General features: G+C 59.2%; 39 protein-coding genes. 21 read left to right on the top strand and 18 right to left on the bottom strand.

All coding sequences use genetic code 11. The features are described from left to right. Positions 1-136: 136 nt before the first annotated feature. From D8U69_RS12690 to arsC, 3 genes are read right to left on the bottom strand one after another with little or no spacing between them, the layout of a single operon-like run. Positions 137-562: a DUF2069 domain-containing protein gene (locus tag D8U69_RS12690; protein ID WP_130906341.1), complete on the bottom strand. Its 426-nt coding sequence runs from the start codon at positions 560-562 to the stop codon at positions 137-139. A gap of 2 nt (positions 563-564) precedes the next feature. Then, positions 565-1,161 carry an NAD(P)H:quinone oxidoreductase gene (gene wrbA / locus D8U69_RS12685; RefSeq protein ID WP_130907420.1) on the bottom strand — a complete coding sequence of 199 codons (597 nt, stop codon included), beginning with the start codon at positions 1,159-1,161 and terminating at the stop codon, positions 565-567. Continuing rightward, positions 1,158-1,511: an arsenate reductase (glutaredoxin) gene (gene arsC / locus D8U69_RS12680; RefSeq protein WP_056853132.1), complete on the bottom strand. Its 354-nt coding sequence runs from the start codon at positions 1,509-1,511 to the stop codon at positions 1,158-1,160. Before arsC ends, wrbA begins: the two co-directional genes overlap by 4 nt. A gap of 114 nt (positions 1,512-1,625) precedes the next feature. On the opposite strand from arsC, the gene D8U69_RS12675 reads away from it, so the two are divergent. Further along, positions 1,626-2,093 carry a TlpA disulfide reductase family protein gene (locus D8U69_RS12675; protein ID WP_130907419.1) on the top strand — a complete coding sequence of 156 codons (468 nt, stop codon included), beginning with the start codon at positions 1,626-1,628 and terminating at the stop codon, positions 2,091-2,093. 130 nt (positions 2,094-2,223) lie between these two features. Here D8U69_RS12675 and D8U69_RS12670 read toward each other — a convergent pair whose 3' ends face one another. The 4 genes from D8U69_RS12670 to D8U69_RS12655 form a co-directional block, all read right to left on the bottom strand. Beyond that, a complete protein-coding gene (locus D8U69_RS12670; protein ID WP_056853130.1) occupies positions 2,224-2,628 on the bottom strand; it encodes an META domain-containing protein in 405 nt (134 codons plus the stop codon). After that, positions 2,628-3,062 carry a hypothetical protein gene (locus tag D8U69_RS12665; RefSeq protein ID WP_007988765.1) on the bottom strand — a complete coding sequence of 145 codons (435 nt, stop codon included), beginning with the start codon at positions 3,060-3,062 and terminating at the stop codon, positions 2,628-2,630. The genes D8U69_RS12670 and D8U69_RS12665 overlap by 1 nt, the downstream gene beginning before the upstream one ends. A gap of 77 nt (positions 3,063-3,139) precedes the next feature. After that, positions 3,140-4,132 (bottom strand): 2-hydroxyacid dehydrogenase, encoded by a 993-nt coding sequence (locus D8U69_RS12660; protein WP_056853129.1) that lies wholly within the window; start codon positions 4,130-4,132, stop codon positions 3,140-3,142. Positions 4,133-4,231: 99 nt separating this feature from the next. Next, positions 4,232-6,985, bottom strand: a complete 2,754-nt coding sequence (locus tag D8U69_RS12655) for a response regulator (RefSeq protein WP_056853128.1) — start codon at positions 6,983-6,985, stop codon at positions 4,232-4,234. A 216-nt stretch (positions 6,986-7,201) separates the two neighbouring features. Here D8U69_RS12655 and D8U69_RS12650 point away from each other — a divergent pair, with 216 nt between their 5' ends. The 9 genes from D8U69_RS12650 to D8U69_RS12610 all read left to right on the top strand — a co-directional run bounded on the left by D8U69_RS12650 (position 7,202) and on the right by D8U69_RS12610 (position 17,895). Beyond that, the gene (locus D8U69_RS12650) at positions 7,202-7,921 is read left to right on the top strand and encodes a response regulator transcription factor (RefSeq protein WP_130906337.1); all 720 of its coding nucleotides are present in this window, start codon (positions 7,202-7,204) and stop codon (positions 7,919-7,921) included. After that, positions 7,911-9,326 (top strand): sensor histidine kinase, encoded by a 1,416-nt coding sequence (locus D8U69_RS12645; protein WP_130907418.1) that lies wholly within the window; start codon positions 7,911-7,913, stop codon positions 9,324-9,326. The genes D8U69_RS12650 and D8U69_RS12645 overlap by 11 nt, the downstream gene beginning before the upstream one ends. Positions 9,327-9,480: 154 nt before the next feature. Continuing rightward, positions 9,481-10,503, top strand: a complete 1,023-nt coding sequence (locus D8U69_RS12640; RefSeq protein ID WP_130907417.1) for a PDDEXK nuclease domain-containing protein — start codon at positions 9,481-9,483, stop codon at positions 10,501-10,503. A gap of 107 nt (positions 10,504-10,610) precedes the next feature. Then, positions 10,611-11,513, top strand: coding sequence for a cysteine synthase CysM (gene cysM, locus D8U69_RS12635; RefSeq protein ID WP_056853124.1), 903 nt, complete (start codon positions 10,611-10,613; stop codon positions 11,511-11,513). Then, entirely contained in the window at positions 11,513-12,865 is a 1,353-nt protein-coding gene (rlmD, locus tag D8U69_RS12630) for a 23S rRNA (uracil(1939)-C(5))-methyltransferase RlmD (protein ID WP_130907416.1), read from the top strand. The genes cysM and rlmD overlap by 1 nt, the downstream gene beginning before the upstream one ends. Positions 12,866-12,986: 121 nt before the next feature. Then, positions 12,987-15,230 carry a GTP diphosphokinase gene (relA, locus tag D8U69_RS12625; RefSeq protein ID WP_056853122.1) on the top strand — a complete coding sequence of 748 codons (2,244 nt, stop codon included), beginning with the start codon at positions 12,987-12,989 and terminating at the stop codon, positions 15,228-15,230. Positions 15,231-15,356: 126 nt separating this feature from the next. Next, positions 15,357-16,190 carry a nucleoside triphosphate pyrophosphohydrolase gene (gene mazG / locus D8U69_RS12620; RefSeq protein ID WP_056853121.1) on the top strand — a complete coding sequence of 278 codons (834 nt, stop codon included), beginning with the start codon at positions 15,357-15,359 and terminating at the stop codon, positions 16,188-16,190. Positions 16,191-16,218: 28 nt separating this feature from the next. Beyond that, complete coding sequence (locus D8U69_RS12615) at positions 16,219-16,761, top strand: DUF2058 domain-containing protein (protein ID WP_056853120.1); 543 nt, start codon at positions 16,219-16,221, stop codon at positions 16,759-16,761. A 186-nt stretch (positions 16,762-16,947) separates the two neighbouring features. Then, positions 16,948-17,895, top strand: a complete 948-nt coding sequence (locus tag D8U69_RS12610; protein ID WP_130906333.1) for a hypothetical protein — start codon at positions 16,948-16,950, stop codon at positions 17,893-17,895. Between the two features lie 66 nt (positions 17,896-17,961). Here the strand turns inward: D8U69_RS12610 and D8U69_RS12605 are convergent, their stop codons facing one another. The 6 genes from D8U69_RS12605 to D8U69_RS12580 all read right to left on the bottom strand — a co-directional run bounded on the left by D8U69_RS12605 (position 17,962) and on the right by D8U69_RS12580 (position 25,486). Continuing rightward, positions 17,962-18,150, bottom strand: a complete 189-nt coding sequence (locus tag D8U69_RS12605) for a hypothetical protein (RefSeq protein WP_056853118.1) — start codon at positions 18,148-18,150, stop codon at positions 17,962-17,964. Between the two features lie 385 nt (positions 18,151-18,535). Continuing rightward, the gene (fabB, locus tag D8U69_RS12600; RefSeq protein ID WP_130907415.1) at positions 18,536-19,756 is read right to left on the bottom strand and encodes a beta-ketoacyl-ACP synthase I; all 1,221 of its coding nucleotides are present in this window, start codon (positions 19,754-19,756) and stop codon (positions 18,536-18,538) included. Between the two features lie 11 nt (positions 19,757-19,767). Further along, entirely contained in the window at positions 19,768-20,283 is a 516-nt protein-coding gene (gene fabA / locus D8U69_RS12595) for a 3-hydroxyacyl-[acyl-carrier-protein] dehydratase FabA (RefSeq protein WP_003227150.1), read from the bottom strand. A 247-nt stretch (positions 20,284-20,530) separates the two neighbouring features. Further along, entirely contained in the window at positions 20,531-22,432 is a 1,902-nt protein-coding gene (locus D8U69_RS12590; protein WP_056853117.1) for an ATP-binding protein, read from the bottom strand. Further along, positions 22,429-23,361: an ABC transporter substrate binding protein gene (locus tag D8U69_RS12585; RefSeq protein WP_130907414.1), complete on the bottom strand. Its 933-nt coding sequence runs from the start codon at positions 23,359-23,361 to the stop codon at positions 22,429-22,431. The genes D8U69_RS12590 and D8U69_RS12585 overlap by 4 nt, the downstream gene beginning before the upstream one ends. Before the next feature lies 1 nt (position 23,362). Continuing rightward, positions 23,363-25,486 carry a TonB-dependent receptor gene (locus D8U69_RS12580; protein ID WP_130907413.1) on the bottom strand — a complete coding sequence of 708 codons (2,124 nt, stop codon included), beginning with the start codon at positions 25,484-25,486 and terminating at the stop codon, positions 23,363-23,365. Between the two features lie 196 nt (positions 25,487-25,682). On the opposite strand from D8U69_RS12580, the gene D8U69_RS12575 reads away from it, so the two are divergent. The 10 genes from D8U69_RS12575 (at position 25,683) to D8U69_RS12530 (ending at position 34,276) form a co-directional block, all read left to right on the top strand. After that, a complete protein-coding gene (locus tag D8U69_RS12575) occupies positions 25,683-26,708 on the top strand; it encodes an NAD(P)H-dependent glycerol-3-phosphate dehydrogenase (protein WP_130904803.1) in 1,026 nt (341 codons plus the stop codon). Positions 26,709-26,738: 30 nt separating this feature from the next. After that, positions 26,739-27,086 carry a DUF4389 domain-containing protein gene (locus D8U69_RS12570; RefSeq protein WP_056853113.1) on the top strand — a complete coding sequence of 116 codons (348 nt, stop codon included), beginning with the start codon at positions 26,739-26,741 and terminating at the stop codon, positions 27,084-27,086. Continuing rightward, positions 27,083-27,538, top strand: coding sequence for a phosphohistidine phosphatase SixA (sixA, locus tag D8U69_RS12565; RefSeq protein WP_130907412.1), 456 nt, complete (start codon positions 27,083-27,085; stop codon positions 27,536-27,538). The genes D8U69_RS12570 and sixA overlap by 4 nt, the downstream gene beginning before the upstream one ends. Before the next feature lie 191 nt (positions 27,539-27,729). Continuing rightward, the gene (locus D8U69_RS12560; RefSeq protein WP_130907411.1) at positions 27,730-29,385 is read left to right on the top strand and encodes an AMP-binding protein; all 1,656 of its coding nucleotides are present in this window, start codon (positions 27,730-27,732) and stop codon (positions 29,383-29,385) included. A gap of 31 nt (positions 29,386-29,416) precedes the next feature. Then, on the top strand, positions 29,417-29,860 hold the full coding sequence (locus tag D8U69_RS12555) for a hotdog fold thioesterase (protein WP_056853110.1): 444 nt from the start codon (positions 29,417-29,419) through the stop codon (positions 29,858-29,860). A gap of 113 nt (positions 29,861-29,973) precedes the next feature. Beyond that, positions 29,974-30,780, top strand: coding sequence for an alpha/beta hydrolase (locus D8U69_RS12550; RefSeq protein ID WP_056853109.1), 807 nt, complete (start codon positions 29,974-29,976; stop codon positions 30,778-30,780). Further along, positions 30,777-31,631, top strand: a complete 855-nt coding sequence (locus D8U69_RS12545; RefSeq protein ID WP_056853108.1) for an alpha/beta hydrolase — start codon at positions 30,777-30,779, stop codon at positions 31,629-31,631. The genes D8U69_RS12550 and D8U69_RS12545 overlap by 4 nt, the downstream gene beginning before the upstream one ends. A 50-nt stretch (positions 31,632-31,681) precedes the next feature. Beyond that, positions 31,682-32,341 (top strand): glutathione S-transferase N-terminal domain-containing protein, encoded by a 660-nt coding sequence (locus D8U69_RS12540; protein ID WP_056853107.1) that lies wholly within the window; start codon positions 31,682-31,684, stop codon positions 32,339-32,341. 8 nt (positions 32,342-32,349) lie between these two features. After that, positions 32,350-33,156: a DUF4892 domain-containing protein gene (locus D8U69_RS12535; protein WP_130907410.1), complete on the top strand. Its 807-nt coding sequence runs from the start codon at positions 32,350-32,352 to the stop codon at positions 33,154-33,156. 67 nt (positions 33,157-33,223) lie between these two features. Continuing rightward, positions 33,224-34,276, top strand: coding sequence for an AI-2E family transporter (locus tag D8U69_RS12530; RefSeq protein ID WP_130904799.1), 1,053 nt, complete (start codon positions 33,224-33,226; stop codon positions 34,274-34,276). Positions 34,277-34,412: 136 nt separating this feature from the next. Here D8U69_RS12530 and D8U69_RS12525 read toward each other — a convergent pair whose 3' ends face one another. After that, positions 34,413-35,729, bottom strand: coding sequence for a putative porin (locus tag D8U69_RS12525; protein ID WP_056853104.1), 1,317 nt, complete (start codon positions 35,727-35,729; stop codon positions 34,413-34,415). A 282-nt stretch (positions 35,730-36,011) separates the two neighbouring features. Between D8U69_RS12525 and D8U69_RS12520 the strand changes: the two genes are divergently transcribed. Further along, positions 36,012-37,136 (top strand): GNAT family N-acetyltransferase, encoded by a 1,125-nt coding sequence (locus D8U69_RS12520; RefSeq protein WP_056853103.1) that lies wholly within the window; start codon positions 36,012-36,014, stop codon positions 37,134-37,136. A gap of 140 nt (positions 37,137-37,276) precedes the next feature. On the opposite strand, the gene D8U69_RS12510 is transcribed toward D8U69_RS12520, so the two are convergent. The 4 genes from D8U69_RS12510 to D8U69_RS12495 form a co-directional block, all read right to left on the bottom strand. Then, a complete protein-coding gene (locus D8U69_RS12510) occupies positions 37,277-39,109 on the bottom strand; it encodes an ABC transporter ATP-binding protein (RefSeq protein ID WP_130907409.1) in 1,833 nt (610 codons plus the stop codon). Positions 39,110-39,201: 92 nt separating this feature from the next. After that, positions 39,202-39,759: a peptidylprolyl isomerase gene (locus D8U69_RS12505; protein ID WP_056853101.1), complete on the bottom strand. Its 558-nt coding sequence runs from the start codon at positions 39,757-39,759 to the stop codon at positions 39,202-39,204. 3 nt (positions 39,760-39,762) lie between these two features. Continuing rightward, positions 39,763-40,566: an alpha/beta hydrolase gene (locus D8U69_RS12500; RefSeq protein ID WP_056853100.1), complete on the bottom strand. Its 804-nt coding sequence runs from the start codon at positions 40,564-40,566 to the stop codon at positions 39,763-39,765. 14 nt (positions 40,567-40,580) lie between these two features. Then, the coding region (locus D8U69_RS12495; protein WP_241668655.1) for a substrate-binding domain-containing protein at positions 40,581-40,857 on the bottom strand (277 nt) is incomplete at its 5' end.

Here is a 40,857-nt window from a genome sequence, read left to right as displayed (position 1 = left end):
TTTGTGTTCAAACCCAATACCTGTGGGAGTTGCCCACAGAATTTGTGTTCAAACCCAATACCTGCGGGAGTTGCTCACAGAATTTGTGTTCAAGCCCAATACCTGTGGGAGCTGGCTTGCCAGCGATGAGGCCCGATCAGGCGACGGATATCTCGCCTTCGCCAGCCAACTTGCGGTTCAACTGATACCGCCAGCGCACATACAACAGCGCTGAACAGAACACCGCCAGGCTCGCGGCCATCTCCAGCACGCCGAACATCTGCCGGTTCGGGTCATACGCGGCCAACGCGCCTTTGATGAAATACAGGTTCACCACAAAGCACATCCATGAATGCCCCCGGGCGTTGCCGACAATCATCCCCGGTGCGAGCAGCAGCAACGGCACCAGCTCGATCAGCAGAATCACCCACGGCCGTGCACCGTGCAGATCGGCAATCATCAGGTAGTAAACGCAGAGCAATCCCACCAGACCAAAAAAGCACAGCAGACTGATGACGCGCATCGCCTTGACGCGCGGTTCGAGCCATTCGATGGCGGGCAGGACCTTCGGCTTCTTGGCCACCTTCAGCCCTCCAGTTTCTGCGCAGTCTTGGCCAGGCGCAGGCCCAGTGCACGGCACAGCGCCACTTCATGAGCGTCCAGACCGCTTTTGCCATCGGCTCCGGCGTGATGACTGGCGCCGTACGGCGTGCCGCCACCCTGGGTTTCCAGCAACGCCGATTCGCTGTAGGGCAGGCCGGTGATCAACATGCCATGGTGCAGCAATGGCAGCATCATCGACAGCAGGGTGGTTTCCTGGCCACCGTGCAGGCTCGCCGTGGACGTGAACACACCGGCCGGTTTGCCCACCAGCGCGCCGGTCAGCCACAGGTTGCTGGTGCCGTCGAGGAAGTACTTGAGCGGCGCCGCCATGTTGCCGAAACGAGTCGGACTGCCCAGTGCCAGGCCAGCGCAGTTTTTAAGGTCGTCGAGGCTGGCATAGAGCGCGCCTTCGTCGGGAATGTCCGGCGCCACGGCTTCGCATTCCGTGGAAATCGCCGGCACGGTACGTAACCGCGCTTCAAGGCCAGCCTGCTCGACACCGCGGGCAATTTGCCGGGCCATTTCATTGGTCGAACCGCTGCGGCTGTAGTACAGCACCAGAATGTACGGCGCACTCATGGCAACAGTTCCAGAATCTGCTCTGGTGGACGACCGATGACGGCTTTATCGCCGACTTCGAGAATCGGACGTTCCATCAGTTTCGGGTGGGCGGCGATGGCTGCGATCAATTGCGCTTCGCTCAGGCTGCCGTCCGCGAGGCCGAGGGTCTTGTATTCGTCCTCGCCGGTGCGCAGCAGTTGCCGGGCACTAATGCCGAGTTTGCCCAGCAGACCCTGGATTTGCGCGGCGTCGAGCGGGGTTTCCAGATAGCGCACCACGGTCGGCGTCAGGCCACGGGCTTCGAGCAGTTCGAGCGCACCGCGGGATTTCGAGCAGCGCGGGTTGTGATAAAGCGTCAGATCGGTCATGAGCGGGTCGCATCTTGCGTAAGGTGGCGGCTATTCTAACTGTGCAGCGCGTAATCCAGAACCTTGGGAGGCGATGGGTCGCAGGCGCATTCAATTTTTGACAAGGAACACGACATGACAAGGCGACTGGCAGCAGCATTGACGATCATTGGGGCGTTGCTGTTGGGGGGCTGCGGAAACGACTACGGGATTGACCAGAATGGACAGAAAGTCGCCGCCGAGCGTCTGGATGGCAAATGGCTGGTGCTCAATTACTGGGCTGAATGGTGCGGGCCGTGCCGTACCGAGATCCCGGAGCTGAATGCCTTGGCCGATCAGCTCCAGGGCAAGAAGATCGGTGTGTTCGGGGTCAACTTCGACAATGTGCAGGGCGAAGAGCTGAAAAGCGCCAGTGAGAAGCTTGGAATCAAATTTACCGTGCTGGCCCAGGACCCTTCGGAAGTGTTCGAACTGCCACGCAGTGAGGCATTACCGGTGACCTATATCATCGATAACAAAGGCAAGGTGCGTGAGCAATTGATGGGAGAGCAGACAGCGGCGGGGGTGATGGCGAAGCTGGAGGCGTTGCAGGCGCAGAATTGAATCGAGGGATGATGATCGTTCCCCCGCTCTGCGTGGGAACGCCGCCCGGGACGCTTTGCGTCCCTGTGACGCGGAGCGTCACTTGATCATTCCCACGCAGAGCGTGGGAATGATAAGGGAGGAGGGGACATCAACCTTCCTCAAGCCACCAGCGCAGCGGCTTGCCTTCGGCCGGCCAGAAACGCATCTGATCGATTGACGATACGTCCCAGCGTTGCACGTTTTCCAGCGCCTGAAGGAAGCGTTTTTCCTGCTCCATCAGCGCCGGCGCGCAGAGTTTGCGGGTGCTGCCGATTTTGCCGAAGCTCAGCTTGTTGCCTTCCAGGGTGTATGGCGCGAACCAGTGGTTGCAGCCACCATTGCCGTAGGCGCGACCATCTTCGCCGAGCGTGATGGTCAGGTGGCTGTAGTCCATCAACGGACGTTCGCCGATCCACTCCAGAATGTAGCTGCGGTTTTGTTGCAATTGCACCGGATCGGCAGCACAGCCCATCAGGCTTGCACCGACCAGCGCGGCCAGGGCGAGGTGTTTCATCACGCAGGCTCCTGGCACTTCGGGCACAGGTGCTTTTCGCCGACGGTGGTCCAGCCCAGCTCGGCAATCCGCGCAGTGGCGGCTGGCTTTTCGGCCTTGTTGCCCAACTTGGCGTCGACCGCGAACTCGAAGCTCAGCTCTTTTGCACAGCTGTCGCAGTTCACCTGCCAGGTGTGGATCGCCAGTTCGCCGAACACCGGGCCACTGGCTACCGCAACCCATTGCCCGGGTGGATTGATCAAGTGGCGAACCGTTTCGACGGTCAGGCGCATGGACAAGTCCTTGGCGCCCTTGAGGGTCACTACCAACACGTCGTTATTGCGAATCGAGCCGCCGTTGCCGGTGACTTGATAGCGCCCCGGCACCAGGGCGCGGCATTCGGTGAGGGTGTGTTGCGGGTTCATCAGGCTGTAGCGGAAATCGTGTTCGACCATGGGTCCTCCAAATATGCGCGATATGCTAGCACGGGCATTCGCGTTGCATGGTGCGGGCACATGACCTTCGATCAGGTTCAGTCACCTGTGACCAGGTTTTGCGCAGTGCCGGCGTTCCAGGTCGCAATGTTGTCGAGGGTGGTCGCGGCAATCGCGCCAAGGGCTTCGCGGGTCAGGAACGCCTGATGCGCGGTAATGATGACGTTAGGGAACGTCAGCAATCGCGCCAGGACATCGTCCTGCAACGGCAGGTCGGAACGATCCTCGAAGAACAGCTGCGCTTCCTCTTCATACACATCCAGCCCCAGATAACCCAATTGCCCGCTCTTGAGGGCGTCGATCAGCGCCGGGGTGTCCACCAGGCCACCGCGACCGGTATTGATCAACATCGCCCCCGGTTGCATGTGCGCCAAAGACTCGCGGTTGATCAGATGCTTGCTCTGTTCATTGAGCGGGCAGTGCAGGCTGATGATCTGCGATTCGGCCAGCAGTTGCGGCAAGCCCAGGTATCGGGCACCGAGTGCTTCGACCTGGGGATTGGGGTACGGGTCGTAAGCCAGCAACCGGCAGCCGAAACCGTTCATGATTTTTGCGAATGTAGCGCCGATCTGCCCGGTACCGACCACGCCGACGGTCTTGCCCACCAGGTCGAAACCGGTCAGCCCGTGCAGGCTGAAGTCGCCTTCGCGGGTACGGTTGTAGGCCCGGTGCAAACGTCGGTTGAGCGCCAGGATCAGCGCCACTGCATGCTCGGCCACCGCATGGGGCGAGTAGGCCGGGACGCGCACCACCGCCAGCCCGAGGCGTTTCGCCGCTGCGAGGTCGACATGGTTGTAACCGGCCGAACGCAGGGCAATCAGGCGTGTGCCGCCCGCCGCGAGGCGTTCGAGCACCTGTGCACTGAGATCATCATTGATGAAGGCACAGACGACCTCGTGATGTTCGGCCAGCGCCACTGTATCAACGCTCAGCCGCGCCGCCTGAAAGTGCAGCTCGATACCGGGCGGCAGATCCGCGGCGAGAAAACTCTCGCGGTCGTAGTTCTGGCTGCTGAATAAAATCGTGCGCATGTGTTCTCCCTGAAGACTCAGCGTTTTCAAGATCAAAAGATCGTCGCCTGCGGCAGCTCCTACATTAGTCCTTCCCGCTACCGGCGTCTTTGCGCCAGGTCAGGCATTGATGCGCGCCTGGGCGGCCAGGCGATTGATTGCCCGGTCGAGTTCTTCGAGGGCGCTGTAGGCTTTCGGGTCCTGTTGCTTGAGCAGGGTTTCGCTGCGTTGGCAGGCGGCGCGCAGTTGCGGCACGCCGCAGTAACGGGTTGCGCCGTGCAGGCGATGGACACGTTCGATCAGCGCGTTGTGATCGCGGCTTTCCTGGGCCTGGCGGATCGCTTCACGGTCGGCTTCCAGCGACGCCAGCAACATCGCCAGCATGTCTGCTGCCAGATCGGCCTTGCCCGCGGCCAGACGCAAGCCTTCTTCGTGATCGAGCACTTGCAACTCAAAGGCACCGTTGTGGCTGTCGCTGGCGCGCTCCGGGCTATGGTTGCGCAGCGCCAGGCCACTCCATTTCAGCACCACCTGCGCCAGTTGCCGCTCACTGATCGGTTTGGTCAGGTAGTCGTCCATGCCGCTTTGCAACAAGGCGCGTTTTTCATTGGCCATGGCATGGGCGGTGAGCGCCACGATCGGCAGCGGTGTGCAATGCCGCTCGCTCTCCCACTGGCGGATCGCCTCGGTACTTTGCCGTCCGTCCATTCCCGGCATCTGCACGTCCATCAGCACCAGGTCGAAGGTCTCGTTTTGCACCGCTTTGACGGCTGCGTAGCCGCTTTCCACGGCGAGCACCTTGGCGCCCATGTCTTCGAGCAACGTCTGCACCAGCAGCAGATTGGCCGGGTTGTCGTCAACGCACAGCACTTTAGGCGCGCGACTGGAAACCGGTTCGCCGGGTTCGCTGCGAATCTGGCGCGGGTTGACCAGGTCGGACAGTGCGCGTCGTAACTTGCGGGTGCAGGCCGGTTTGGCCTGGAGCTGGCTGTGAGGGTTGGGCACCGAGAGGTGGAACAGCGTCTGCTCCGTGGTCGGACAGAGCACCAGCACTTTGCAACCAAGGTGTTCGAGGTCCCAGATGTATTGATTAAGGCGCTCGGGCGGCATGTCATTGCTGGTGACGCCCAGCACCGCCAGGTCGATGGCCTGATCGGTCTGATGGACGCCAGTCACGCCATTGGTCAAGCTTTCCAGCGTGTTGAACGGCGTGACCGCGAGACCGCAATCTTCCAGTTGATGCTGCAGCGCCTGACGGGCCAGGTCATGGTTTTCCAGCACCGCCACACGACGACCCGACAGCGGCGGGCCGGGCAGGTCTTCGGCATCGTCGCGGGTTTTGGGCAGGCTCAGGCTGATCCAGAACTCCGAACCTTCGCCCGGTGTACTGTCGACACCGATCTCGCCGCCCATTTGTTCGATCAGTCGCTTGGAAATCACCAGCCCCAGCCCCGTGCCGCCCGGTTGCCGGGACAGTGAGTTATCGGCCTGACTGAAAGCCTGGAACAGCGCGCGTACGTCCTGGCTCGACAGGCCGATGCCAGTGTCCTGAATACTGATGCGCAGTTGCACACTGTCATCGTGTTCTTCTTCGAGCATGGCCCGGGCGACGATGGTGCCTTCGCGGGTGAACTTGATGGCGTTGCTGACCAGATTGGTGAGGATCTGCTTGAGCCGCAGCGGGTCGCCGACCAGCGACAAAGGCGTGTCGCGATACACCAGGCTCACCAGCTCAAGTTGTTTGGCGTGGGCAGCGGGGGCAAGGATGGTCAGGGTGTCCTGCAGCAGATCGCGCAAGTTGAACGGAATATGGTCGAGCACCAGTTTGCCGGCCTCGATTTTCGAAAAGTCGAGGATCTCGTTGATGATCCCCAACAGGCTGTCGGCGGACTTTTCGATGGTGCCCAGATAGTCGAGCTGGCGCGGGGTCAACTCGCTTTTCTGCAGCAAATGGGTAAAACCGAGAATACCGTTGAGCGGCGTGCGGATTTCGTGGCTCATGTTGGCCAGGAATTCGGATTTGATCCGGCTCGCCTCCAGTGCCTCCTTGCGCGCCAGGTCGAGTTCGATGTTCTGGATCTCGATGGTTTCGAGGTTCTGGCGAACATCTTCGGTGGCCTGGTCGATGCTGTGCTGCAATTCTTCCTGGGCATTTTGCAGGGTGCCAGCCATGCGGTTGATGCCCGATGCCAGTTCGTCCAGTTCATGACTGCCAAGGGGTGGCAGCCGGGTTTCCAGATGACCGTCCTTGAGTTGGGCTACGGCCTGCTTGATCTGGGTCAGCGGCCGGTTGATGGTGCGGCCCATGCGCAAGGCCAGCAACGCCGCGCCACCCAGGCCGGCGGCGATCATCATCAGGCTGGCGAACAGGCTGCGGTAACCGCGCAGCAACATGCCATTGTGCGACAGTTCGAGCTCGACCCAGCCCAACAGGCGATCGGCCTCATCGGGTATCACATCGCCTGCCAGATTACGATGCTTGCCGAACACCGGCAGCAGATAACGCGTCGCATCGCTGCCACTGCGCCGCAACATTTGCGAACCATCGCCCAGCGGCGCCTGGTTGAGCATGGTCGGTCCCGCATGGGCCAGTAACGTGCGGTCAGGTGCGAGGAACGTTACGGCACGCACGTCCGGCTGCTCGAGGGATTGCGTAGCGATGCGTTCGAGCAGCTCGTTGTTTTTATGGCCCATGGCCGGCGCTACCAGCGGCGCCAGTTGCTCGGCGATCATTTCGCCACGTTGCATGAGTTGGGTTTGCAAGTCCGATTGCTGCATCCAGGTGAAATAACCACCCAGGACCAGCGCCATGAGGCTGGTCGGCAATAGAGTCAGCAACAGCACGCGGCCTTTGATTCCCAGTTTCTTGAGCACGCATCTCTCCTGCATCCAGCTATCGATAGTCCTGCACTCGCGTGTGGCATGCACCACCTGCGCAGTGTAGCGATTTGCTGGCGGGCAATCTTCGTAAAATTGATGTCGTCGTTCGTCGGCCAGTTCGGGCCTTTTCAACGGTTGCGCAAAGTGTCGGGTTGCCTCAGGCGAAGCAATCTTGAATAATTATCAACTGAGAATTATTTGCAGATACTCATGACTCCCATCGCCTCTGGTCATCCGCGCATCCTTTCCATCGAAGACGATCTCGTGCTCGGTGCTTATGTCCATGAGCATCTGGGCCGCAGCGGCTTTCAGGTGACCTGGTGCCAGAACGGCCAGGAAGGCCTCGCCGCTGCCCGCGAGCAAGCCTTCGACGTGGTGTTGATGGACATTCTGTTGCCCGGACTGGACGGGTTGTCAGTGCTGACGCAATTGCGCCAGAGTCACTCCATCCCGGTGTTGCTGATGTCGGCGCTGGGGGCCGAAGCGGATCGCATCAGTGGCTTTAGCCTGGGGGCTGATGATTACCTGACCAAGCCGTTCAGCATGGTCGAGTTGCGGGTACGCATCGAAGCGATCCTGCGCCGCGTCGCCCTCGACCGTCAGCCGACGCCGGCAGCGATTGCGCCGCCGCGGGACAGCTTGCATTTCGACGATGAACAGTCCGAGGTTTTTTACGGCCAGCGAGCCGCCGGCCTGACCCGCAGCGAATACCGCTTGCTGGAAACCCTGAATCGCAATGACGATGAAGTGTTGAGCAAAGCCTTCCTTTATCAACATGTCCTGCAACGCGGTTACTCTGCCCATGACCGCAGTCTGGACATGCACATCAGCCAGATCCGCCGCAAGCTCAAGGCCATCGGCTATACCGAACGCGAAGTGCGGACGGTCTGGGGCAAGGGCTACATTCTGAGCGCCAGTGATGAAATGTAATGTGCCGGGCCGGCACTCGCTATTCTGGAAGCTTGCCTGTTTGCTGGTCGCATTCTGTTTGCTGATGATCTGGTTGAGCTGGTCCTGGGGTCGTTATATGGAACAGCGCAATCAGTTCCTCTCCGATGATGCCCGCAGAACCCTGACGCACTACGCCGCCGAAGCCGAACAAGCCTGGCAGTTGCGCCAGAACGCCGGCATCGATGACTGGTTGCAGACGATGCATCAGCGGGAAAAAGGCTGGGTCGGTGTCATCGGCGGTGATTTGCAATCTTTGAGCAACCAGTCACTTTCGGACAAGGAAATCGAGCGCCTGACCTTCCTGCGCGGATTGGATTGGCCGATCCACAAAAAAGGCCGGCCGTGGATGCGGGTACCGTTCCCTGGCGACCCGTCCACCGGGAGCCTGGTAATCGAGTTGCCCGAACGCTTTCTGCCGGGACAATATCGGGTGTTCTGGCGGGTGATCACCAACGGTGTGATTCCGGGCTTGTTCACATTGCTGTTATGCGTCGGGCTGTATCGCCTGTTGGTGGTACCACTCAATCACTTGCGTGCTCAGGCCAATGCCTGGCGGTCCGACCAATTGAGTGTGCGGCTGTCGAGCCGCACGACCAATCGTACCGATGAGCTGGGTGAACTGGGCAGAGCGTTCGATCATATGTCCGAACGTCTGCAAAGCACGGTTGCGTTGCAACAGCAATTGCTGCGCGACCTGTCCCACGAATTGCGCACACCGCTGAGTCGCCTGAGGGTGGCCAGTGAAAGCGAGCAGGGCCTGGAGTCGTTACGCGAACGTATTGGTCGTGAAGTCGACGGCATGCAGCGATTGGTGGAAGACACGCTGCAATTGGCCTGGCTCGACACCGAACGCACCCGATTGCCTGATGAAGCGATCCAGGTCCAGGCATTGTGGGAAATGCTCACCGAAAACGCCTGCTATGAAAGCTGCTGGCCGAACGGGCAGTTGCTGTGTTCGGTGGACGCTTCCTGCTGGGTTCGCGGCCATCTCGATACGTTGGCCCAAGCGCTGGAAAACATGTTGCGCAATGCTATTCGTCATTCACCCAAGGGCGGCATCGTCCTCCTTGGTGGCCGGCGTGACGGCGAGTACTGGCATCTGTGGCTGGAGGACCAGGGTGGCGGCGTGGCGCAAGCAGATCTGGAACGGATCTTCCTGCCTTTCACCCGCCTCGATGGCTCGCGGCCCGGGGACGGCGGGTTTGGTCTGGGCCTTAGCATCGCGAGGAATGCGGTGCAGCGACAGGGCGGGCAGCTGTGGGCCGAGAATACGGGTAGCGGGTTGCGGATGAACATGCGGCTGATCGCGGATGAAAGCCAAGTCAGTGATAGCGCTTGCGCCAGCAAGACTGCGCCTGCACTGGCGTCCCTTCAAACCCAGTAAGTGCGAGCTGCAAGGTCAGCCAAGCCCTCAACATCTGCTCACGCCGGAGCGTTCCGGCATTGTTGTACGACATTTCCGAAAGGGTATCAGCGGCATTTTCATACTTCCTTGACCGATTAAGCTCTGGCCTTCAATCATCCTCAAGGAACTGAACATGACTGCACCGGACGTAACCAGCGGCACATCAGATGATCGTTTCAGCGAAGTGCTCGCGCTGATCCACGGTGCCAGACAGCAGGCCATTCGAGCGGTCAATACGCAACTGATCGAGTTGTACTGGCAGGTCGGTGCTCATATCAGTCGCAAGCTGGAACGGGCCGAGTGGGGCGATTCCGTGGTCGGTCAATTGGCTGAGCATCTGGCGAGGACGCAACCGGGGTTGCGCGGGTTTACCCGGCGTAACTTGTTCCGTATGCGCCAATTCTACGAGGCCTATCGGGGCGATGAAAAAGTGTCAGCACTGCTGACACAATTACCCTGGACCCACAACCTGCTGATTCTGACTCAGAGCAAGGACCCTCAAGAGCGCGAGTTCTATTTACGTATGGCTATCCAGGAGAAGTGGTCAACTCGTGAGCTGGAGCGCCAGTTCAAGGCAGCATTATTTGAGCGCAGTGTTACTCAGCCGGCAAAAATCTCAACAGCACTGAAACAAACCCACCCCTCGGCGCTGGAGATTTTCCGTGACGCCTACATGCTCGAATTTCTCGACCTGCCCGGAACCCATGCCGAAACCGATTTGCATCAGGGGCTGCTGGCGCGTCTCAAGGAGTTCCTGATCGAACTGGGCCGTGATTTCTGTTTTGTCGGCTCCCAATACCCGCTGCAAGTTGGCGGGCGGGATTTCGCCCTGGACCTCTTGTTCTTCCACCGGGGACTTAACTGCCTGGTAGCCATTGAACTCAAGGTCGGTCGTTTTGAGCCGGAGTATCTGGGCAAGCTGAACTTCTACCTGGAAGCACTGGACCGCGACGAACGAAAGCCTCATGAGAACCCTGCCATTGGAGTCCTGCTCTGTGCCAGCAAGGAAGACGAGGTGGTCGAATATGCGCTCAACCGCAGCCTTTCACCGGCGCTTATCGCTGAGTATCAGGTTCAACTGCCGGACAAACTGCTGTTGCAGTCCAAGCTGCACGAGTTCTACGCATTGAATGTCGGGCAGGCGGATGAGGACTGAGCCAGGACTTATTCCTGTTAGCCATAAGCACCACACTTTGCGTGATATGGCCTTCGAACGTTTGCCGGTATGATAGGCGCCCCCGCAGTCTGGATTGCGAATACGCCATGACCTTGCAGTACCCAACCATCGCCGATTGCGTCGGCAACACTCCGCTGGTTCGTTTGCAGCGCCTGCCTGGCGCCACCAGCAACACCCTTTTGCTCAAGCTTGAAGGGAATAACCCGGCGGGTTCGGTCAAGGACCGTCCGGCGCTGTCGATGATCACCCGCGCCGAATTGCGTGGGCAGATCCATGCCGGCGATACGCTGATCGAAGCGACTTCGGGTAACACCGGTATTGCGTTGGCCATGGCCGCCGCGATCAAGGGTTACAAGATGATCCTGATCATGCCGGACAACTCCAGCGCTGAACGCAAGGCTGCCATGACCGCTTATGGCGCCGAGTTGATTCTGGTCAGCCAGGAAGAAGGCATGGAAGGCGCCCGCGACCTCGCCCAGCGCATGGAGGCCGAAGGCCGTGGCAAAGTGCTGGATCAGTTCGCCAATGGCGACAACCCCGAGGCGCATTACACCACCACTGGCCCGGAAATCTGGCGTCAGACCCAGGGCACCATCACCCATTTCGTCAGCTCCATGGGCACCACCGGCACCATCATGGGGGTTTCGCGGTACCTGAAAGAACAGAGCGACGCCGTGCAGATCATCGGCCTGCAACCGATGGAAGGCTCGGCGATTCCGGGTATCCGTCGCTGGCCCCAGGAATACCTGCCAAAGATCTATCAGGCCGATCGCGTGGACCGGATCGTCGACATGGCGCAAAGCGAAGCCGAAGACGTGACCCGTCGACTGGCCCGTGAAGAAGGCATCTTCTGCGGCGTGTCCTCGGGCGGCGCAGTGGCAGCGATGCTGCGTCTGTCCAAAGAAGTTGAAAACGCGGTGATCGTCGCGATCATCTGCGACCGTGGCGACCGTTACCTGTCGACCGGCATTTTCGACGCGCCCAACTGATGGCCAAACATGAAAGAGGCCTGCGCTTCCAGCCCACCGGCGGCAGCAAGGCCCCGCAAGTCCCGACCGGCAAAAAACAGCGCCTGACCATCGAGCGCCTGGCCAATGACGGTCGCGGTATCGCGTTTTTCGAAGGGCGTACCTGGTTCGTCATCGGCGCATTGGCCGGTGAAGAGATCGAAGCGCGTGTACTTGGCGCCCACGGCAAAGTGGTCGAGGCGCGCACCGAACGGGTGTTCAAGGCCAGCGAACTGCGCCGCCCGGCACCGTGCGCCCATGCCGGCCGTTGCGGCGGTTGCAGCGTGCAGCATCTGCCACATGATGAACAGCTCGCCCTGAAACAGCGCATGCTCGCCGAGCAGTTGTCCAAGGTCGCCGGCGTCGAGCCCGAAGAGTGGGCTGTCCCGTTGAGCGGTCCAGAGTTCGGCTACCGTCGCCGCGCCCGCGTAGCCGTGCGATGGGACATGAAGGCCAAGATGCTCGAAGTCGGTTTCCGCGCCGCCGGCAGCCAGGACATTGTCGGCATCAATGAATGTCCGGTGCTGGTACAACCCTTGCAGCCGATCATGACCGGCTTGCCGCCGATGTTGCGCCGCTTGAGCAAACCTCAGGCGCTCGGGCATGTGGAGTTGTTCAGTGGCTCATCCCTGGCGGTTTTGCTGCGACACATGGCGCCATTGTCCGAAGGCGACCTGACCATTCTCAAGGATTTCTGTGCGCTCCATGAAGCCCAGTTGTGGCTGCATGGCGACGGCGAGCCGCAACCGGTCGAGGCCGGTCAGTCGCTGGGCTATCGTCTTGAGCAGTGGGATCTGGAGTTGGCTTATCGTCCAGGGGATTTCATTCAGGTCAACGCCGGCGTCAACGAAGCGATGGTTGCCCAGGCGCTGGACTGGCTGAAACCTGCGACGGATGAGCGGGTTCTCGATCTGTTCTGCGGTCTCGGCAATTTTGCCTTGCCGCTGGCCAAGTCCACTCGCGAAGTGGTGGCGGTGGAGGGCGTGCAGACGATGGTTGATCGGGCGGCGGCAAACGCGGCTAGCAATAATCTGCATAACGCGAAGTTTTTTCAGGCCGATTTATCCCAGCCGTTGACCGATGCCGAATGGGCGCGGGAAGGCTTTTGTGCGGTACTCTTGGACCCACCGCGTGACGGTGCTTTCGAGGTTGTGCGCAAGCTCAGGACGCTGGGTGCCGAACGGTTGGTATATGTGTCGTGCAATCCGGCAACTCTGGCGCGCGACACGGTCGAATTGATCAAGCAGGGCTACCGGTTAAAACGTGCCGGGATTCTCGATATGTTTCCTCAGACGGCACATGTCGAGGCCATGGCGTTATTTGAAGCGAGCTAGGATGCTCGTCTGGTCCGACTGGCCCACCCGTGCAACCGCGCATCAGCCCGACGTGGGCGCACGGGCAACGAAGGTCAGCGATTTGACGCATTGAATCTGCGTCGTAGGGAAGGTAAGCAAGATGGTACAGGTGAGAGCACACCAGCCGATCAACACCGACGGCAGTATCAATCTCGAGGCTTGGCTCGATCATGCGGTCAGTGTCGATCTGGCGCTGGATCGCGAAGCCTTGAAAGAGGCTTGCGAGTTCGCTCGCGAGTCTGAGCAGCAGGCCAATGCGGCCAAGAATTTATGGTCGGAAGGCAACTCGAGTTTCCGTACCGGCCTTGAAATCGCCGAAATTCTCGCCGACCTCAAACTCGATCAGGATTCGCTGGTCGCTGCGGTCCTGTACCGAGGCGTGCGCGAAGGTCAGATCCCGTTGCCGGCGGTCAGCCAGCGCTTTGGTCCGGTGGTCGCCAAACTCATCGACGGCGTGCAGCGCATGGCGGCTATCAGCGACAGTCTGAGCCCGCGTAAATCCATGGTGATGGGCACTCAGGGGCAGGTCGAAAACCTGCGCAAGATGCTGGTGGCGATGGTCGACGACGTGCGTGTCGCCTTGATCAAGCTGGCCGAGCGCACCTGCGCGATTCGTGCGGTAAAAACCGCCGACGACGAAAAGCGCAACCGCGTGGCCCGTGAAGTCTTCGACATCTACGCGCCGCTCGCCCATCGTCTGGGGATCGGTCATATCAAATGGGAGTTGGAGGACTTGTCCTTCCGCTACCTTGAGCCCGATCAGTACAAACAGATCGCCAAATTGCTGCATGAACGGCGACTCGATCGTGAGCGTTTCATCAGCGAGGTGATGAGCCAGCTGAAAAACGAATTGCAGGCCACCGGCGTCGATGCAGACATCAGTGGCCGGGCCAAACACATCTACTCGATCTGGCGCAAAATGCAGCGCAAAGGTCTGGAGTTCAGCCAGATCTACGACGTTCGCGCCGTGCGTGTGCTGGTGCCGGAAATGCGCGATTGCTACACCGCGCTCGGCATCGTCCACACCCTGTGGCGGCACATTCCCAAAGAGTTTGACGACTACATCGCCAACCCCAAGGAAAACGGCTACCGCTCGCTGCACACTGCTGTGATCGGTCCGGAGGGCAAGGTGCTGGAAGTGCAGATCCGCACCCACGCCATGCACGAAGAAGCCGAGCTGGGGGTTTGCGCACACTGGAAGTACAAGGGCACCGACGTCAAATCCGGTTCCAATCACTACGAAGAGAAAATTTCCTGGTTGCGGCAGGTGCTCGAATGGCACGAGGAACTGGGTGACATCGGTGGCCTGGCGGAACAGTTGCGGGTCGATATCGAGCCTGACCGGGTCTATATCTTCACCCCGGACGGTCACGCCATCGACCTGCCGAAGGGCGCGACGCCACTGGACTTTGCCTACCGCGTGCACACCGAAATCGGTCACAACTGCCGTGGCGCCAAGATCAACGGGCGCATCGTGCCGCTCAACTACAGCCTGCAAACGGGTGAGCAGGTCGAGATCATCACCAGCAAGCATGGCACCCCGAGTCGTGACTGGCTCAACCCGAACCTGGGTTACGTCACCACCTCGCGGGCGCGGGCGAAGATCGTTCACTGGTTCAAGCTGCAGGCCCGCGACCAGAACGTCGCGGCCGGTAAAACCCTGCTTGAGCGCGAGCTCAATCGCCTCGGTCTGCCGGCGGTGGACTTCGACAAGCTGGCCGAGAAGGCCAACATGAAAACCGCCGAAGACCTGTTTGCCGCGCTCGGTGCCGGTGATTTGCGCCTGGCGCAGTTGGTCAACCTGGCGCAGCAATTGGTCGAGCCGGAACGCGGCAACGAACAGTTGGAACTCATCCCGCGCAAGGCGACCGGTTACAAGCCGGGCAAGCGCGGCGACATTCAGATCCAGGGCGTCGGCAACCTGATGACCCAGATGGCCGGCTGCTGCCAGCCGCTGCCAGGGGACGCAATCGTCGGTTACATCACCCAGGGCCGTGGCGTCAGCATTCACCGCCAGGACTGCGCATCGGTGTTGCAATTGGGCGGACGCGAGCCAGAGCGGATCATCCAGGTCAGCTGGGGGCCGGTGCCGGTGCTTACTTATCCGGTAGACATCGTCATTCGGGCCTACGACCGTTCCGGCCTGCTGCGTGACGTTTCGCAGGTGCTGCTCAACGAGCGAATCAACGTGCTGGCGGTCAACACCCGTTCGAACAAGGAGGACAACACGGCGCTGATGTCCCTGACCATCGAGATTCCGGGGCTGGATGCATTGGGGCGATTGCTGGGGCGGATTTCCCAATTGCCGAACATCATCGAAACCCGGCGTAACCGTACGCCGTGAAGAACGACGCCGATCAACTGTGGGAGCTGGCTTGCCAGCGATGGCATCACCTCGATTCTCCTCAGAGATCGAGTTGTCCGCATCGCCGGCAAGTCAGCTCCCACAGGTCTTGTTGAGACTGACCCGATGTATTCACTTGAAGACTTGCTTCATCTGATGAACCGCCTGCGCGACCCGCAGTACGGTTGCCCGTGGGACATCAAGCAAACCTACGCCACCATCGTTGCGCATACCCTTGAGGAAGCCTACGAAGTCGCCGACGCCATCGAACGTGGTGACTTCGATCATTTACAGGGCGAACTCGGCGACTTGCTGTTCCAGGTGGTTTATTACAGCCAACTGGCCCGGGAAGAAGGGCGCTTCGAGTTCGACGGTGTGGTCGACAGCATCACCCGCAAACTGATCCGCCGGCATCCCCACGTGTTCCCTACAGGTGATCTCTATGCGCCGCTGGATGTGCCTCGGTTGACCGAAGAGCAAGTCAAGCAACGCTGGGAAGAGATCAAGGCCGAAGAGCGCGCGGAGAAATCTGCGGCACCGCTGCAGCTGTCGTTGCTCGATGACGTGCCCGCTGCATTGCCGGCGTTGTCACGCTCGGCAAAATTGCAGAAACGCGCAGCGCAGGTGGGTTTCGACTGGCCCGATGCTCTGCCGGTACTCGACAAGGTCCGCGAAGAACTCGACGAAGTCCTCGAAGCCATGTCGCAAAACGATCCCGAGGCGGTGGCTGGCGAGATCGGCGACCTGTTGTTTTCCGTGGTCAATCTTGCGCGTCATCTGAAGATTGACCCGGAAACCGCACTACGTGGCGCCAATGGCAAGTTCGAGCGACGTTTCCGTTTTATCGAACAGGCATTGCGCGACACCCACCGACCCATGGAAGATTGCACCCTCGAAGAGTTGGACGCCTTGTGGGGCGAAGCCAAACGTCAGGAAAAGAATTTGCCCAGCTGCGGTTGAGCAGTTGCCTAAGTGAGTAATAAGCACCATGAGCATTTCCCTTCGCGACCAGTTGCTCAAAGCAGGGCTGGTCAACCAGAAGCAGGCCAAGCAGGTCAGCAAAGACAAACAGAAGCAACAGCGTCTGGCCCACAAAGGCCAGGTCGAACTGGATGATTCCCAGCAGCGTGCAGCCCAGGAAGCCATGGCCGAGAAGGTCAAGCGCGATCAGGAGCTCAATCGCCAGCAGAAGGAAAAAGCCGAAGCCAAGGCCCGTGTCGCGCAGATCAAGCAATTGATTGAAGCCACGCGCCTGCCGAAGCTGACGACTGAGGATTACTACAACTTCGTCGATGACAAGAAGGTCAAGCGTCTGTCGGTCAATACGCTGATGCGCAACAAGCTCAGCAATGGTTCGCTGGCCATCGTGCATCATGCCGGTGGTTATGAAGTCATTCCCCGTGAAGCGGCGCTGAAGATCCAGGAGCGTGACCCTCAGCGCATTGTGCAGCTGAACGTGAAGACGGAAGAAGTCGCAGCCGAGGACGATCCGTACGCGGCTTACCAGATTCCTGATGATCTGATGTGGTAATCCATTTGTCTTGTTAGCGAACTTACATGTTTGCTGGCAATTCACTTGATTTTTATATTGAGCCCGAAACATCGTATCGATACGATCTTTCGGGTTTTCTTTTGCCAAAAATACTTTACTTGCAAGTGAAGTTGCACTGCGGAGAAAACCCAATGGAATGAATTTTATGACATAAGGATATGTTTGATGTTGATCAATATTGCTTCGTTGCGCCAACCTACTTTTAAATCACAATTTTCCAAACAAAGACCGTCCTACCTATCCATCAATGATTATCTGACGAGCGAACTCGATGCGCGGGTTGATCATGTGCGCTGGAAAATAAAGGTCGCAGCCAAGGCCGCTCGCGAGCGGCATGCGGGTGCCGCCTGTCTGTTCTTTACCCTGCCCGAGTTCTTCTGGAACATACCCTGGCACGTCGTGCAGAGTGAGGAGGAACTTCACGAACTGAACTCCGCTTACCTTGAAAATCTATCGGCTGCTGTCATGACGTTGATGGAGGATCTCCCGGTTGAGCATTATGGGAAAATCGTTTTGCTGGGAGGAAGTTGCGCAAGCCTTATAAAAATTGAGCAGAGCGACTCCAATCATTACGAGGCCATCAATTATTTGCTGGTCATCTCCAACAAAGAGTATGAGGTGGATAAACCGCTTATTTCGATGTGGCCAAAACGTTATGTGTCAGGTATCGATTTTGGCCGGCATGTCGGGACATCGGCGGGGTATTGGTACTTTAATCTTTTCGGTGACTTTGTTGTAAAGGTCAAGGCGCTCAGCAGTGTGCAAGCCGAACACAGTTACTTCGACAGTTATGAAGGAAGATTTTTGAACAATCTTGTTCCCGGCTGTCCGTTCGGCGTCAATCTGTGCCTTGATTATTCGTTGCTTAAAGAGGGCGAGCGAGACGAGGAGATTGAACTGAAAAACTCGAAGATCGATTTTCTGATTGCTTGTGGCATGGGCTTGGACTACAGCAAACGACATCTGCCATCGATACAGTACTCCGTCAGGAACGACGGTTTCGACGATGGGGAATGCGAGGTGGTCAGACATGACGCGGGAAAGATCGTCGGGGTTGTCCCTTCAGTGGTGATCGATGGCGATGTTCATCTGGCTTCTTTGCGCATTACGTAACGTGTCAGATTGCGCTGCAGCTCACTGTGTAGGAAGGGCGAGCTGCAGCGAGGGCACGTTTCGTGTTCAGCCAGTCATGAGTTCGCGTTCATGTTCCAGCATTTCCAACTCGGCCTTGTAATTCTGGGCGTCGGTCTCGCTATGGAACATCCCCACCAGCAATTCCTGTTGATGTACATCCCAGATCCGGATACCGGCGGCTACGCCTTCATGGGACATTTTTGAATCGTCGCGTTCAGTTACTTTTACAGTCATCTGCTAGCTCCAATCTCTGTTATCTGCAGCAAGGCATGTGCAGGACTCTGTTATATGATTTGGTAGCTTGCTAAGTAAACGACTGGCTTTGGAAAGGGTTTGTTGCAGAATTGGAAACAGTCCTGCAGCCCACGGAAACCGCGACATTCAGTCGCAGGGCGTTTGGTTGCATGACAAAAGCTTCATCTTCCATCGACACATTTCATCCTGTGGGAGCTGGCTTGCCAGCGATAGCGGTGTGTCAGCCGATGCTGATGTTTGCTGTGCCGACGTCATCGCTGGCAAGCCAGCTCCCACAGGTAATATGTCAGCCTGGTGAATTCAAAAGGCAAAAAAAAACGCCCCGAACCAGTCGGGGCGTTTTCATGTGTGGCTCAGCGAGGAATTACTTGCCTTCCCAGCGCTTCAGTACCAGCGTGGCGTTGGTGCCACCGAAACCGAAACTGTTGCTCATCACAGTGTTGATGGTGGCGTTCTCGCGGGTCTTGGTCAGCACCGGCAGGTCGGCCACTTCAGGGTCCAGCTCGTCGATGTTGGCGGAGCCGGCAATGAAATTGCCTTCCATCATCAGCATGCAGTAGATCGCTTCGTGAACGCCGGCGGCGCCCAGGGAGTGGCCCGACAGGCTCTTGGTGGAGCTGATGGCCGGAGCCTTGTCACCGAACACTTCACGCACACCTTTCATTTCCGCGACGTCGCCGACCGGAGTCGAGGTGCCGTGGGTGTTCAGGTAGTCGATCGGGGTGTCGACGGTGGACAGTGCCTGCTGCATGCAGCGAATCGCACCTTCGCCGCTTGGGGCGACCATGTCATAGCCGTCGGAAGTCGCGCCGTAGCCAACGATTTCCGCGTAGATCTTCGCGCCGCGAGCCAGAGCGTGTTCCAGCTCTTCGACCACGACCATGCCGCCACCGCCGGCGATGACGAAACCGTCACGCTTGGCGTCGTAGGCACGGGAAGCTTTTTCCGGGGTTTCGTTGTACTGGCTGGACAGTGCGCCCATGGCGTCGAACAGGAACGATTGGCTCCAGTGTTCTTCTTCACCGCCGCCGGCGAAAACGATGTCCTGCTTGCCCATCTGGATCTGTTCCATGGCGGTGCCGATGCAGTGCGCACTGGTGGCGCAGGCAGAAGCGATGGAATAGTTCAGGCCCTTGATCTTGAACGGAGTGGCCAGGCAAGCGGAAACGGTGCTGCTCATGGTCCGCGTTACGCGGTACGGGCCGACGCGCTTGACGCCTTTCTCGCGCAGGATGTCCAGCGCTTCCATCTGGTTCAGCGTGGAGGCACCACCGGAACCGGCGATCAGGCCGGTACGCGGGTTGGACACTTGCTCTTCGGTCAGGCCGGAGTCAGTAATGGCGTCTTTCATGGCCAGGTAGGCATAAGCTGCCGCGTGGCCGACGAAACGATAGATCTTGCGATCGATCAGTTCTTCGAGATTGAGGTCAATGGAGCCGGAAACCTGGCTACGCAGACCCATTTCAGCATATTCCGGGTTGAACCGGATGCCAGGGCGGCTTGCACGCAGGTTAGCGGAGACGGTCTCTTTGTCATTGCCCAGGCACGAAACAATGCCCAGACCAGTGATAACGACGCGGCGCATGCGAATAACCCTTAGAAGTTGTCAGTGGAGGTGAACACGCCGACCCGGAGGCCTTCGGCGGTGTAGATTTCGCGACCGTCGACAGTGACCGAACCGTCGGCGATGGCCAGGTTCAGCTTGCCCTTGAGGACGCGTTTGATATGGATGTTATAGGTGACTTTCTTGGCGGTCGGCAGGACCTGGCCGAAGAATTTCACTTCGCCCGAACCCAGCGCACGACCGCGGCCCGGCAGGCCTTGCCAGCCGAGGAAGAAGCCGACCAGTTGCCACATGGCATCGAGGCCCAGGCAGCCCGGCATCACCGGATCACCTTCGAAGTGGCAAGCGAAGAACCACAGGTCCGGATTGATATCCAGCTCGGCGACCAATTCACCTTTGCCGTACTTGCCACCCTCTTCGCTGATCAGCGTGATGCGATCAACCATCAGCATGTTCGGGGCGGGCAGTTGCGCGTTACCTGGGCCGAACAGCTCACCGCGACTGCAGCGCAGCAGATCTTCCCGGGTAAAGGCGTTTTGTTTGGTCATGCGAGCTCCTCAATAGTCCCATGCGGCAGGTGGGGCAAATCTTCCCGACCGTCCGAAGCATTCATGCCTCGAACCGGCAGCCTACTCATAGACTATTGCGTTGTGGTGAAAGTCACAGCACCAAGGACATGAATGTACACTTGTGCACTGAAATTTTTATTCAAGCCCCTTTATGGGCCTGTTCGGGTGTCTAAGACTGCCGCACTTTCGCCTTTGACGCCAGTCACAGATGGTCGAAAGGCCTGTACTACCGCACCCAGCGCTGCAGAATTTGCTGTAGATCATTACGTTTGAATGGCTTGGCCAGGTAATCGTTCATCCCCGCCGACAAGCAGGCTTCGCGGTCGCCCTGCAAGGCATTAGCCGTCAAGGCGATTATCGGCAAGTCGGTGCAGCCGGGTAACTGGCGAATCTGTCGGGTGGCTTCATAACCGTCGATGATCGGCAGGCGGCAGTCCATCAGGATCGCTTCGAAAATCAGACTTTCGGCACTGCGCACCGCCTGCGCGCCATCGGCAGCGACGCTGACAGTAAAGCCCAGACTGCGCAACATTGCTTCGATGACGGTTTGATTGACCGGGTTGTCTTCTACCAGCAGGACATTGCGGCCCTCACCGTCGCCATCGCCCGCAGGCATGCGTGAGGTCAGCGCCGGTAATGATTGTTGACAGAGTGCCAGCGGGATCTCGAGGGTGAACACCGAACCACGACCTTCTTCGCTCTGGGCACGCAAAGTCCCGCCCATGCGCTCCGCAAGCGTGCGGGCAATCGGCAGACCCAGGCCGGTCCCGCCGTAGCGTCTGGAAATTGAGCTGTCGGCCTGTTGGAATGCGTTGAACATCAATTCCAGACTGTCGGCCGGAATGCCGATTCCGCTATCGCGCACGCTGCAGGTAAACCACAGCAATTCATGATCCAGTGATTGCCACTGCGGTTCGATGGTTACGCGGCCCTGCTCGGTAAACTTCAACGCGTTGCCGACCAGGTTCACCAGAATCTGCCGGATCCGCGTCGGATCGCCTCGTACCTGCAATGCGCGCATGTCCTGAGGAATCTGCAACTGCAGCTCGAGCCCGCGTTGCGCAGCGCTGTGCTGGAAGGATTGGGCGCAGGCGCTGATCAGGTCGGCCAGGTTGAACGGGATATGCTCCAGCTCCAGTTCCGAGCGTTCGATACGCGAGAAATCGAGAATGTCGTTGATGACCTTGAGCAAATGTTCGGTGGACTCCGAGGCCAGTGCCGCGTACTCGACCTGTTCCTCGGTCATCTCGGTGGTTTCCAGCAATTGCAGCATGCCCAGCACGCCATTCATCGGCGTACGCAATTCGTGGCTCATCATGGCCAGGAAGTCGGACTTGGCGTTGTTGGCCTTTTCCGCTTCTTCGCGGGTCTGGATCAATTGCTCCATGGCTTGCTGCTGTTCGCGGCTGGCCTGTTCGAGACCGCTGGCGAGATTGTTGATGTGTTGCGACAACGCGCCCAGTTCAGTGTCGTCGACGATCGGCAGCGGAGTCTTGTAGTCGCCTTCCTGAATCGCCTTGACTGCGTTGCCGATATCACGGATCGGTTGCGACAGGCTTGCGGCCAGGCGTCGGGCCAGCAGGAAAGTAAACAGCAGGGCGAACAGTGCCAGAATGGCGGCCTTGAGCAGGATTTCCTGCTGGCGCTGACTGAACGCATCATTGGACAGGCCGACGATCACCCGACCCAGATAATCCTCGACAGGAGCGGTGGTGGCGACCTTGCTGTTCTGGAAAAAATCGTTGTGCAGCGGCACCCGTTGCAATCGCACGGGCGCCTGGAATACTTCGACCTGATGCGGTCGATTGTGGCTTGCCGACGGCTGCTCGACGTACACGAGGATCCGGTTGGCGCTGTCCTGGACCTCCAGAAAACGCACGTTGGGCGTGGCGAGTGTGGCTTTGAGCAGACTTTCCAGCACTTCGTTGTTGCCGGAAATTACCCCGTATTCCGTGGCCGGAGCGAGCTGGTTGGCGATGAGTTGGCCGGTGTGGTTGAGCTCCTGACGCAGGTCCTGGATCCGCACGAACGTGAAGAAACTGATCAACAGCAAGGTCAACAGCAGGGCAGGGCCGAGGCTGATGATCTGGGTGCGGGTATTGATGTCCCAACGGCGACGGAAGGTCATGGGCGGCGTTCTCCTTCGGCCAGCAGGGTTGCAACAGAAGATTCATTGATCTGCTCAATACCTAGTGAACGAGCCACCTGCGGGTTACTTGAGACTTTGAAACGGTGCGGGTAATACGTGCGCGGCCAAGCGGCGGGTGGCTGGTCGAGCAATTGATCAAGCATCGCCAGCCAATCGTTTTGATCGCTGTAACTGCTGGCCAGGCTTCCAGCCTTGACGAATCCGGCGTTGGGGCCGATCAGCGCCAATTGTCGGGCATAGCTGCTGAGCAACAGGTTTTTCGCGGTTTTCGAGTTGTACAGATCAGGGTCATCGAGGCCGAGCAATACGTCGCTTTTGTTGAGCAGCGTTTGCAAGGGGCGACTGTCCTGGGTGTTGTCCCAGCGCTCGCTGACCACCTCAAGCCCCAGTGGCCGGGCGGCCTGGCGCAGTTCTTTCAAGAGGAACTCGCTGTGACTGTCATACAGCACGCCAATGCGTTTCACTTGGGGCAACAGGATTTGAATCAGGCGCATCTGGCGGTCCGCAGGTGGATCGCTCCAGAGCAGACTCAGCTGTGCAGGCACCGCGTCACCCAAGTGTTGCCGGGCTTGCAGACGGCTGATACGCAACACCAGGGTCGGCGGGCCTTGGCTGTCCTGCAGGCGCCAGTCGAGGCTCGGCAAATCGAGCAGGATCAAACGGATGTCCACCGGCAGTTTGCCCGGTGCCGGCAAAGTGGCCAACGGCTGGAAACGCACGTTATCGGCAGGTCGCAACTCGCGCAGGGCCTGAACGAAGGATTGCACCCCGGAGCTGTCTTCTGCCCCGGTCAACAGAATGTCCGCGGCGTTGGCCGAAAGGCTGCCGAGCCAGCCACTGACCACCAGGCACAGCATGGCCAGCAGATGGCCCAGGCCTGGCGTCTGGCGGGGCGGACAATAAGCCATCTTAAAGTGCCAGCTCCGCGCTGAAGTACATCACTTGGCGCTCGTCATAATTATTGTCAATGAAGGTGGTCGGTTGATGATCGAGGCGGTGCTGGAGCACGCCAGCCAATTCCAGGCTGGCTTTGCCCAGACGGATACGTTTGGCGATGCGCGTGTCGATTCGTTCGAAGCGGTAGCCGTTCAAGGCGTCGTCACCGTAGTAGAAAAGCGCGCTGTTCCAGCCTTTGCCCCAGTCGCGCATCCAGCCGGCGGAACCGCTATTGCGAGCCGTCTGTTGTGCGTCCTGAGGATTGCTCGCGTCGACATCGACGTAGGCGTAGGTAAAGCGCAAACGGTCAGCGTCGTCGACACGCCAGTCGAGCTGGGTTTCCGCTCCGGAAAATCGCGCGGTGTTGGCGTTACTGGCGATGAACTGATTGTTGCGCAGCGGTTCGCTGATCATGCCGGTGATTTCGTCATGGAACAGCTTTACGTCAAGAGCGAGCCTCTGTCCGGCGAAGTATCCGTTATAACCCAGTTCGCGAGAGCGCATATGTTCCTGGTCGAGATTGCCGGGGCCGCGGGTCTTGACGAAGTAACGGGCGCTGGACTGGCCATAGGCCGTCGGTTGCAGGTTGGTGACGCGGTAACTCCAGTTGACGCTGTTTTCGAACATGTCCGGCGAACGGATGGCTTCGGAGTACACCGCCCGCAAGCCATGGCGCGGGTTGATCAGGTAATTGACCGCCACCCGCGGCGTCAGTGAGTTGCCGATCAACTGCGTATCTTCGAACATCGCGCCGCCTTGCAGCAGCCAGTGTTCGCTGGCGCGCCACTCGAGTTGGCCGAATGCCCGCCACGTGGTGTCATCGAGGGTGCCATTGAAGTAAGTCTCGGAATCTGCCCGGTCGTAACGATAGTTCAAGCCGCTGACCAGTCGCAGACTATCGGACAGACTCAGGGTGTCCTGCAGTTCCAGATCGTAGCGGGTCTCCCGGGTGCTTTGATCGATGTCGCCGCAAACGGTCTGCCGGGCACCATTTCGCCATTGATCGAGCGCCTGATTGGCCAATGCTTGCTCGGTGGCCTCGCCGGGAGGGGCGCCGGGGCCGGTAAAACGTTCGATATTGCGTGCCAGGCGTTCGGTGTAGTTTGGGTTGAGCTGCCAGAGTTCGGTCAGTTGCGGACTGAACGAGATCTCGGCATCGCACGCGCGCCAGGTTTGCTGGCGATCCCAATGCTGGGCTGAGCCCTGGACATACAGACTGTGGTCGGGATTGATATCGAGGTTCCAACGCAACGAGCCGGCGTAATCCTTGGCGGTGACGTCAGAATTGTCGCCGGCACGGGTAATCCCCGAAAACACTGGACGGTAGGTATACGGCCGCTGATTACTGCCTTCTTTGGCGTTCAATTGCCAATCGATGCTTTGGCGTTCGTCGAGCGCTTGGCTGACGGCCAGATTGAAGCGATTCAAACGGCGGCTGTCGCGATAATCGGCGCCGTTGCGGTCGGTGTCGAAGCCGTCGTCCTGCTGGCCGGAAAACGACAGGCGTAGATCTCCGTCATTCCAACCCACGCCCTGGCTGGCGTAAAAATCGTTGATGCCGCGTTGGCCACGAGTGACTTTCATCCGCGTGCCATGGCTGTCGGCCGGGTTGCGCGTGATGATATTGACCACCGCCATCAGCGCATTGGCGCCATAGCTGACGGTGTTCGGGCCGCGGAAAACTTCGATGCGCTCGATATCCTCCATGGCCACCGGAATGTCGCTCCAGTCCACCGTAGCCAGGCCGGCGCGGTACACCGAGCGACCGTCGATCAATACCTGCATGCGCCGCGCTTCGCTGGCGCTGGTGCCGTGATAATTCACCGTCGCCTGGTTGCCGCTGATGTTGCCGACCATCATTCCGGGCACCAATCGCAGCACTTCACTGATGTCCCGGGCACCCGTGGCATTGATCAGCGCACTGTCGATCACGGTCATGCTTCCCGGAACGGCCGCTGGCGACTGTTTAAGGCGCGTGGCCGTCAGCACCTGCGGCAACGGTTCGCTATCGAGGAACAAGTCGTCTGCCAGCAATGGCGAGCTGAAGACCAGCGCCAGCACCAACGGCGAGCGAGGTGAAGGAGAACCCAGTGACACAACACATCCTTGTCAGCAATTGATGGCGCGCATGTTAACCGAGGCCGATGACTTTTCCAGTCACGATGTCAGCATTTTCCTGGGGTTTTATCCTGCAACTTTCAACTTGCGCCGGTAATTGACACAGGGGCTGGCCGACACTGGGGCGCTCCGTATAATGCCGACATCGCCACTGGTATGGATTAACGGATTACATATGACTGAACAGCGCCCGATTGCGGTCCTGGGAGGCGGAAGTTTTGGTACCGCCGTGGCAAACCTGCTGGCCGAAAACGGTCACCAGGTCCTGCAGTGGATGCGTGACCCTGAACAGGCCGAAGCCATTCGGGTCAATCGTGAGAACCCGCGTTATCTCAAGGGCATCAAGATTCTGCCCGGCGTGACGCCGGTCACCGATCTGCAAGCCACCCTTGAAGCCTGCGATCTGAGTTTCGTTGCGCTGCCATCCGGCGCGTTGCGCTCGGTGCTGGCACCGCACGCCGAGCGTCTGCGCGGCAAGATGCTGGTGAGCCTGACCAAAGGCATCGAGGCTCATACGTTCAAATTGATGAGCCAGATTCTCGAAGAGATTGCCCCGCAAGCACGCATCGGCGTGTTATCCGGGCCGAACCTGGCCCGCGAAATCGCCGAACATGCGCTGACCGCCACGGTGGTTGCCAGTGAAGACGAGGAACTCTGCGAGCGGGTTCAGGCCGTGCTGCATGGCCGCACCTTCCGTGTGTACGCCAGTGCGGATCGATTCGGCGTGGAACTGGGCGGCGCGTTGAAAAACGTCTACGCAATCATTGCCGGCATGGCCGTGGCACTGGAGATGGGCGAAAACACCAAGAGCATGCTGATCACCCGGGCGTTGGCGGAAATGACCCGCTTTGCGGTCAATCAGGGCGCCAACCCGATGACTTTCCTCGGCCTGGCGGGCGTGGGCGATTTGATCGTGACCTGCTCCTCGCCGAAAAGCCGCAACTATCAGGTCGGTTTTGCCCTCGGTCAGGGCTTGAGCCTGGAAGAGGCGGTCAATCGCCTGGGTGAAGTGGCCGAAGGCGTGAACACCCTCAAGGTGCTCAAGGCCAAGTCCCAGGAGGTGGGCGTTTATATGCCGCTGGTCGCCGGGCTGCATGCGATTTTGTTCGAAGGGCGCACGCTGGAACAGGTGATCGCGCTGTTGATGCGTGGTGAACCCAAAACCGATGTCGACTTTATTTCCACCAGCGGTTTCAACTGAGCCCACCCCTTAACCGGAACGGAGTGAGACATGAACGATCAGAAAGTAGAAGCCAAGTACGAATCCATCCTGCTGCGGGTGTTGTGGATGGTGGTTTTTGTGCTGGTCTGGCAAGTGGCGCAATTCATCCTGGGTGCCGTGGTGCTGGTGCAGTTGATCTATCGTTTGATTTACGGCGCCCCGAGCGCCAGTTTGATGAACTTCGGCGACAGTCTGAGCCAGTTCCTGGCTCAGATCGGTCGGTTCGGCAGTTTTCACAGCGACCAGAAGCCTTGGCCGTTCGCCGATTGGCCGACGCCGCGTACGCCGGAAGGTGAAGCGCCGCACGTCGTGGCGCCAGCGCCGCATCCGGCCCGAGATGAGGAACCCAAGCTATGAAACTCTGGGTATTGCGTCATGGTGAAGCCGTACCACACGGCTCCCGCCCCCACGATTCGGAGCGGGAACTGACGGACCACGGTCGTGAAGAAATATTGCGCAGTGCGGCACTGCTGATCGGCCAGCCGCTGACCGCGATCTACGCCAGCCCCTACCTGCGCGCACAGCAAACAGCGCAGTTGGTGCGCGAAGCGTTGGGTTTCGAACCGGAAATTCGCACTGTCGATTGGCTGACACCGGACACTGATCCGGACAAAGTGGCCGAGCAAATGGTTGCGGTGAGTGACGTACTGCTGGTCAGTCACAACCCGTTGGTGGGCAATTTGCTGAGCTATTTGCAACACGGTGCCGGACACCCACCGGAGCGGATCAGCACTGCCGGGCTGGCGGAACTCGAAGGCAGTGAACTGCTGGTCGGCTCGATGAGGCTCAACAGCGTCAAGCACCCATAGCCGTCTTTGATTTTTCTTATGCAGGAGCGAGGCTTGCCCGCGAAGCTTTCGGCAATTCAGAGGCTCCCTTCGCGGGCAAGCCTCGCTTCTACAGGCAGAGAGGGCTTGAAAAAAATCGTACAAAATAGCTAACCAAGCACTTGCTTGGTTGACTACGCTTGCTCCAGAACAAAAAAACAGGAGCGAGTCGCATGTCTGCTGCTTTTCGTTTGCCGCTGGACGTTTTCTACGAGCGTGAAGCCCGTCATCCGCGCCAGCGCTTTTTGGTGCAGCCCGTTGGCGGTGGGCAAGTCGAGACCCTGACCTGGGCCGACGTCGGCCATCAGGCCCGCTGTGCAGCACATTGGTTGCGAGCGCGGGAGTTGCCACAAGGCAGCCATATCGCCCTGATTTCGAAAAACTGCGCCCACTGGATCATTGCCGACCTGGCGATCTGGATGGCAGGCCATGTCTCGGTGCCGTTGTACCCGAACCTGACGGCCGAATCCGTGGCCCAGGTGCTGGAGCATTCTGAAGCGGTCCTGGCCTTTATTGGCAAACTCGACGACTGGCCCGGTATGTCCCGAGGGGTGAGCCCGGACTTGGTGACGATCAGCCTGCCGCTGCATCCGCCTGGCACCTTCGATTTCAGCTGGGCCGATCTGCAACGCAGCTCACCGATCCAGGACGATCCCAAGCCTGCCGCCGATCAACTCGCGACGATCATCTACACCTCCGGCACCACCGGCATGCCGAAGGGCGTGATGCACAGTTTCGGTAACCTTGGGTTTGCGACCACACGTGGCACGTCGTTATTCGGCCTCAACGAGTCGGACCGACTGTTGTCCTATTTGCCGTTGTGCCATGTGGCCGAACGGATGTTCGTCGAACTCGCCTCGATCTATACCGGGCAAACCGTTTTTTTTGCCGAGAGTCTCGATACTTTTCTCACCGACCTGAAACGTGCGCGACCGACGGCGCTGTTTGGCGTACCGCGGATCTGGACCAAATTCCAGATGGGCGTGTACAGCAAGATCCCGGCAAAACGCCTCGATTTTTTGCTCGGCTTGCCGTTTATCGGCAAGCGGGTTGGGCACAAGGTGCTCGCCGGGTTGGGGCTTGATGCGTTGCGCGTGGCCTTGTCCGGTGCCGCGCCGGTGCCACAGACCTTGTTGCTGTGGTACCGCAAATTGGGCCTGGACGTGCTGGAGGTCTACGGCATGACCGAAAGCTGTGGTTACTCGCACATATGCCTGCCGGGCCAGAACAAACCCGGCTGGATCGGCAAGCCATGCCCCGAGGTGGAAGTGCGCATTGAGGAATCGGGCGAAGTGCTGGTGCGCAGCGGCGCGACCATGCTCGGCTATTTCAAGGAACCGCAGAAAACCGCTGAAACCATCACCGAGGACGGTTTCCTGCGGACCGGCGACAAAGGCGAAGAGGACGCCGAAGGCAACTTGCGCCTGACTGGGCGTTTGAAGGAAATCTTCAAGACCAGCAAAGGCAAATACGTGGCACCGGCACCGATTGAAAATCGCCTGGCGGTGCATTCGCGCATCGAACAGGTTTGCGTGGTCGGCGATGGCTTGAGTGCGCCGTTGGGGCTATGCGTACTCTCGGCCGTCGGGCAACAGGAGGCGCGCGCGGGGTTGCATTCAAGCCTGGAAAAACTGCTCGAGGAGGTCAATGCCGCACTCGACAAGCACGAACGTCTGCGGCGTCTGGTGGTGGTCAAGGACAGCTGGGCCGTGGAAAACGGCTTCCTCACGCCGACCTTGAAGATCAAGCGCAACGTCATCGAAGCGGCTTACGGTGGGCAATTCGAAGAATGGAGCGAGCGCAGCGAAGCGGTGCTGTGGCAGGATTGAGTCACGAACAAAACCAACAAGGAATCCAGCGATGAGTTTGTGGCGCACCACCCCCAACATCGAACAGTTGAATGCAATCCAGAAGAACACTATTGGCGAAGTGTTGGACATCCGCTTCGAAGCCTTTGATGAAGAGTCGCTGACCGCGAGCATGGTCATCGACCACCGCACCCACCAGCCTTATGGCTTGCTGCACGGCGGCGCTTCGGTGGTGCTGGCTGAAACCGTCGGCTCCATGGCCAGTTACCTGTGCATCGACGCCAGCAAGTTTTACTGCGTGGGCCTGGAAATCAACGCCAACCATTTGCGCGGCCTGCGAAGCGGGCGAGTGACAGCGGTGGCCAAGCCGATTCACATCGGGCGCACGACCCATGTCTGGGACATCCGCCTGACCAGTGATGAGGGCAAGGCCAGTTGCGTGTCGCGCTTGACCATGGCGGTGGTGCCGTTGGGCGAGAATCCGCCGGCACGTTGAGAGCAGTCCATAGCTTTGACCGGACTGTCATCATTCCTGTCAGTTACGGTCATTGCTGTAGTACGTGGTCTTACGGACAATCAACACCTGTTTTCGCTCATGGATTTGCCGGTATGTCGCAACAGATATTTTTCGCCCACGCCAACGGGTTTCCTTCGGGCACCTACGGCAAACTGTTCGCGGCGCTGGCGCCCGAGTATCAGGTGACGCATCTGGAGCAGCACGCCCATGACCCGCGCTTTCCGGCGGACGACAACTGGTACAACCTGGTGGATGAGTTGATTCATCACCTGGAGCAGCAGCCGGAACCGGTTTGGGGCGTCGGCCATTCATTTGGTGGCGTACTGCACCAGCACGCTGCGTTGCGCTGTCCTCATCTCTATCGCGGCGTGGTGATGCTTGATTCCCCTGTGCTGACCCGGACCGATCAATGGGTGATCCGTGCGGCCAAGCGTTTGGGTTTCATCGATCGCCTGACCCCGGCGGGTCGTACCCTGGGGCGGCGGGAAGAGTTCGCCGATCTCGACAGTGCCCGCCGCTATTTCGCCGGCAAAACCCTGTTTCGCAGCTTCGATCCGGAATGTTTCGACGCCTATCTGCAACACGGCTTGCACAAGGTCGGTGACAAGCTGCGCCTGCGCTTCGACCCGGCCACGGAAATCAGTATCTACCGTGGCGTACCCCACACCAGCCCCGGCCGCACGCGACAATTGAAAGTGCCGCTGGCGGTGGTGCGCGGGCGCAGCAGCCGGGTGGTGATGCGCCACCACGCCAGTTCGGTCGGGCGCATGCCTTTGGGAGAGTCCCTGACCATGCCTGGTGGCCACATGTTTCCCCTCGAGCGTCCGCAAGACACCGCCCTGTTGCTGAAAAACCTGTTCAGCAAATGGGAAGGACGCCGCCCACAGGATTGCGCATGAGTCACGTCGTTGAAGAAGTCCGCCTGAGCCTGCCGCACATCGAGCTGGCGGCGCATCTGTTCGGCCCGGAAGACGGATTGCCGGTGATTGCCTTGCACGGCTGGCTCGACAACGCCAACAGCTTCGCCCGACTGGCGCCGAAGCTTAAAGGTCTGCGCATCATTGCACTGGACATGGCAGGGCACGGCCATTCCGGGCATCGCCCGCCGGGCGCGGGGTACGCCATGTGGGACTATGCCCACGATGTGCTGCAAGTCGCCGAACAAATGGGCCTCAAGCGCTTTGCCCTGTTGGGCCACTCGATGGGGGCGATCGCGTCCTTGATCATCGCCGGGTCTTTGCCGGAGCGCGTCACTCATCTGGCCTTGATCGATGGCGTCATTCCGCCTACCGACAAGGGCGAAAATGCGGCCGAACGCATGGGCATGGCCCTGCAAGCGCAGCTGGATTTGCAAGAAAAACGCAAACCGGTCTACGACACCCTCGATCGAGCCGTCGAGGCTCGAATGAAAGGGTTGGTGGCGGTCAGTCGCGAAGCCGCCGAACTGCTGGCGCAACGTGGCTTGATGCCGGTGCCGGGCGGTTACACCTGGCGCACCGATAACCGCCTCACGCTGCCATCGCCGCTGCGTCTTACGACCGAACAGGCAATGGCATTCGTCAAGCGGGTGAGTTGTCCGGCAAAACTGGTGGTGGCCGCCGACGGCATGCTCGCCAAACATCCAGAATTGCTGGAGCGTCTACCCTTTAGCCGTGAACAGCTGCCTGGTGGCCACCATTTGCACTTGAACGACGAGTCCGGTGCCGACCTTGTCGCAGACTGTTTCAATCGGTTCTTCGCCATTCCTTGACTTGCACCAGGCAACTGTCGAGGCTGGGCGGGTTGAAATGGGAGACAACCATGATAGATCTGTACACCGCTGCGACCCCGAATGGCCACAAGGTCTCTATCGTGCTCGAGGAACTCGGCCTGCCCTATAAGGTGCATGCCCTGAGTTTCGACAAAAAGGAACAGAAGTCCGCGGACTTCCTCAAGATCAACCCCAATGGGCGTATTCCGGCGATCGTCGATCGCGCCAACGGCGATTTTGCCGTGTTTGAATCCGGTGCCATCCTGATTTACCTCGCTGAAATGACCGGCAAGCTTTTGCCAGCCGACCCCAAGGGGCGTTCGGTGGTATTGCAATGGCTGATGTTCCAGATGGGCGGCATCGGCCCGATGCAGGGCCAGGCCAACGTGTTTTTCCGTTATTTCCCGGAAAAGCTGCAGGGTGCAATCGATCGCTATCAGCACGAAACCCGTCGCCTCTACGAAGTCCTCGATACGCGCCTGCAAGCCGTCGAGTTCCTTGCCGGCGACTACAGCATCGCCGATATCGCGACTTTTCCCTGGGTACGTGGCTACGAGTGGTCCGGTGTCTCGGTGGAAGGTTTGACGGCGTTGCAACGCTGGATGGCGACCATGGAGGCGCGTCCTGCGGTGCAACGTGGCTTGCTGGTGCCACAGCGCGCCGATGAAGCGAGTGTCATCAAGGGTGCCCAGGCCATGCTGATCCGATGAGTCTATCGATGCGTTCCCTCAGTCTGTTGGCACTGTGCAGTTTCAGTCCCGTGTTGTTTGCCGCTGATGTGCCTGGCAGTCAGGATTTGCCGATCGTGCCGCGCATGGCCGATGCGCAGATCGTCGACTATCGCGTTCCGGTCGACATCGAGCGAATTTACCCACTGGGTTCGATCCGCAAGATCAGCGGCCAGCTGCGCTTCGATGGCCAGGTCAGCGCCCGTGGCAATGCCACGTCAGTGACCTACGAGCTGCCACCGGAGCATTCATCCACCGAAGCATTCACGGCCGCCCGCGAAGCCTTGCAGAAACAGGACGCCCAGTTGCTGTTCTGGTGCCAGGCCCGTGATTGCGGCGAAAGCAGCCTGTGGGCCAACGAAGTCTTCGGCAACGCCAAGCTCTATGGCGCCGACAATGAGCAGGCGTACCTGCTGTTGCGCCTGGCTGCTCCGAAAGACAACACACTGGTGGCGCTCTACAGCATCACCCGTGGCAATCGCAAAGCCTACCTGCACGTCGAGCAGTTCGATGCCGCTGCGCCGCTGGGCGATTTGCTGCCGACCTCGGCGACCTTGCTGCGTGAACTCAAAAGCACCGGCGAACTCGACTTTCCCAAACTCACGGATGCACCGGATGACACCTGGCTGCGTTTGATTTCCCGTGGTCTGAACCTGGACACGACGTTGCGGGTCAGTGTTTCCGGGCCTGCTGCCGAAGCCTGGCGGCAGGCGCTGATCGCTCAGGGCGTGCGTGCGGCACGGCTGGAAACCGGCAGCGTCGAAGGCTCTGGCATGCACATCCAGCTATTGCGCTAGGCTTTAACCCGGCGAACGCGCGTAACGCGTTCGCCAACTCTTTCGAACTGATTTTTTGAGACTTTAGATGATCAATAATGATCGGCTGTTGGTGCAGATCCTGCTCCTGGTGCTGTTTGGCGCGAGCTTTTGGGTGATGGCACCGTTCTGGTCAGCGTTGTTCTGGGGGGCGGTGCTGGCGTTTGCCAGTTGGCCACTGATGCGCTTGCTGACCCGTTGGCTAAATGGTCGCGAATCCCTGGCGGCGGCGCTGTTGACCGTGGGCTGGATGGTGCTGGTGGCAGCGCCTCTGGTCTGGCTGGGCTTCAACCTGGCGGACCATGTGCGCGACGCCACGGCGTTCATCAAGGATGTGCAGGTCGATGGTCTGCCGCAAGCGCCGGACTGGCTGGGCAGCATTCCGCTGGTGGGTGAGCGACTGCTGGGAATCTGGAACAGTGTCGATCAGCAGGGCGCGGCCATGATGGTGTCGCTCAAACCCTACTTCGGTCAGGTCGGTAACTGGCTGCTGGCGCGCAGTGCGCAGATTGGTGGCGGCATTCTCGAACTGACTTTGAGCATTGTTTTCGTGTTCTTTTTCTATCGCGACGGTCCGCGGCTGGCGGCGTTTGTCCATGGCTTGCTGGAGCGCCTGATCGGTAAACGGGCCGGGTACTACATCGAATTGGTGGCGGGCACGGTGCAGCGGGTAGTGAACGGCGTGATCGGTACGGCAGCGGCCCAGGCCGTCCTGGCGCTGGTCGGCTTCCTGATTGCCGGTGTGCCGGGGGCTTTGGTGCTCGGCATCGTAACGTTCATGCTTAGCCTGATTCCCATGGGGCCACCGCTGGTGTGGATTCCAGCCACCGCCTGGCTGGCATGGAGAGGTGACTACGGGATGGCAATATTCCTCGGCATCTGGGGCACCTTCATCATCAGTGGCGTGGACAACGTGCTCAAACCGTACCTGATCAGCCGCGGCGGAAACCTGCCGCTGGTGATTGTGCTGCTGGGCGTGTTTGGCGGGTTGATTGCGTTTGGCTTCATCGGGCTGTTCATCGGTCCGACGTTGCTGGCAGTGGCGTACAGCTTGTTGAACGACTGGAGCAAAAGCCATTCGCGGGTAGGAGATCGTCGTTGATTGCACACGGCAGGCTGCAAGGTCGGTAAAACAGACTCGCGTTGGTCCGGCGCACGGATGATGGGGACCGTCGGGCCAACGCCAGGCTGTAAAGCGCGACTCGGGCTTCCCTGCCCGAGTCGTGTAGCGGGGTGAATCAGAACTTCGCTTCAGCATCCAGTTGCAGGGTGTTGATGTCGGAGTCTTTGAGCGTGGCGTTGGTGTAGTCAGAGTTGGCCATGAAGTACGTCGCGCCGAGGTTGAAGTTCTTGTCCAGCTCGTAGCTCACTTTCAACTTGCTGCCGCGCGAACCGGTGAAGCCGTTGGCGAAGTCGGAGTCAGTGAACGCGCCAACCACAGCGTTACGCTGCACGTCGCGGTAGTTGTAGTCGATGGCGAAACCGTAGACCTTGGTCTTCAGACCGGCCAGCCAGGCGGTATCCTGATCGTTGCTGGCATCGTCGTTGTTGACGTACTGGCCGTACAGCGAGAGCGGCATTGGCAGGCCGCCGATGTCGAGCTGACCGAAACCTTCGAACAGCTTGAATTGTTCGTTCGGGCTGTTGCCGTTGATGGCCAATGCGGCCGGGATCGAGGTACCGCCGGGGATGATGTCGTCGTCGTTGTCGTAGCCGTAGACGCTGCCACCCAGGGTCAGCTTAAGGTTGTCGGTGATGCCGAAGCGTGCACCCAACTGGCCCGCGTACAGGCGCAGGTCGTGTTTGAACTGCACGCCGTCGCCATCGACGTTGTCCTTGAGGGTGTAGTGACCGGCGCTACCGAACAGCTCGGTACTGCCGCTCAGCGGGTACTTGTACGACACCGACAGGCCTTCCGGGCTGATGTCGCTATCCCAAATCACGTCGCCCATGCTGACCCATTGTTGTGGCATCTTGCCGCCCACCAGGTGCAGGTTCTTGATCGCGTCGGGGTGGTAGTCGACGTAACCCTGATCCAGCCAGATCTGCTTCTTGTCGAAGTAGTTGTCCAGGCTCTGGTTGGTAGAACGCGCGTCGTCGTTGTTGCCGGTGGCGATTCGGATACCGGTGTCGACTTGCGGGTTGATTTCGGTATAGGCACCCAGGCGGGCACGAATGCGCTGACGATCCTGGTCTTTGTTGTTCGACACGCCATCGTTGTGCACGTTTTCCTGGCGGAAACGCACATCGCCCTTGAACTGGGTCTTGGCAGCCCACGCCAGTTTCTGGTCGAAGGTGCTCAGTTCGTTGGTTTTCTTCGCGGTCGCTGCGATCTGCTCGTTAGTCTCCTGTTGAGCCTGGCGGGCGATTTGCTGTTCTTTCTGATCCCGGGCCAGCTCGGCTTGCAGTTCACTGTACTGCGCGTTGGTAATCGAACCGTTTGCCTTGAGCATGTCGAGCAGTTTGGCGTCGACTGCGGCGCTGGCCGGAACACTCATGGCCAGCAACAGACCGCCACACAGGGCTGCCGCAGTTTTCGTGGAAGCAAGACGCATATCAATCTCCGAAGATGAGAGTGGATGGCTGAGCCATCCAGGGCACAACCGACCATTGATGGACGGAAAACAGTGGCCGGGTTAGAACCCGACGCTCTAAAAACAGGCGCCAGTATCGCGATGGTTTATTACAAGGAAGTGGCAATGTGATGGCATGTCGATGACGATGCCGAGTCGTCGCGAACTCTTGATTTAGAGCGCTGTCGTCGAATTGATCGTGTGCAACGGATGGCGATGGGCGATACTCGCAAAGCTTCATGCCATCGATGAGAGAGATGTGTAATGCCGTTGCAGCGCCTGCAAAGTCTGTCTGAAATCACTGCGCAAACATGGGATGCGTTGGTACCCGAGACACAACCATTTTTGTCTCACGCGTTCCTGAGCGCATTGGAGGACAGCGGCAGCGTCGGACCTCACTCCGGTTGGCAACCCGAGCATTTGCTGCACACCGAAGGTGATCGACTGATCGCCGCATTGCCCAGCTACCGCAAGTGGCATTCCTACGGCGAGTACGTGTTCGATCACGCCTGGGCCGATGCCTGCGAACGCGCGGGCATCGATTACTACCCGAAGCTTTTGACCGCAGTGCCTTTCAGTCCAGTCAGCGGGCCGCGTTTGTTGGCGGCCACAGTGGAGGATGGTTCCGAATTGCTGAAAAGCCTGCCGGGTTATCTGGAGATCGAACAACTCTTGAGCGCCCACATCAATTTCACAGACCCGTTCACTGACGCCGCGCTGGCCGAGCAGCCGGGCTGGCTGCAACGTGTCGGCTGCCAGTATCACTGGCAAAACCGCGGCTACCGGGACTTCCAGGATTTTCTCGATGTACTGAGTTCACGCAAGCGCAAACAGATGCGTAAAGAGCGGGAACAGGTGGCGGGGCAGGGTTTCGATTTCGAGTGGCTCGAAGGTCGTGAGTTGAGTCAGGTGCAGTGGGATTTTGTCTACGCCTGCTACGCCAACACCTACGCAGTGCGTCGGCAACGGCCCTACCTGACGCGAGCGTTTTTCAGCCTGTTGGCCGAACGCATGCCGCAATCGATCCGCGTCGTTTTTGCCAAACAAGGTTCACGGCCGGTAGCCATGGCTTTCAGCCTGGTGGGGGGCGACAGTTTTTACGGCCGTTATTGGGGATGCCTGGCAGAGTTCGATCGCCTGCATTTCGAGACCTGTTTCTATCAGGGCATGGACTACGCAATCGCCAACGGCTTTCAACGCTTCGATGCGGGTGCTCAAGGCGAGCACAAATTGATTCGCGGGTTCGAACCGGTGATTACCCATTCCTGGCATTACCTGCGCCATCCAGGCCTGAAAGCGGCGGTTAAAGACTTTCTGCAACAGGAGCGGCTGGGGGTGTTGGCGTATGCCGAAGAAGCGCGGACAGCCTTGCCTTACCGGCAGGCGTAATTGGCAAGGAGTCTTTGTGGGAGCTGGCTCGCCAGCGATAGCGGAATATCAGTCAACATCAATGTTGAATGTGAATCCGTCATCGCGGGCAAGTCGAATCGTCGCACCGTCGCTCCCACAGGGGTCAGGGTGATCTGAAGTTAATCGATCCCGACAAACCCACCCGTCTGATGCTGCCACAGCCGCGCATACAACCCACCCAATGCCAGCAATTCGGCATGGCTGCCGGTTTCGGCAATCTTGCCGTTTTCCAGCACCACCAGGCGGTCCATGCGGGCAATGGTCGAGAGCCGGTGCGCGATGGCAATGACGGTTTTGCCCTGCATCAGGGTCTCGAGGCTTTCCTGGATTGCCGCTTCGACTTCCGAGTCCAGTGCCGATGTGGCTTCGTCCATGATCAGAATCGGCGCGTCCTTGAGCAGCACGCGAGCGATGGCGATGCGCTGACGCTGGCCACCGGAGAGTTTCACACCGCGTTCACCGACGTGGGCATCGAAACCGACACGGCCTTCAGCGTCCGAAAGCATTGGGATAAAACCATCGGCCCGTGCCTTGTGCACAGCTTCCCAGAGTTCGCTATCGGTGGCGTCGGGTTTTCCGTAAAGCAGATTGTCGCGGATCGAACGGTGCAGTAACGACGTGTCCTGGGTGATCATGCCGATGCGTTCACGCAGGCTTTCCTGACTGACATCGGCGATGTTCTGGCCATCGATGAGAATCTTCCCGCCTTCCACGTCATAGAGACGCAGCAGCAGGTTGACCAGCGTTGATTTGCCGGCACCGGACGGACCGATCAGGCCGATCTTCTCGCCGGGTTTGATCGTCAGGTTGAGCCCGCCGATGATCCCGCTCTGTTTGCCGTAGTGGAAATCCACGTCTTCGAAACGCACTTCGCCACGGGCCACGGCCAGGGGTTTGGCCTGGTCTCGGTCGGTGACGCTGACCGGTTGCGAGATGCTCTGCAGGCCGTCCTGAACCATGCCGATGTTTTCGAAGATGCCGGTGACCACCCACATGATCCAGCCGGACATGTTGACGATGCGGATCACCAGCCCGGTGGCCAGGGCGATGGCGCCCACGCTGATCAGCGACTGCGTCCAAAGCCACAGGGCCAGGCCGGTGGTGCCGACGATCAACAGGCCGTTCATGCTGGTGATCACCACGTCCATACTGGTGACGACGCGGCCGGCCAGTTGGGCCTTTTCGGTTTGTTCCTTGATCGCTTCGCGAGCGTATTGCTGTTCGAAGTTGGTATGGGCAAACAGCTTCAGGGTGGTGATGTTGGTGTAGCCGTCGACGATCCGCCCCATCAGTTTGGAGCGCGCATCGGAGGACACCACCGAGCGTTCCTTGACTCGCGGTACGAAGTAATACAGTGCACTGATGAACGCCACGATCCACGTCAGCAGCGGGATCATCAGGCGCCAGTCGGCTTCGGCAAACAGCACCAGCGAGCTGATCGCGTAGATCAGCACATGCCACAGGGCGTCCACCGCTTGTACCGCTGAATCGCGCAAGGAGTTGCCGGTTTGCATGATGCGCTGGGCGATACGGCCGGCGAAGTCATTCTGGAAAAAATTCAGGCTCTGCTTGAGCACATAGCTGTGGTTTTGCCAGCGAATCAGGCTGGTCATGCTCGGGCTCAAGGTCTGGTGCACCAGCAGATCATGCAGGCCGACGAAAATCGGCCGCAGGACGAGCGCCACCACCACCATCCAGGCCAGTTCAAGGCCGTGTACCTTGAAAAAGTCAGCGTTGGGTGTGCCTTGGGCCAGGTCGATGATGCGGCTCAGATAGCTGAACAGCGCGACTTCGATCAGCGCGCCGAACAGGCCGACGATCAACAGGGCGACGAAACTTGGCCAGACCTGTTTGAGGTAATAGGTATAGAAGGGCAGGACGCGATCCGGCGGAGCGGCCGAAGGGGCGTCGCGGAAGATGTCGATCAGTTTTTCAAAACGGCGATAAAGCATCGGTGTTTACCCGTTAACGGGCTCTCCTTTGAACGGATTGAGCGTTGCCGACAGAGCCGGCAACCGCTCGGACATCCTTGTCCAGCTTGGTTTCAGTCGATGCGCTTGGCCGACTTGATGAACACCGGATCTGCCGGTACGTCTTTCATGCCGCTGCGAACGGTGGTAGGCGAGTTGACGATGATGTCGACCACATCCATGCCTTTGACGACTTTGCCGAACACCGCGTAGCCGTCGCCCTGGTCGAGGAAGTCGTTGTCCTTGACGTTGATGAAGAACTGGCTGGTGGCAGAGTCCGGCACCGAGGTACGGGCCATGGACAAGGTGCCACGCACGTTGACCAGGCCGTTGTTGTGCTCGTTCTTGATCGGCGCCTTGGTTTCTTTTTGTTGCATTTGCTGGGTGAAACCGCCGCCCTGGACCATGAAGCCCGGAATCACACGGTGGAAAATCGTGTTGTTGTAGAAGCCGCTGTCAACGTACTCAAGAAAGTTCTTGGTACTGATCGGAGCCTTGACCGGGTCCAGTTCGATTTCGATCTGGCCGTTGGTGGTTTCCAGCAGAACATGCGGCGCCTTGGCAGGCGTTGCGGCCATAAGGTTGGCGGCAAACAGAACGGAACCAGCGGCGAGGACGATTTTTTTCAGCATGGGTCAGAGATCCTGATTGGTGGTGTCGACTGCGGTGAGAAATTCGAGCAGTGTCTGGTTGAAGCGTTCGGGTTGATCCATCGGAGTGGCATGACGCGAATCGGCGATCACTGCCAGCCGCGCATCAGGCAACAGTTTTACGTAGTTTTCCTTCAACGCGACCGGAGTGTAGTCACGGTCGGCGCTAATGATGAGGGTTGGACAGGACACCTTCGACAAGCGTTCCTGAACACCCCAACCGACAATGGCATCGAAGCTGGCGAGATAAGCATGTTTGTCGTTTTTTGCCCAGCGCTCAGCCATCTTTTGTCGTAAATCTGCCTGCTCGGGTTTGGGGAACAGCTTGCCGCCCAAGGCCTTGCCGATGGTGCGCAGACTGAGCACGCGCATCAGGCTCCAGCGTTTGAACCATTGCCAATAGTCGTCACGGCTGCGTAATTTGACCTCCGGCGCGCTGTTGACGATGCACAGGCTTTTAAGCAGTTGTGGCTGATCGACCCCGAGTTGAAAGCCGATCATGCCCCCCATGGAAAGTCCGACATAATGTGTCGGACCCAGCTTCAGATGCTCCATCAGCGCGATCAGGTCGGCGCTGAAGCCGGCAATGCTGTAACGCTCGCGGGGTTTGTCGGAGCGACCGTGGCCGCGTACATCCGGGACGATCACCCGATAGCGTGCAGCCAGCGCGGGTATCTGTTTTTCCCAGTCCAGCGTGCTGGAACCCAGCCCGTGGACCAGCAGCAACGGCGTGCCGTGACCATATTCCTCATAGTGCAGGTTGCATCCTTCATGTTCGAAATAGGCCATGCATACACTCCGTGTCAGGCTTGTTCGGGGGCGGCGAACGGTGCGTCCAGTGGTGCAGTGTCGAAGGTGCGCAGCAATTCGACGAGAATCTGTGTGGCTGGCCCGAGGGGTTTGTCTTTGTTCGAATACAGATAGAAGCTCGGGTTACGGCTGCCGCCCTGATCCAAAGGTAGCAGCTTGAGCGTGCCTTCCTTGAGTTCTCGTTCGATCATGTGCCTGGGCAACCAGGCGAACCCCAGGCCGCTGCCGACGAATGTCGCGGCGGTGGCCAGGCTGCCGACCGTCCAGCGC

This window comes from Pseudomonas sp. Sample_16, from assembly GCF_004307665.1.
In the GTDB taxonomy this organism is placed as follows: domain Bacteria; phylum Pseudomonadota; class Gammaproteobacteria; order Pseudomonadales; family Pseudomonadaceae; genus Aquipseudomonas.
The sequence above is the reverse complement of the archived record's forward strand: the minus strand, read 5'-3'. Positions and strand labels throughout refer to the sequence as shown.

Coding starts and splice junctions, on each gene's coding strand:
- D8U69_RS12660 (WP_056853129.1), bottom strand. CDS start 4,132: ATGCGCACGATTTTATTCAGCAGCCAGAACTACGACCGCGAGAGTTTT.
- D8U69_RS12675 (WP_130907419.1), top strand. CDS start 1,626: ATGACAAGGCGACTGGCAGCAGCATTGACGATCATTGGGGCGTTGCTG.
- D8U69_RS12670 (WP_056853130.1), bottom strand. CDS start 2,628: ATGAAACACCTCGCCCTGGCCGCGCTGGTCGGTGCAAGCCTGATGGGC.
- D8U69_RS12535 (WP_130907410.1), top strand. CDS start 32,350: ATGCGTTCCCTCAGTCTGTTGGCACTGTGCAGTTTCAGTCCCGTGTTG.
- fabB (WP_130907415.1), bottom strand. CDS start 19,756: ATGCGCCGCGTCGTTATCACTGGTCTGGGCATTGTTTCGTGCCTGGGC.
- mazG (WP_056853121.1), top strand. CDS start 15,357: ATGTATTCACTTGAAGACTTGCTTCATCTGATGAACCGCCTGCGCGAC.
- D8U69_RS12605 (WP_056853118.1), bottom strand. CDS start 18,150: ATGACTGTAAAAGTAACTGAACGCGACGATTCAAAAATGTCCCATGAA.
- D8U69_RS12615 (WP_056853120.1), top strand. CDS start 16,219: ATGAGCATTTCCCTTCGCGACCAGTTGCTCAAAGCAGGGCTGGTCAAC.
- sixA (WP_130907412.1), top strand. CDS start 27,083: ATGAAACTCTGGGTATTGCGTCATGGTGAAGCCGTACCACACGGCTCC.
- relA (WP_056853122.1), top strand. CDS start 12,987: ATGGTACAGGTGAGAGCACACCAGCCGATCAACACCGACGGCAGTATC.
- D8U69_RS12525 (WP_056853104.1), bottom strand. CDS start 35,729: ATGCGTCTTGCTTCCACGAAAACTGCGGCAGCCCTGTGTGGCGGTCTG.
- fabA (WP_003227150.1), bottom strand. CDS start 20,283: ATGACCAAACAAAACGCCTTTACCCGGGAAGATCTGCTGCGCTGCAGT.
- D8U69_RS12520 (WP_056853103.1), top strand. CDS start 36,012: ATGCCGTTGCAGCGCCTGCAAAGTCTGTCTGAAATCACTGCGCAAACA.
- D8U69_RS12510 (WP_130907409.1), bottom strand. CDS start 39,109: ATGCTTTATCGCCGTTTTGAAAAACTGATCGACATCTTCCGCGACGCC.
- arsC (WP_056853132.1), bottom strand. CDS start 1,511: ATGACCGATCTGACGCTTTATCACAACCCGCGCTGCTCGAAATCCCGC.
- D8U69_RS12540 (WP_056853107.1), top strand. CDS start 31,682: ATGATAGATCTGTACACCGCTGCGACCCCGAATGGCCACAAGGTCTCT.
- D8U69_RS12575 (WP_130904803.1), top strand. CDS start 25,683: ATGACTGAACAGCGCCCGATTGCGGTCCTGGGAGGCGGAAGTTTTGGT.
- cysM (WP_056853124.1), top strand. CDS start 10,611: ATGACCTTGCAGTACCCAACCATCGCCGATTGCGTCGGCAACACTCCG.
- rlmD (WP_130907416.1), top strand. CDS start 11,513: ATGGCCAAACATGAAAGAGGCCTGCGCTTCCAGCCCACCGGCGGCAGC.
- D8U69_RS12530 (WP_130904799.1), top strand. CDS start 33,224: ATGATCAATAATGATCGGCTGTTGGTGCAGATCCTGCTCCTGGTGCTG.
- D8U69_RS12555 (WP_056853110.1), top strand. CDS start 29,417: ATGAGTTTGTGGCGCACCACCCCCAACATCGAACAGTTGAATGCAATC.
- D8U69_RS12560 (WP_130907411.1), top strand. CDS start 27,730: ATGTCTGCTGCTTTTCGTTTGCCGCTGGACGTTTTCTACGAGCGTGAA.
- D8U69_RS12645 (WP_130907418.1), top strand. CDS start 7,911: ATGAAATGTAATGTGCCGGGCCGGCACTCGCTATTCTGGAAGCTTGCC.
- D8U69_RS12550 (WP_056853109.1), top strand. CDS start 29,974: ATGTCGCAACAGATATTTTTCGCCCACGCCAACGGGTTTCCTTCGGGC.
- D8U69_RS12610 (WP_130906333.1), top strand. CDS start 16,948: ATGTTGATCAATATTGCTTCGTTGCGCCAACCTACTTTTAAATCACAA.
- D8U69_RS12545 (WP_056853108.1), top strand. CDS start 30,777: ATGAGTCACGTCGTTGAAGAAGTCCGCCTGAGCCTGCCGCACATCGAG.
- wrbA (WP_130907420.1), bottom strand. CDS start 1,161: ATGAGTGCGCCGTACATTCTGGTGCTGTACTACAGCCGCAGCGGTTCG.
- D8U69_RS12665 (WP_007988765.1), bottom strand. CDS start 3,062: ATGGTCGAACACGATTTCCGCTACAGCCTGATGAACCCGCAACACACC.
- D8U69_RS12570 (WP_056853113.1), top strand. CDS start 26,739: ATGAACGATCAGAAAGTAGAAGCCAAGTACGAATCCATCCTGCTGCGG.
- D8U69_RS12640 (WP_130907417.1), top strand. CDS start 9,481: ATGACTGCACCGGACGTAACCAGCGGCACATCAGATGATCGTTTCAGC.
- D8U69_RS12650 (WP_130906337.1), top strand. CDS start 7,202: ATGACTCCCATCGCCTCTGGTCATCCGCGCATCCTTTCCATCGAAGAC.
- D8U69_RS12590 (WP_056853117.1), bottom strand. CDS start 22,432: ATGACCTTCCGTCGCCGTTGGGACATCAATACCCGCACCCAGATCATC.
- D8U69_RS12585 (WP_130907414.1), bottom strand. CDS start 23,361: ATGGCTTATTGTCCGCCCCGCCAGACGCCAGGCCTGGGCCATCTGCTG.
- D8U69_RS12505 (WP_056853101.1), bottom strand. CDS start 39,759: ATGCTGAAAAAAATCGTCCTCGCCGCTGGTTCCGTTCTGTTTGCCGCC.
- D8U69_RS12500 (WP_056853100.1), bottom strand. CDS start 40,566: ATGGCCTATTTCGAACATGAAGGATGCAACCTGCACTATGAGGAATAT.